At 67.0% G+C, this 57,671-nt stretch carries 53 protein-coding genes and 1 tRNA gene (2 of these 54 cut by a window edge); 17 read left to right on the forward strand and 37 right to left on the reverse strand.

All coding sequences use genetic code 11. The features are described 5' to 3' along the window. Positions 1-1,065: the 5' portion of a M1 family metallopeptidase gene (locus tag H074_RS03090; protein WP_007028556.1), read on the reverse strand. The gene continues 378 nt to the left of window position 1, outside the view; 1,065 of the gene's 1,443 nt are visible here — the first part of the coding sequence; the start codon lies at positions 1,063-1,065; the stop codon falls past the left edge of the window. Between H074_RS03090 and H074_RS03095 the strand changes: the two genes are divergently transcribed. Beyond that, positions 1,064-1,861: an alpha/beta fold hydrolase gene (locus H074_RS03095; RefSeq protein ID WP_085940877.1), complete on the forward strand. Its 798-nt coding sequence runs from the start codon at positions 1,064-1,066 to the stop codon at positions 1,859-1,861. The genes H074_RS03090 and H074_RS03095 overlap by 2 nt on opposite strands. Here the strand turns inward: H074_RS03095 and H074_RS03100 are convergent. The 3 genes from H074_RS03100 to H074_RS03110 form a co-directional block, all read right to left on the reverse strand. Continuing rightward, complete coding sequence (locus H074_RS03100; RefSeq protein WP_039921381.1) at positions 1,843-2,277, reverse strand: thioredoxin family protein; 435 nt, start codon at positions 2,275-2,277, stop codon at positions 1,843-1,845. The genes H074_RS03095 and H074_RS03100 overlap by 19 nt on opposite strands. A 29-nt stretch (positions 2,278-2,306) precedes the next feature. Then, the gene (locus H074_RS03105) at positions 2,307-2,657 is read right to left on the reverse strand and encodes a rhodanese-like domain-containing protein (protein ID WP_007028559.1); all 351 of its coding nucleotides are present in this window, start codon (positions 2,655-2,657) and stop codon (positions 2,307-2,309) included. A 320-nt stretch (positions 2,658-2,977) separates the two neighbouring features. Next, positions 2,978-3,931 (reverse strand): LysR family transcriptional regulator, encoded by a 954-nt coding sequence (locus H074_RS03110; RefSeq protein WP_007028560.1) that lies wholly within the window; start codon positions 3,929-3,931, stop codon positions 2,978-2,980. Positions 3,932-4,098: 167 nt separating this feature from the next. Between H074_RS03110 and H074_RS03115 the strand changes: the two genes are divergently transcribed. From H074_RS03115 to H074_RS03125, 3 genes are read left to right on the forward strand one after another with little or no spacing between them, the layout of a single operon-like run. Further along, positions 4,099-4,785, forward strand: a complete 687-nt coding sequence (locus H074_RS03115; RefSeq protein ID WP_007028561.1) for a tRNA-dependent cyclodipeptide synthase — start codon at positions 4,099-4,101, stop codon at positions 4,783-4,785. Between the two features lie 2 nt (positions 4,786-4,787). Beyond that, positions 4,788-6,101: a purine-cytosine permease family protein gene (locus tag H074_RS03120; RefSeq protein ID WP_039921382.1), complete on the forward strand. Its 1,314-nt coding sequence runs from the start codon at positions 4,788-4,790 to the stop codon at positions 6,099-6,101. Beyond that, entirely contained in the window at positions 6,098-7,078 is a 981-nt protein-coding gene (locus tag H074_RS03125; protein WP_007028563.1) for a LysR family transcriptional regulator, read from the forward strand. The genes H074_RS03120 and H074_RS03125 overlap by 4 nt, the downstream gene beginning before the upstream one ends. Positions 7,079-7,322: 244 nt before the next feature. Here the strand turns inward: H074_RS03125 and H074_RS03130 are convergent, their stop codons facing one another. Beyond that, positions 7,323-8,765 (reverse strand): M1 family metallopeptidase, encoded by a 1,443-nt coding sequence (locus tag H074_RS03130; RefSeq protein ID WP_007028564.1) that lies wholly within the window; start codon positions 8,763-8,765, stop codon positions 7,323-7,325. Positions 8,766-8,931: 166 nt separating this feature from the next. Between H074_RS03130 and H074_RS03135 the strand changes: the two genes are divergently transcribed. Further along, positions 8,932-10,086, forward strand: a complete 1,155-nt coding sequence (locus H074_RS03135) for an MFS transporter (RefSeq protein ID WP_007028565.1) — start codon at positions 8,932-8,934, stop codon at positions 10,084-10,086. Here the strand turns inward: H074_RS03135 and H074_RS03140 are convergent. From H074_RS03140 to H074_RS03155, 4 genes are all read right to left on the reverse strand, one after another. After that, positions 10,031-10,993 carry a peptidoglycan recognition protein family protein gene (locus H074_RS03140; protein WP_007028566.1) on the reverse strand — a complete coding sequence of 321 codons (963 nt, stop codon included), beginning with the start codon at positions 10,991-10,993 and terminating at the stop codon, positions 10,031-10,033. The genes H074_RS03135 and H074_RS03140 overlap by 56 nt on opposite strands. Positions 10,994-11,081: 88 nt before the next feature. Continuing rightward, a complete protein-coding gene (locus H074_RS03145; protein WP_007028567.1) occupies positions 11,082-11,957 on the reverse strand; it encodes an HhH-GPD family protein in 876 nt (291 codons plus the stop codon). Positions 11,958-12,034: 77 nt separating this feature from the next. After that, positions 12,035-12,535: a beta-class carbonic anhydrase gene (locus H074_RS03150; protein WP_007028568.1), complete on the reverse strand. Its 501-nt coding sequence runs from the start codon at positions 12,533-12,535 to the stop codon at positions 12,035-12,037. A 51-nt stretch (positions 12,536-12,586) separates the two neighbouring features. Continuing rightward, entirely contained in the window at positions 12,587-13,687 is a 1,101-nt protein-coding gene (locus H074_RS03155) for a LacI family DNA-binding transcriptional regulator (protein WP_039921384.1), read from the reverse strand. Between the two features lie 200 nt (positions 13,688-13,887). On the opposite strand from H074_RS03155, the gene H074_RS03160 reads away from it, so the two are divergent. The 3 genes from H074_RS03160 to H074_RS03170 all read left to right on the forward strand — a co-directional run bounded on the left by H074_RS03160 (position 13,888) and on the right by H074_RS03170 (position 16,704). Continuing rightward, positions 13,888-14,820 carry a metal ABC transporter solute-binding protein, Zn/Mn family gene (locus tag H074_RS03160; protein ID WP_007028570.1) on the forward strand — a complete coding sequence of 311 codons (933 nt, stop codon included), beginning with the start codon at positions 13,888-13,890 and terminating at the stop codon, positions 14,818-14,820. Next, positions 14,820-15,653 carry a metal ABC transporter ATP-binding protein gene (locus H074_RS03165; RefSeq protein ID WP_007028571.1) on the forward strand — a complete coding sequence of 278 codons (834 nt, stop codon included), beginning with the start codon at positions 14,820-14,822 and terminating at the stop codon, positions 15,651-15,653. Before H074_RS03160 ends, H074_RS03165 begins: the two co-directional genes overlap by 1 nt. A 175-nt stretch (positions 15,654-15,828) precedes the next feature. After that, positions 15,829-16,704, forward strand: coding sequence for a metal ABC transporter permease (locus H074_RS03170; RefSeq protein WP_007028572.1), 876 nt, complete (start codon positions 15,829-15,831; stop codon positions 16,702-16,704). On the opposite strand, the gene H074_RS03175 is transcribed toward H074_RS03170, so the two are convergent. From H074_RS03175 to H074_RS03185, 3 genes are all read right to left on the reverse strand, one after another. Then, a complete protein-coding gene (locus tag H074_RS03175) occupies positions 16,701-18,014 on the reverse strand; it encodes an alginate O-acetyltransferase AlgX-related protein (RefSeq protein ID WP_007028573.1) in 1,314 nt (437 codons plus the stop codon). The two genes, H074_RS03170 and H074_RS03175, sit on opposite strands and share 4 nt — an antisense overlap. Positions 18,015-18,202: 188 nt before the next feature. Beyond that, positions 18,203-19,426, reverse strand: coding sequence for a DUF445 domain-containing protein (locus H074_RS03180; RefSeq protein WP_007028574.1), 1,224 nt, complete (start codon positions 19,424-19,426; stop codon positions 18,203-18,205). A gap of 50 nt (positions 19,427-19,476) precedes the next feature. Next, positions 19,477-20,706, reverse strand: coding sequence for a DUF445 domain-containing protein (locus H074_RS03185; RefSeq protein ID WP_007028575.1), 1,230 nt, complete (start codon positions 20,704-20,706; stop codon positions 19,477-19,479). Positions 20,707-20,829: 123 nt separating this feature from the next. Here H074_RS03185 and H074_RS03190 point away from each other — a divergent pair, with 123 nt between their 5' ends. After that, complete coding sequence (locus tag H074_RS03190) at positions 20,830-21,807, forward strand: coiled-coil domain-containing protein (RefSeq protein WP_007028576.1); 978 nt, start codon at positions 20,830-20,832, stop codon at positions 21,805-21,807. A 508-nt stretch (positions 21,808-22,315) separates the two neighbouring features. Then, positions 22,316-22,966: a class II aldolase/adducin family protein gene (locus H074_RS03195; protein ID WP_039921386.1), complete on the forward strand. Its 651-nt coding sequence runs from the start codon at positions 22,316-22,318 to the stop codon at positions 22,964-22,966. On the opposite strand, the gene H074_RS03200 is transcribed toward H074_RS03195, so the two are convergent. The 5 genes from H074_RS03200 to H074_RS03220 form a co-directional block, all read right to left on the reverse strand. After that, on the reverse strand, positions 22,963-23,655 hold the full coding sequence (locus H074_RS03200; RefSeq protein ID WP_007028578.1) for an HD domain-containing protein: 693 nt from the start codon (positions 23,653-23,655) through the stop codon (positions 22,963-22,965). The genes H074_RS03195 and H074_RS03200 overlap by 4 nt on opposite strands. Before the next feature lie 65 nt (positions 23,656-23,720). Beyond that, positions 23,721-24,359 carry a hypothetical protein gene (locus H074_RS03205; protein WP_007028579.1) on the reverse strand — a complete coding sequence of 213 codons (639 nt, stop codon included), beginning with the start codon at positions 24,357-24,359 and terminating at the stop codon, positions 23,721-23,723. Between the two features lie 40 nt (positions 24,360-24,399). Further along, positions 24,400-25,446, reverse strand: coding sequence for a hypothetical protein (locus H074_RS03210; protein ID WP_235096647.1), 1,047 nt, complete (start codon positions 25,444-25,446; stop codon positions 24,400-24,402). Positions 25,447-25,595: 149 nt separating this feature from the next. Further along, complete coding sequence (locus H074_RS03215; RefSeq protein ID WP_007028581.1) at positions 25,596-26,201, reverse strand: transglutaminase-like domain-containing protein; 606 nt, start codon at positions 26,199-26,201, stop codon at positions 25,596-25,598. Then, positions 26,198-26,758, reverse strand: a complete 561-nt coding sequence (locus H074_RS03220) for a TetR/AcrR family transcriptional regulator (protein ID WP_007028582.1) — start codon at positions 26,756-26,758, stop codon at positions 26,198-26,200. The genes H074_RS03215 and H074_RS03220 overlap by 4 nt, the downstream gene beginning before the upstream one ends. Before the next feature lie 88 nt (positions 26,759-26,846). Between H074_RS03220 and H074_RS41380 the strand changes: the two genes are divergently transcribed. Next, positions 26,847-28,220, forward strand: coding sequence for an alpha/beta fold hydrolase (locus H074_RS41380; protein ID WP_007028583.1), 1,374 nt, complete (start codon positions 26,847-26,849; stop codon positions 28,218-28,220). A 2-nt stretch (positions 28,221-28,222) separates the two neighbouring features. Here the strand turns inward: H074_RS41380 and H074_RS03230 are convergent, their stop codons facing one another. From H074_RS03230 to H074_RS03275, 10 genes are all read right to left on the reverse strand, one after another. Continuing rightward, positions 28,223-28,579, reverse strand: coding sequence for a hypothetical protein (locus H074_RS03230; protein WP_007028584.1), 357 nt, complete (start codon positions 28,577-28,579; stop codon positions 28,223-28,225). Positions 28,580-28,592: 13 nt separating this feature from the next. Next, positions 28,593-30,026, reverse strand: a complete 1,434-nt coding sequence (locus H074_RS03235; RefSeq protein WP_007028585.1) for an MBOAT family O-acyltransferase — start codon at positions 30,024-30,026, stop codon at positions 28,593-28,595. 265 nt (positions 30,027-30,291) lie between these two features. After that, a complete protein-coding gene (gene rlmB / locus H074_RS03240; RefSeq protein ID WP_007028586.1) occupies positions 30,292-31,248 on the reverse strand; it encodes a 23S rRNA (guanosine(2251)-2'-O)-methyltransferase RlmB in 957 nt (318 codons plus the stop codon). 35 nt (positions 31,249-31,283) lie between these two features. Next, complete coding sequence (gene cysS, locus H074_RS03245; RefSeq protein WP_039921345.1) at positions 31,284-32,675, reverse strand: cysteine--tRNA ligase; 1,392 nt, start codon at positions 32,673-32,675, stop codon at positions 31,284-31,286. 46 nt (positions 32,676-32,721) lie between these two features. Beyond that, complete coding sequence (locus H074_RS03250; RefSeq protein WP_039921391.1) at positions 32,722-33,408, reverse strand: HAD family hydrolase; 687 nt, start codon at positions 33,406-33,408, stop codon at positions 32,722-32,724. Between the two features lie 106 nt (positions 33,409-33,514). Beyond that, a complete protein-coding gene (locus tag H074_RS03255) occupies positions 33,515-33,910 on the reverse strand; it encodes a PPOX class F420-dependent oxidoreductase (protein ID WP_007028589.1) in 396 nt (131 codons plus the stop codon). A gap of 22 nt (positions 33,911-33,932) precedes the next feature. Continuing rightward, positions 33,933-34,328 (reverse strand): PPOX class F420-dependent oxidoreductase, encoded by a 396-nt coding sequence (locus H074_RS03260; protein ID WP_007028590.1) that lies wholly within the window; start codon positions 34,326-34,328, stop codon positions 33,933-33,935. A 28-nt stretch (positions 34,329-34,356) separates the two neighbouring features. Beyond that, complete coding sequence (ispF, locus tag H074_RS03265) at positions 34,357-34,827, reverse strand: 2-C-methyl-D-erythritol 2,4-cyclodiphosphate synthase (RefSeq protein ID WP_007028591.1); 471 nt, start codon at positions 34,825-34,827, stop codon at positions 34,357-34,359. Positions 34,828-34,939: 112 nt separating this feature from the next. Next, entirely contained in the window at positions 34,940-35,590 is a 651-nt protein-coding gene (locus H074_RS03270; protein ID WP_007028592.1) for an IspD/TarI family cytidylyltransferase, read from the reverse strand. 59 nt (positions 35,591-35,649) lie between these two features. Continuing rightward, complete coding sequence (locus H074_RS03275) at positions 35,650-36,141, reverse strand: CarD family transcriptional regulator (RefSeq protein ID WP_005165253.1); 492 nt, start codon at positions 36,139-36,141, stop codon at positions 35,650-35,652. Positions 36,142-36,438: 297 nt separating this feature from the next. Between H074_RS03275 and H074_RS03280 the strand changes: the two genes are divergently transcribed. Together H074_RS03280 and radA are read left to right on the forward strand one after the other, a co-directional pair. Beyond that, positions 36,439-37,152 (forward strand): copper chaperone PCu(A)C domain-containing protein, encoded by a 714-nt coding sequence (locus tag H074_RS03280; protein WP_007028593.1) that lies wholly within the window; start codon positions 36,439-36,441, stop codon positions 37,150-37,152. Positions 37,153-37,301: 149 nt separating this feature from the next. Then, positions 37,302-38,660, forward strand: coding sequence for a DNA repair protein RadA (gene radA, locus H074_RS03285; protein WP_007028594.1), 1,359 nt, complete (start codon positions 37,302-37,304; stop codon positions 38,658-38,660). Here the strand turns inward: radA and H074_RS03290 are convergent. Together H074_RS03290 and H074_RS03295 are read right to left on the reverse strand one after the other, a co-directional pair. Beyond that, positions 38,657-39,775 (reverse strand): CU044_5270 family protein, encoded by a 1,119-nt coding sequence (locus H074_RS03290; protein ID WP_039921348.1) that lies wholly within the window; start codon positions 39,773-39,775, stop codon positions 38,657-38,659. The two genes, radA and H074_RS03290, sit on opposite strands and share 4 nt — an antisense overlap. Next, positions 39,762-40,391: an RNA polymerase sigma factor gene (locus H074_RS03295; protein WP_007028595.1), complete on the reverse strand. Its 630-nt coding sequence runs from the start codon at positions 40,389-40,391 to the stop codon at positions 39,762-39,764. Before H074_RS03295 ends, H074_RS03290 begins: the two co-directional genes overlap by 14 nt. 157 nt (positions 40,392-40,548) lie before the next feature. Here H074_RS03295 and H074_RS03300 point away from each other — a divergent pair, with 157 nt between their 5' ends. Both H074_RS03300 and H074_RS03305 read left to right on the forward strand, forming a co-directional pair. Then, a complete protein-coding gene (locus H074_RS03300) occupies positions 40,549-41,223 on the forward strand; it encodes a C39 family peptidase (RefSeq protein ID WP_007028596.1) in 675 nt (224 codons plus the stop codon). Positions 41,224-41,325: 102 nt separating this feature from the next. Then, entirely contained in the window at positions 41,326-42,282 is a 957-nt protein-coding gene (locus H074_RS03305; RefSeq protein ID WP_039921396.1) for a glycoside hydrolase family 6 protein, read from the forward strand. Positions 42,283-42,581: 299 nt separating this feature from the next. On the opposite strand, the gene otsB is transcribed toward H074_RS03305, so the two are convergent. The 3 genes from otsB to H074_RS03320 form a co-directional block, all read right to left on the reverse strand. Continuing rightward, positions 42,582-45,110: a trehalose-phosphatase gene (gene otsB, locus H074_RS03310; RefSeq protein ID WP_007028598.1), complete on the reverse strand. Its 2,529-nt coding sequence runs from the start codon at positions 45,108-45,110 to the stop codon at positions 42,582-42,584. Positions 45,111-45,146: 36 nt separating this feature from the next. After that, on the reverse strand, positions 45,147-46,598 hold the full coding sequence (locus H074_RS03315; protein ID WP_039921350.1) for an alpha,alpha-trehalose-phosphate synthase (UDP-forming): 1,452 nt from the start codon (positions 46,596-46,598) through the stop codon (positions 45,147-45,149). 81 nt (positions 46,599-46,679) lie between these two features. Further along, complete coding sequence (locus tag H074_RS03320) at positions 46,680-48,254, reverse strand: threonine/serine exporter family protein (protein WP_007028600.1); 1,575 nt, start codon at positions 48,252-48,254, stop codon at positions 46,680-46,682. Between the two features lie 293 nt (positions 48,255-48,547). On the opposite strand from H074_RS03320, the gene H074_RS41385 reads away from it, so the two are divergent. Continuing rightward, positions 48,548-49,072, forward strand: coding sequence for an alkaline phosphatase D family protein (locus H074_RS41385; RefSeq protein WP_235096648.1), 525 nt, complete (start codon positions 48,548-48,550; stop codon positions 49,070-49,072). After that, positions 49,035-49,107 (forward strand) — tRNA-Thr (locus H074_RS03325). Before H074_RS41385 ends, H074_RS03325 begins: the two co-directional genes overlap by 38 nt. Positions 49,108-49,488: 381 nt before the next feature. Here the strand turns inward: H074_RS03325 and H074_RS03330 are convergent. From H074_RS03330 to H074_RS03360, 5 genes are all read right to left on the reverse strand, one after another. Further along, positions 49,489-50,913 carry a DNA sulfur modification protein DndB gene (locus H074_RS03330; RefSeq protein WP_007028601.1) on the reverse strand — a complete coding sequence of 475 codons (1,425 nt, stop codon included), beginning with the start codon at positions 50,911-50,913 and terminating at the stop codon, positions 49,489-49,491. A gap of 403 nt (positions 50,914-51,316) precedes the next feature. Beyond that, positions 51,317-51,499, reverse strand: a complete 183-nt coding sequence (locus tag H074_RS03335) for a hypothetical protein (RefSeq protein WP_007028602.1) — start codon at positions 51,497-51,499, stop codon at positions 51,317-51,319. Between the two features lie 531 nt (positions 51,500-52,030). Continuing rightward, on the reverse strand, positions 52,031-52,240 hold the full coding sequence (locus H074_RS41250; RefSeq protein ID WP_007028603.1) for an SRPBCC family protein: 210 nt from the start codon (positions 52,238-52,240) through the stop codon (positions 52,031-52,033). Between the two features lie 379 nt (positions 52,241-52,619). Continuing rightward, positions 52,620-55,550, reverse strand: a complete 2,931-nt coding sequence (locus tag H074_RS40095; protein WP_152521337.1) for a hypothetical protein — start codon at positions 55,548-55,550, stop codon at positions 52,620-52,622. Positions 55,551-56,615: 1,065 nt separating this feature from the next. Next, on the reverse strand, positions 56,616-57,671 hold the 3' portion of the coding sequence (locus tag H074_RS03360; protein WP_007028607.1) for a Dyp-type peroxidase. It continues 96 nt past the right edge of the window; 1,056 of the gene's 1,152 nt are visible here — the last part of the coding sequence; its start codon lies beyond the right edge, outside the window — the gene reads right to left on this strand; the stop codon is at positions 56,616-56,618.

Consider the following 57,671-nt stretch of genomic DNA (forward strand, 5'->3'; position numbering starts at 1 on the left):
TTGCGCGTACGAAGCGAGGCATTCGTTGAGGCAGATGTCGGACCACGAATTCAGCGTCACCGAATCGCCGAACCACTGGTGTGCGGTTTCGTGCACCACGGTGATCAGGTCGGCCCATTTCGCGTAGGTCGGCCTGGTCTGGGTCTCCAGCGAGAAATGGATGTCCTCGTCGAGATAGACGCCGCCCGCCGCGTCCACCGGGTACGGCCCGAACTTCGAGGTCAGGAAGCCGATGATCTCCGGCAGCCGCCTGCCGGTGTCGCGCCGGCCCTCGGCGCCCGGCGCGTACGCGTTGACCACCGGCGTCCCGTCCGGGAGCGCCATCCGGTCGACGGTGAACTTGTCGATCGCCACCGTGGTCAGATAGGCCGCCACGGGGGTCCGTTCCTGCCAGGCCGTCGTGGTCCAGCCGTTCGCCGAGGTCTTCTGGATCTCGCGCCCGTTCGAGATGACGGTCCAGCCGTCCGGAACGCGGGCGGTGAGGGTGAACATCGCCTTGTCACGCGGGGTCTCGTTGACGGGATACCAGAACGACGCCGAATGCGGCTCGCCGACGATGAACGCGCCGCCGTCCTTCGACTTCTGCCAGCCGTTCTCGCTGCCACCCGCCTTGGGGGTCGCCGACGGGTCGCCGCCGTAGACGACCTTCGTGCGGAAGGTGGTCCCGTTCCGGATCGGCCCGGCGGGCGTCACCACCAGCTCGAATTCGCCTTCGCGGGCGAACTTCGCCGGTTTCCCGTCCACTTCAACGGATTGGACCGTCAAGCCGCGTAAGTCCAAGTTGTACCGATTGAGGTCCTGGGTCGCTTTCGCGATCACCGTGGTGTCGCCGTCGAGACGACCTTTCGCGGGGTCGTAAGTGATCCCGACCTGGTATTCGGCCGCGTCGTAGCCGCCGTTTCCGTCCATCGGGTAGTACGGGTCGCCCGCGCCCGAAGCGCCCGGCGCCGGGTTCATCGGCGGCGGCGGAGGGGGCGTGGCCGGAGGAGGATCGGCACTGCAGCCGATAATCAGGGCGCAGACGACCCCCAGGACCAGACCGGCGGTGGGGACACGGCTGCGCATGGAGGGGAGCTTAGTGGTGATCCAGCGCGACGGGTTGGTCACTTTCGGCGGCGACGGGCCGCCGATCGTCCTTCTGCACGGGCTGATGGGCAGGGCGACGACGTGGTGGCGGGTCGCGCGAAGGCTCGAACCGTACGGGCGTGTCCACGGCCTCGACGCGCGCGGTCACGGACGCGGACCGCGCGGCGGGCCCTGGCGCACCGAGCGGTTCGCCGACGACGTCGCCGAGGTGCTGCGGACCTTCGGCGAACCCGCGGTCCTGATCGGACATTCGATGGGCGGCCTGCACGCGTGGGTCACCGCGGCCACGTATCCCGAGCTCGTCCGCGCCGTGGTCTGTGAGGACTTCGCGCCGGATCAGCGCGGCCGGACCGTGGACACCTGGCGCGGGTACTTCGAATCGTGGCCGGTCCCGTTCCGGTCGCTGGCCCACGTGCGCGAGTTCTTCGGCGGCACCGGCGACTACTTCATCGAATGCGTCGAGGAACGTGAGGACGGCTACCACCTGATCGCGTCCCTCCCGGACCTGTACGAGATCGCGGCGGAATGGGGACGGCGCGATTTCTGGGAGTTCGTCGAGCGCGTCGAATGCCCGCTGCTGGCGATCGAAGGCGAACGGACCGCGATGCCGCACGGCCAGCAGGCCGAGCTGGCGGCACGCGTGCCCGGCGGCCTCGGACGGCACATCGTCGTCCAAGGCGCCGGGCACGTGGTGCACGACGAAGCGCCGGAGACCTACCTCGGTGCCGTCGAAGCGTTTCTCTCCGACGTCATCGGTCAGCCCTTCGCCAGCTGAGCGTCGATCCAGGCACGCAACCGCGCTTCGCCCGGGTAACCGATGTTCCGCGAGGACGGCAGTTCGGCGGCGTCGCGGACACCGACCAGCGTCGGGAGGTAGCGGATGTTGTACCGGCTGGACAGGTCCCGGCTCTGGTCGACGTCGACCTCACCGAGCAGGAACCGGCCGCCGTACTCACCGGCGAGCCGTTCGATCACCGGCTTCATCTGGCGGCACGGCGGGCACCAGGTCGCGCCGAAGTCCATGATGACCAGCTTTTGTTTCGAGATGTTCATGACCTCGGCGTAGTTGGCCGAAGTCACCGTCATCACGTTCTCGGCCTTCGGTGCGGCTGAAGCCGCGCCGTTGCCGAAGCCGGTGACGAGTGCCAGCACACCGGCCAGCACGCAGACGAACCGTTTGCACTTGGACAAGACGATCTCCTTCAATGCGGGGAGTCCGCTCAGGACGAAGACCAGGTCGGCAAATCGTTCGCGACCCAGTCTTCGATGCCTTCGCGGTACTTGCGGACGTTCGTGTACCCGAGCTCCAGCAGGCGCCGCCCGACGAATTCACTGTTGCGGCACGGCGTGTTCGCGCAATAGACGACGATCGCGGCGGCCTTGTCCGGAAGCACCGTCGGTGCCAGGCGGTCGGTGAATTCGGCGGCCTGTTCGTACGGGAAACCCGGAATGTTGCGAGCTTCCGGCAGATGCTCCTTTTCGAAATAGGCGACCGGCATCGTGTCGACCACGACCACCGATCCGGACTCCATCCGGGAGAGCAGTTCCGTACGGGTGATCAACGGCAGCATGGTGTCCCTTCTTTCGGCGACCGTGATTGACGATTCCCATCGTCGGTCGTCTTCAGGGACACGCTCTAGTGCCGCCTCGGCATGCCGAGGGGTTATCGAGTGTGCGCCGGCCTCGTGAGTGGTAAGTCGTGTTCTATTGAGGGGTAAGGCAAACGTGGCGTGGTGTCGGGGCGTGTCGCGAAAGCCACTTTCGCGACGTGGGATGTCCCGAAAGTGGCTTTCGCGGCGTTGGCGGTGGCGGACCGTGGTGGGGTCTCGTGAGTGGTGAGGACGGTTCTAACCGTCCTCACCACTCACGAGGTTCCGCGGCCCTTGCCTCGCTATCCGGCGGCCGGGCGGCCGTGGCGGTGCAGCCAAGCGCGGTACGGCGCCGTCCGCTCGGCGAGCCGCCAATATCCAGCCTTCGCCTCGGTGGCGAGTTCCGGGACGCCGGGCGCGCACGGGCCGTCCTCCCGCCAGGCGAGCACATGCCGCACACACATCGGCGCGCCCGCCAGCGGCCGGATGGCCAGTCCGTCCGACGGCGGCCGGGTCGGCTGGATCAGCGCGACGCCGTACCCGCCGCCGACCAGATCCTCCCGTGTGGTGTCGATGTCGACGTCGTGGGTGATCCGGGGATCGAAACCGTGCGCGAGACACATTTCGCGGAACACCACCCGGCAGCCGTCACCGCCGCTCGACACGATCCAGTCCTCCCCGGCCAGTTCTGCGAGTTCGATCTCCTGTTCGCCGGCGAGCGGATGTCCCGCGGGCACCGCGACGAACGACGGCTCCTCGACCAGGGTCATGGTCCGTACCTCCGGCGGCACGGGGAGGCCGCGTCCGCCGCAGATCATGATCAGCGCGAGATCGATGCCCCGGTTCGCGACCTGCGCGAGCAGCCGCGTGCGCGAGGTGTCCGTCCGCGTGCGGAACGGTTCGCCCGGCCGCAGGTCGCGCAGCCCGCCGAGCAGCGAACCCGTGATGGCGCTGTCGTTCCAGCCGATCCTGATCGATTCGCCCGTCTCGGGTTCCTGGCGGTGGAAGTCGTGTTCCAGTTCGTCGAAGGTGAGCACGATCGCCTTCGCCCGCCGCAGGATCAGGGCGCCGAGTTCGGTGGGCCGCACGCCGTGCTGGTCGCGGTGGAACAGTGACCCGCCGACCATCCGCTCGATCCGGCGCAACTGGTGGCTGAGCGCGGGCTGCCCGAGCCCCAGTCCGGCGGCGGCGCGGTTGAGGCTGCCGGCGGAAGCGATCTCACAGATCACGCGAAGATGCCGAACCTGAATCTCCATGACTTCGTATACCGCGACCCGTTCGCGCCCGGCACCTCCGAAAGTCGAGATCCGCGACTTCTTATAACCCGGTGACAACATTCGATGGCAATACCCGCACCATCGGGCCGTGGCTACATTCGGTCGACGCCTCTTCTCCCCGCATATCCCGCGAATCAGGAGCCGTCTTGCCGCGACCACTGCCGCTCACCGAGCATTGCGCCGATCCGCTGGCGCTGGCCGAGCACGTTTGCATCGGCGTCAGCCCGTTCAACAGCTATTTCACCGTTGATCGTATCGCCGATCTCGCCCGCTGGGCCATGTCGGCCTTTCGCGGTTTTCATTTCTTCGTCCCCGACGGCCCGTCCGCGTTCACCCTCGAAGCGCTCGGCTATGACCCGGTCCGTGCCGCGCAGAAGGCGCAGCGGCAAGGCAATTACACGCGGAACAAGATCGTCCGGGCGTTGCAGCAGGTCTGCCCTTCGGATCCGCACACGCTGATCCTGGACGCCGCGGCACTCGAGGCCGACAGTGCGTATCTCGGCCTGCTTTCCGAGGCGCACCATCGTTTCGCCACCGACCCGGAATTCGCCGAGCACTGCCTCGGTGCCACGGGCTGGGTGCTGGACCGGCGGCTGCCCGAAGGCGAACACCCCACGCGTGACCAGCTGCGCAGCGCGGTCCGGTACTTCCTCGCCGAGCTGCCGATGTTCGTCGGCACCGTCGCCGTGGCCGGGGTCGGCAGTTCCGTGTTCGCCTATCACCAGCGGGTCGCGTTCCTCGAACGGCTCTACCGCGGCGAACTGTCCTGGCGGCCGTTGCCTGGTCAGGGCTTCGTCGTCCTCGAGCAAGCCGTCCCGGAACGGGCGGAGTGACCGTGGAACACGACGACTTCTCCCTGCGCCGGGTTCCCGCCGAACGCCGTTACTCCTGGATTTCCGTCGCACTGCAACGGTTCGGGCAGGTGTCCTCGTTCCACCAGTTCCTGCTCGGCGCGGTACTCGGTTTCGGCATGACCTTCCGGGACGCGGTACTGGCCATCACGATCGGTTCGGTACTGCTGGAGATCATCACCATCCTGATGGGCGTCGCCGGCACCCGGGAGGGGCTTTCGACGTCGGTGCTCGCGCGCTGGACCGGGTTCGGCACCGGCGGATCCTCGCTGGTCGGGCTCCTGATGACGGTGAGCCTGGCGGGCTGGTTCGGGGTGCAGAACGACGTGTTCGCCCACGGTCTCCACGCCTTGATGGGCGGCCCGCCGGTGTGGGTGTGGGCGCTCGCGGGCGGCGCGCTGGTCACCATGATCGTCGTGTTCGGCTTCCACGCGATGGCCTGGACGGCGTATCTGACGGTGCCCGCTTTCCTCGCGCTGGCGGGGTTTTCGATCATCTCCGCACTCGGCGACCATTCGCTGCCCGTACTGATGTCCGAGCCGCCGCCGGGACCGTCGATGTCGCTGGCGCAAGGCACCACGCTGGTGGCGGGCGCGTTCATCATGGGCGCGATCATGACGCCGGACATGACCCGGTTCAACCGGACCGCGTCCGACGTGGTGAAGCAGACCCTGGTCAGCGTCACCTTGGGCCAGTACCTGATCGGCCTGATCGGGGTCCTGCTCGCGCACGCGGCGAAAAGCGCCGACGTGGTCGGGATCATCACCTCGTCGTCCGGTGTGCTCGGCACGCTGATCCTCGTCACCGCGATCCTGAAGATCAACGACTGGAACCTCTATTCGTCCTCGCTCGGGCTGGTGAACACCGTGCAGGTGCTGCTGTCCCGTCGGTTGGACCGCACCACCGCGACCCTGCTGCTCGGCGGTCTCGGCACGGTGCTCTCCGCGATCGGCATCCTCGACCACTTCACCACCTTTCTGACGTGGGTCGGCGTGGTCACGCCGCCGGTGGCGGGAGTGGTGATCGCCGAGTACTACGTGGTCCGGCGCTGGAAACCGGATTTGGAAGCCACCCGCGCGTCCGGGGAGCTGCCGTCCGCCTGCCCGTCTTGGGTTCCGGCCGCGCTGATCTGCTGGGTGGCCGGGGCCGCGGTGGGGGCCTGGCTGCCCTGGGGAATCCCCACGGTGAACTCCGTTTCCGGTGCTTTTCTCCTGTATATTCTTCTCGGCAGACGGACCACGGCCGCGGTGCTTCCCGCGGCGATGACTTCTTCCGGCGGGTCGAAAACCCGTTCGTGACAAAGGAGTTCGACGTCGTACAGCTGGATGTCCACCACCTGCGGGTGATCCGGGCGATCGCGGACACGGGCAGCCTTTCCCGCGCCGCGATCGCGCTCGGTGTCACCCAGCCCGCGGTTTCCGCGCAACTCAAACGGCTGGAGAACATGCTGGGCTACCAGCTGTTCGACCGGCGCGAGGGCGGCGTGACACCGACCCCGATGGGCGAACTGCTGTTGCGCCGCACCGCCGCTTTGCTGCCACAGCTGGACAAACTTCTCGAAGACATCGAGCAGCGCGTCTGCCCCAGCGGCCCGCCCGGCGTCGTCCGGGTGGCCGCGGTGGCCAGCGCGCTGGTGGCGCGTCTGCCTTCGCTGGTGACCAGGCTGTGGCCCGAGGTCTCCGAGGTGCAGGTCGTGCACGACGACCATCCCGAGCGGCTGCTGCCGCTGCTGGCCCAGCGGCGCGCGGAATTGGGGCTGGTCAAGGACTATCCGGGATACGAGCTCGAAGTCCCCGCGAACGTGGACACCGCGGTGGTGGTGACCGAGCCGACCTTCGTCCTGCTGCCGGAATTCCATCCGCTGGCGCGCGAGGAGGTCATCGACCTGCGCGACCTGCGGGACGAATCATGGGTGATGGTGTCCGATTCGTCGGCGGCCACGTTCACCAAGTATTTCGCCGACACCTGCGCGCGGCACGGTTTCAGCCCGTCGTTCACCCATCAGGTGACTTCGCAGCAAGTGGCGCTGTTGGTGGTCAAGGCGGGCGCGGTCGGTCTGTCCCAGCCGATCTGCGATCCCGTGAACCTCGGTATCGTGACCCGGCCACTGCGCGGGGATGTGTTGCCGCGCAGGCATGTTCTCGCTTGGAACAGGGAGACCTTCGTGGCGGGACGGCGGGAGGAGCTGATCTCCGCCGTGGTCGAGACGTACTGGGCCGAGGCGCGGACGGCACCGGTCTACGCCGCATACCTGGATAAGACTCGTGAGTGGTAAGGACGGTTAGAACCGTCCTTACCACTCACGAGCCCACCACGGTTCGCCGCTCAGGTCATCTGATGTACATGAAGGCCCCCTTCCTTGCGCTAGGCGCAAGGAAGGAGGCCTTCATGTACAGGGAACACCTGGACCGACCGTCCACCCCTGCCTCCACCAAGGTTGCGAAAGAGGCTTTCGCAACATGCCACATCTGCCTATACCGCTCCGCCGGAACCGTCCTTACCACTCACGAGGTTCTGTGTCACTTCCGGGGAAAGAGGAGTTCGTCCGGCGGCCGCACCGTGCCGTCCAGCCAAGCGTGATTGAACTCGCCGAGGTCGCGCTGGGTCATCGCGGAGACGTAGAGCTCGAAGTCGTGCCAGTTCTGGTTCCCCTGCGGGTTGATCATCGGGAAGCCCGCCATGATCTGGAAGAACGCGTCGTCGCCGATGAGACGGCGCAGCGCGTGCACCATCAGCACCGCTTTGGTCGTCGGCGCGAATTCGGTGCCCTTGCCAGGATCGGTGAGCTTCGGCGCCCAGAAACCCGCGTCGCCGCTCACCTTGGCCACCATCTCGCGGTATCGCCGGTCCAGGTCGACGCCGTTCTTGGTCTCGTCCCACAGCCAGACCGCGTACCGCGCGACGGACTCGGCCATCAGCGCGTCGCGCCACATCTTGCCGCTCACCCCGGCTCCCCACCATTGGTACGCGGTGGCGTACACCAGATCGGCGATGGTGGCCGAGCGGCCGTACACCGGCCGGGTCTGGGCGCCGTGCGTGTAGCCGAGGGAGCGGTCGAGGAACAGCCCGCCCGCCGCCGATTGCGGGTAATCGCCGAACTTCCCGGTGAGGAATTCCAGCACCTCGGGCAGTTTGCCACCGATCTCGCGCTTGTCGACGGCGCACGGGTGATAGGCGTTGATCGCCGTCCGCCCGCCGGGAAGCGTGATCTTCTCGACCTCCCAGCGCCCGATGCCGAGCATCGCCGTGCTCGGCGCGAGCGCGGTTTCCTCCGACCAGGTGATGGTGTGCCGCCCGAGGCCCGCCGGCCCGTCGGAGACCTGAGAACCGTTGCCCAGCACGGAGAATTCGTCCAGGACGGTGACGGAGACGCGCAAGGTCGCCTTGTCGGCTTCGGTGCCGTTGACCGGGAACCAGGTCATCGCCGAACGCGGCTGGCCGGTGGCGACGGCGGAATCGCCGTAAGCGGCCAGCCAGCCGACCCGGCCGCGCGCCGTGACGATCGGCTCCGGGCGCCCGTCGTAACCGACCACCACGGTGAACCGCTCGCCCTTGGCCAACGGGGTCCGCGGGGTGATCACCAGCTCGTGTTCGCCCGCCCGGCGGAACGCGGCGGCGACCCCGCCGACGGTCACCGACCGTACGGTGAGGCCGCGCAGGTCGAGATCGAACCGGTTCAGGTCCTGGGTGGCCGTCGCGGTGATCGTCGCTCTGCCGCTCAACAGCATCGAGTAAGGCGCATAGTCCAACGCGAGCGAGTAGTTGTCGACGTCGTAACCGCCGTTGCCGTCCTTCGGGTAGTAAGGATCGGGGCCGAGGACGGTGCCGTCGGGTGAGACGTGCACGTACCCGTCGCTGCCGGGTGCCGGCTGGGCCACCGCCGAAGCCGGGCAGGCGCCGATCATCGTGGTGGCGAGCAACGCGGTGCACAGTGGCTCCTGCCACCGAATCCGCACGGTCATGAACGAGCCTTCTCTCTACGGGGGAGGATGTCCGGTCATCGTGCGTACGTCCGCGCCGCGCGCGGCACTGCCGGCCGGTCATGCCGCCGGGTTATCCCGGCCGATAACCGCGCGGCATACCCGCCAGGGACTATCCCGCGCCGCGCGGGGGAGAGATCGTCGAGGAATGCTGCCCCTCCCGGCGCTGCTCGCGCTGACCACCACGGTCTTCCTCGGCTGCCTCACCGAAGTGCTGCCCGCAGGGCTTCTGCTGGGGATGTCCGCGGATCTGGGAGTCTCCCCGTCTGCCACAGGTCAGCTGGTGACGGTCTACGCGATCACGACCGCGCTCACCGCCATTCCGCTCACCGGAGCGACCCTCCGGGTTCCGCGCAAACGCTTGCTGCTGGCGCTGATCGCCGGCTTCCTGGTCACCAACCTGGTGATCGCCGTGTCCTCGTCGTACCCGCTGATCCTGGCCGCACGGGTCGCTTCCGGGGCGTTGACCGGGGTGATGTGGTCCCTCGTCGCCGGCTACGCGATGCGTCTCGCCCCGCCGGGACTCACCGGGCGCGCGCTGGCCGTTGCCATGTCCGGCACGCCGATCGGCTTCGCACTGGGGGTGCCCGCCGGTACCGCGCTCGGCGAACTGGCCGACTGGCGCTGGGCGTTCGCCGCGATGGCGCTGATCAGCGTGCCGCTGCTGGCTTGGGTGCTCGTCGCGGTGCCCGCCGTGCCCGCGGATCCGGCCGTGCCCACCCGGCCACTGGCCGCGTCACGTCTGCCGGGGATGCGGCCCGTGCTGGCGACGGTGGCGCTGTTCTCGTTGGGGCACAACGTGGCCTACACCTACATCGGTCCGGTTCTCGCCGGACTGGACGCGGCGCCGATGCTGGGTGCTGCCCTGCTGGTGTTCGGTTGTGCCACGGTGGGCGGGCTGGTGGCGGTCGGCTCCGCGCTCGACGGCCGTCCTCGCGCCGTACTGCTGTCCTGCACCGCCGTGACCGCCGCCGCCATCGTCCTGGTGGGGATCAGCGACGGTGCCCACGGTCTGGTGCTGGCCGCCGCGGGCCTGTGGGGCCTGGGGTTCGGCGGCGCACCGACCGCTTTCCAGGCCGTCACCGCCTTGCTCGCGGGCCCCACGGCCGACGCCGCCCAGTCGCTCACTATCGCGGCCTGGAACGGCGCCGTCGCCGGGGGAGCGCTCATCGGTGGTCTGCTGCTGCCGCTGGGAGCGTCCCTGCTCCCTTGGTGTGCCGCCTTGGTGATCCTCTCGCCGCTGTCGTTCAGCCGGCGAGTCGTGCTTTCAGCGCCCGCGGATCGGTGCCGGAGCCGACGATGAGCGGCCAGACGTCGGAGCCGAGGAACCCGGTCTCGTCGGTCGCCGCGGTCGCGCCGCAGGCATCGCGCTCCAGCCCGTTCCGCTCCGCCACCGCGACGACGGCGTCCTTTGTGGACTTCCCGAAAACGCCATCGACGGGGACGGCGAAACCGCGTGCCCGCAGGAGTTCCTGAGCCGTCCGCACCCGAGGTCCGGTGTCGCCGGGTTTGAGCAGCGGCCACCCCGGAAGATCCACCTTCGGCGACGCGGTGCCCAGCAGCTTGCCGACCTCGGTGCGCAGCTCCGGAAGCCGGTTGTACAGCACGGTTCCCGGGCACTCGGTCGAGTTGAAGTCGCGGTGTCCCTTGATGAACTCCGGCGAGATCCCGTACTGCGACGCGATGTACGCGACCAGCTTCACCAGCGAGTCCCAGAGCGCGGGGGTGACGTCCTCCGTGCTGTAGAGGCCTTCGTTCTCGATCCCGATACAGGTGCTGTTGTTGTTGCCCACGTTCGCGCCCAGCACGTGCTTGGTGCCGCCGCGCAGGATCTCCAGGCTGCGGTGCCGCCCTTCGGTGATGTGCCCGCCGCGGCTGTTCGTGAACTGCTGGCCGGTGTCGATCCAGCCACGGGTGTCCATGTGGAAATCCTGGATCGAACGCGACGCCCAGAAGGCGTGTTCGAGCGTGTAGTCGGTGACGTTCCCCGGTTCGACCGTGTGGTGCACGACGATGTACGTCGGTTTGTGGTTCTGCACCTCGATCGTCCCGCTCGGCGGCCGGGCGCTCCAGGCCGCCGTGTCGTGGATCTTCGGTTCTGCCACCACGGGCGCCGCGTCCGCGGCGGAAGTCGTCGCTGTCCCCAGTAGCCCGACGGCGCTTACCGTCAGGCCGCCCTTGAGCGCGGTACGTCGGTCGAAGTCGGCCACGGGCGTAACTCCCATCATGCGCGTTGGCCGGAAAACTAACCCGCCATCGCGCCGATGACAACCATTGACCAACTTTTGTCGTAATGCGTTAGTGTTCGCCAGGGAGTGCGAACAGGCCGTCCCCGGTCTGTTCGAGCAGGCCGTCGACGAGCAGGGAGTCGAGGCACCGGTCGCGCTGCCCGGATTCGTGCCAGACGAGATCGAGCCGCGCTTTCTCGACCGGGCCTTCGCTGCCGCGCAGGACATCGAGCAGCAGCCCGCGCACCTGGCGATCGGTCCCGGCGAACTTCTGGACCTGTTTCGCGGGACCGGCGTAAGCGGGTTTGCCCGCGTGCTGCCAGGCGCAGTCGTCATAGATCGGGCAATCCGCGCACCGCGGCGACCGCGCGGTGCAGACGAGCGCGCCGAGTTCCATCAGCGCCGCGGAGAGCTTCGCGGCGGGAGCGTCCTCCGGCGGCAGCAGCGCCTCGACGTCGGCCATGTCGCGGGTGTTCGACGGCGGCCCGGCGTCACCCGCGCCGTGCACCGCCCTGGCCACCACGCGCCGGACGTTCGTGTCCACCACCGGCGCCCGCTTGCCGTAGGCGAAGGCCGCGACCGCGCGCGCGGTGTACGCGCCGATGCCCGGCAACGCGAGCAGTGTGTCCACATCGGACGGAACGACGTCGCCGTGTTCGGCGGCGATGACGGCCGCCGCGGCGTGCAGCCGCAACGCGCGCCGCGGGTAGCCGAGTTTGCCCCAGGCGCGCACGACCTCGCCCTGCGACGACGCCGCCAGCGCCGACGGCACCGGCCAGCGCGCCATCCATTCGAGCCAGATCGGCTGGACCCGCGCGACCGGTGTCTGCTGCAACATGATCTCGCTGACGAGCACACCCCAGGCGGTGCATTCCGGCTCACGCCAGGGCAGGTCGCGCCCCACTTCGTCGAACCACTCGGTCAGCACATCCGCGTCGACGCCCACCCGGCCAGCTTAAAGAAGTACGTGATGGCCCCCTTCATGTACCTAGGCGCAAGGAAGGGGGCCTTCATGTACGCCTGTCAGCGCGCGTCGGTGACCTCGGTGAGGCGGCCCAGTTTCACGTCGTAGACGAAGCCGCGCACGTTGTCGGTGTGCGGCAGGAAGTCGCTCCGCCGGACGCGCTGCACCGACCGGCGCACGCTGTCCTCCACCACCCGGAACGCCTCGACCGACCACGTCGGGCGCAGTCCGCTGGCGGCTTCGAGTTCGTCCTTGAAGTCGTCTTCGGTGACCATGGACAGGCCGCAGTCGGTGTGCTGGACGATCAGCACCTCGCGCGTGCCGAGCTTCCGCTGGCTGAGCGCGAGCGAGCGGATCATGTCGTCGGTGACGACCCCGCCCGCGTTGCGCAGGATGTGCGACTCGCCCTGGATCAGGCCGAAGATCTCGAACACCCGGATACGGGCGTCCATGCAGGTCAGAATCGCCACCTGGAGTGATGGCCTCGGAGACGAGCGGTCACCAGGAGTGACATCACCCAGCTCCTGGTTTCGCTTGAGCAGTACGTCGATCGAGGTCATGTGTTCATTGGAACCGACACGCCGGGCGAGAGCAATGTGTACGGGTGCAGATCACGGCCCGAACCAGCGTTCTTCGGCCGTTCGTGGCGGTGCGGACGTGCGCCCGACCCGCAGTTCCGTCTGCAGGGTGATCACCTTCGGCCCGACCCGGTCGGCCGAGCTGAGCAGCAGCTTGCCCGCGGCCTTCCCCTTCTCGAGCACCGGCTGGTGGACCGTGGTGAGCCCGGAGCGCTCGGCCTCGGTGATGCCGTCGAACCCGGTGACCGTCAGATCCTGCGGCACGCGCAGCCCACGGCGCTCCGCCTCGGCCAGCGCGCCGAGAGCGAGGATGTCCGAGGTGCAGATCACGGCGGTGACCTGCGGATACGCGTCGAGCAACTGGCGCGCGGCCGACGCGCCGTCGTCCACGGTGTGGTCGAAGCGCTCGACCACCGGCACCGTCGCCCAGTCGACGCCCGCCGCCGAGAACGCGGTGGCCAGCGCCTCCAGCCGGATCCGCTGGACGTGGAAGTGCGCGGTGCTCTGCCGCTGGATGGAGACGAAGTCGTCGTTGCGCTCGCGGGCCAGCCGCATGCACAGCACGCCGATCTGCCGGTGCCCCAGCGAGATGAGGTGTTCGGCCATGGCGGTGACCGCGGCCGCGTCGTCCGGGCCGACCCGGTCGACGCCGTCCACGCGCGGCTGGTCGACGATCACCGTCGGCACCGGGCGCTCCAGCACGGCGCCCAGATGCGGGTCGTCGTCGGGCACCGAGTAGACGACGAAGCCGTCGACGCCGGCGCGGTGCACGGCCGCGACGTCCTCCCTGCCCGGGCTCGCCGGGACCAGGTGCAGCCCGACGCCCGCGTCCTCGCAGGCCAGCGCGAGCCCTTCGAGCACGCCGACGGCGGCGGGGTCGCGGAAGGCGTAGGAGAGGTTCTCGGTGAGCAAGAGACCGACAGCGCCGGCTTTGCGCGTCCGCAATGAACGGGCCACCGGGTCGGGACCCGGATAGCCGAGGCGGCGCGCGGTCTCGAGGACACGGCGGCGCAGCTCAGGGGACAGCTGGTCCGGTCGGTTGTAGGCGTTGGAGACGGTGGTCCTCGACACACCGAGCTCTGCGGCCAACGACGCCAGTGTCGCCTGCCTCCTGGTGCGGATAGGACGGCCCATCCGCAAACCGTAACGGTTCAGAACGTTTTGCAGAAGCATCACCCGACGTGTGGCAGGTCTCGATTCAGAGTGACCCTGGGTACAGCTCGGGCCTGAACAGGAGGCTTTGTCATCCGGATGGGGTACAGTTGAATCTGACAACGGTTTCCATTACCCGGCATTGGGGACACCTGGCCTGGGCATCCGCAGGAGTGCAGTCGATGAATTCCCGCCGTACCAAGAGTGTTTTCGCGGCCGTGTCGGCCCTGGCCGTCCTCGCGCTCGGCGCGACGGCTTGCGCGTCGGGCGACTCGGCGTCGACGGGCTCCGGTTCGCAGAACGCGTCCGCCGCGAACCCCGGCGGTGGCGAGAAGATCAAGGTCGTCGCCTCGACCGACGTCTGGGGCAGCGTCGTGACCGCCGTCGGCGGTGACAAGGTCGAGGTCACCTCGATCATCCACGACCCCTCGGCCGACCCGCACTCCTACGAAACCACCGCGAGCGACGCCATCGCCGCGAAGAACGCGAAGCTGACGCTGTCCAACGGTGGCGGTTACGACGACTTCTTCTCGAAGCTCGCTGACCAGGCCACCGGCGCGCAGAAACTGGTCGCCGTCGACATCGCCGCGACCGGCAACGAGAACGAGCACGTCTGGTACAGCCTGCCCGGCGTCGAGAAGATCGCCGACCAGGTCGCCGCGAAGCTCGGCGAAATCCAGCCCGCCTCGAAGGACGCTTTCACCGCCAACGCGACCGCGTTCAAGGGCAAGACACAGGAACTGCTGAAGAAGGTCTCCGGGCTGGGCGCCTCGGGCGCCAAGGTCGTCGCGACCGAGCCCGTCGCCCACTACCTGCTCGACAGCGCGAAGGTCACCGACGCGACTCCGCCTGCCTTCGCCGAGGCCGTGGAAGCCGAGCAGGACGTGCCCGCCGCCGCGCTCAACGAGGTCAAGCAGCTGATCTCCGGCAAGCAGGTCAAGGCGCTGATCAACAACGCGCAGACCACCACCCCGGTCACCCAGCAGGTCGTCGGCGACGCCAAGAACGCCGGGATCGCGGTCATCGATGTCACCGAAACGCTGCCCCAGGGTGTCACCGACTACATTGCATGGATGACCAAGGAAGTGGACGCGCTGGCGGGAGCACTGAAGTAGTGACCTCCGTACCTGCCGAGGCGCGTCCCGCGGTCCGTGTCCGCGGGGCGAGCCTCGCGTTCGGCGCCAGGACCCTCTGGTCCGGGCTCGACCTCGACGTCGAGCCCGGCGAGTTCCTCGCGATCCTCGGGCCGAACGGCTCCGGGAAGAGCAGCCTGCTCAAGGTGCTTCTCGGTCAGCAGGGGCTGCCGGAGGGCACGGTCGAGATCGCGGGGCGGCGCCCCGGCGGGACGAACCGGCGGATCGGCTACATCCCGCAGCAGCGCGCCCTCGACGAGGGCCTGACGATGCGCGGGGTGGACCTGGTCGGCCTCGGTCTGGACGGGCACCGGTGGGGGACCGGACTTTTCGGGATCGCGAAGCGGCGTCAGCTGGTGTCACGGGCGATCGAGTCCGTCGGTGCCCAGGCGTACGCGAAGCAGCCGGTGGGGCGGCTTTCCGGTGGCGAGCAGCAGCGGCTTCGCGTCGCGCAGTCGCTGGTAGGAGACCCCGAAGTACTGCTGTGCGACGAGCCGCTGCTCTCCCTCGACCTCGCGCACCAACGCGCGGTCAGCGAGCTGATCGACGAGCGGCGGACCTCGGCCGGGACCGCCGTCCTGTTCGTCACCCACGAGATCAACCCGATCTTGTCCTATGTGGACAGGGTGCTGTATCTGGTGAACGGCCAGTTCCGGGTCGGCAAGCCGGACGAGGTGATGAACTCGGAGACGCTGTCCGAGCTGTACGGAACGCGCATCGAGGTGCTCGAGGTCGGCGGGCAGATCCACGTCGCCGGGGCGCAGAGCGCGCTGTGCGAGGACGAACCCCACCACATCGACGAACAGGTTTGTTAGCGGAAGTGGCAGACGAAGTGAGGTCATTCGTGCGGCCCGGACCACACACGGAACCCGCCCCGGCAGGAAGCCCCGCGATCGGGGCGGCGGGGCGCGCCGGTGAATCGACGCGACGGACGGCGCGAACTCGCGCCCTGGCGACGCGATCGCGGTCGCGGGTTCTCGGATAAGCACCGTGGACAAGATGTTCGACTTCGCCCTGACCGGCGAACTCCTCGGCCTCGACTTCGTGCAGACGGCGCTGCTCGCGGCCGCCGTCCTCGGCCTGGTGGCCGGGGTGCTCGGCCCGCTGGTGGTCATGCGGCGGATGTCGTTCGCCGTGCACGGCACCGCCGAACTGGCCTTCACCGGCGCGGCCGGCGCGCTGCTGCTGGGTGTCGGGGTCGAACTCGGAGGTCTCGCGGGCGCGGTCATCGCCGCTCTGCTGATCGGACTCCTCGGCGGCCGAGAGTCCGAACGCGACTCCGTGATCGGCGTGATCCTCGCCTTCGGTCTCGGTATGGGCGTGCTGCTGCTGTCGTTCTACGAAGGCCGCAGCGCCAACAAGTTCGGCATCCTGGTCGGGCAGATCATCACCATCGACTCGACGAACCTGAACCTGCTCGTCGGCGCCTCGGTCGTCGTACTGGTGGTGCTGGCGGTGATCTACCGGCCGCTGCTGTTCGCCACGGTCGACCCGGAGGTCGCGACGGCGCGCGGTGTGCCGGTGCGGCTGCTGTCGCTGATCTTCGCGGTATTGGTCGGGATTTCGAGCGCGCTCGGGGTGCAGATCGTCGGCGCGCTGCTGGTGGTCTCGCTGATGGTGACCCCGGCCGCGGCGGCCGCCCGCGTCACGGCGAGCCCGTGGAAGGCGACCGTGCTGTCGATCGTGTTCGCGGAGATCGCCGCGCTCGGTGGGATCATCCTCTCGCTCGCGCCCGGGAAGCCGGTGAGCGCGTTCGTCACGACGATCTCGTTCGTGATCTACCTGGTCTGCCGCCTCATCGCCTGGCTGCGCGGCCGGAGCTCACGGATCCGCGCCGAGCCGACGGCAGAGCCCGCCTTGCGCTAGCGGATCGGGTGCTCGGCGAGCGCCTTCTTGACCGCTTCGAGGAAACCGGGGTCGATGAACGCGAGCTGTCCGCCGGCCACGCTGCGCTCCACGGCTTCGACGACCACGACGTTCGCGTTGACGAAAGCGTCGACGGCCTCGGCCTGCGACGTCTTCTGGGTGAAGTGCGCCAGCATCGTCAGGTTCGTGAACGCGCCCGAGAGATACCGCGAAGACGCCTTCGTGAACGAGTCGCCGTAGATCAGGACCTTCTCGTCGACGGTCCCGACCAGCGGGCTCGCGGTGCGATACACCGGCCGGTCGATGTCGCCGTTGGTCTCGCCCGCGCGCTCGACCAGGCCGTCCGGGCGAAGGCTGTAGAGCGTGTTCGTCTTCGTGCCCTGCTTGCTGATCAGCGGCGGCAGGTCGGCGGTCGCGTCGTACTGGCCCATGGGCACGCTCACCCAGGTCTGCGTGACGCCCGGTTTGATCGCGTTCGCGATGGCGCGCGTCATCACCAGCGCGCCCTCGTCGGCCCAGTGGGTGTCGTTGGGCGGGTAGATCGGCCGCCGCACCCGGCCCTCGGACGCGCGCAGCTCGGGCCGCAGGTCGATCGCGCGAGCGTCCTTGATCATCCGGTGCCAGGTCGGCGCCTCGGCCGACCGCGAGCAGTCCTTGCCAGGGTAGGTGTCGGGCAGGAACTGCGGGACCATCGTCGACTTGTCCGGCGCGACGACGAGCTCGAACCGCCTCCCGGACTGTTCGACCGCGCGCCGCAGCTCGTTGATCTTGGCGATGGTCTCGGTCAGCGGACGGGACGGATCGCATTTCGCGTCGGCGTCGTAGCCGTAGTACAGCCAGCCGTCGCGGCCCTGCACGACGCGGCGGTAGCCGGACGCGGCGTTCGGGGTCGGCCCCTGCGTGGGCGCGGTCTTGGACGGTGTGGGCGCCGGCGGGGCGGGGATCGGGCCCGCCTGCTGCTGCGGTGGCGGCTGGTCGAGCGGGGCACCCTCGCCGAAGACGCCGCGGCTGATCGCGTCGGCGGCGGCGATCGCGCCCGGCCGGAACGACAGCTGGTCGATGGCCCAGGTCGGCATGTCGGTGAAGAACCCCCAGCCCCTGTCCAGACCGGGGAAGCTCGCGAGCTTGTGGTTCTCGATCTCGCCCGGCCGGACGCCGAACACCCACAGCAGCGCGGGGGTGGTGAAGAACAGCAGCGCGCTGATCAGCGCGGTCAGCTGCCTGCCACCGTGGCGGGGACGGTGCAACGCGTGCTCACGCGGAAGCCACGCCTCGTGGACGGCTGGCAGTTGCTGGGGTTCGGACGCCACCCCTCCACCGTAATCATCCCGTGTCTCCCGCACGTGAGAACGCCTCACTTCCGCCCGCCCAGATCGCGATTAGGGGGCTGAACGCAGGTCCTCGACCAAGGGGTGCGCTCGCCGGCCCGGATCGCGATCAGGGGGCTAAACGCAGGTGGGCGCGCACTTGCGTTCAGCCCCCTGATCGCGATCCGGCGTCAGTGCAGCATCAGGAGGACCTGCAGCTCACCGACCAGGAAGCCGATGAGCCCGCCGACCGCGATGAGCTTCCACTCGTCCTGCCGGAACGCGGGCCTCAGCAGCCCCTCGAACTCCAGCGGCGTCAGCCCGAGCATCCGCCGCTCGACGATCTTCGCGACGTCCATCGCCTCGGTCAGGTAGCCCTCGGCGTGGCGGATCGTCGGCGGCAGCCGCTCCAGCGCCTTCCGCGCGGCCGCCTGCTTGATCTCCTGCAGCCGCTGCCCGCCGACGGCCATCACGACCATCGGTTTCGCGACACTCGCCTGCTCGTCGACGGCCCGCGCCACGAGCCGCTCGACCAGCGAGTACAGCCGATCCGATCGCGGACCACGCAGGACGGCGTCGAGCAGGTTCGGCACGGTGAGGATCTCGTTCGCGATCATCTCGCCGTACTGGTGCGCGACCTCGGCCCGCCGCCGCTGGAACTTGCCCTGCAGGATCACCCTGCCGACCCGCACCGGCTCGCGCGGCACGAAGATCAGCTTGATCGCCAGCCAGTCGGTGAACAGCCCGATGCAGCCGCCGAAGATCGGCAGCACCCAGGGTTCCTTCGTCGCCGCCCAGACGATCGCCTGCACGATGCCGAGCCCGAAACCGAAGTAGATCCCCGTGCGCGCGATGAACGCCATCTCCGGCCGTGACGTCTCGCGGATCAGCCGGACGAGCAGCTTCTTGTCCCTGGTGAGCCGTCGCACGGTCATATGCTGGAAGTCGAGCACCTCGTCGAGGTTCTCGGTCATCTCTTCCATGAACTCGCGCACCAGCCGCGGCGTCGACGCTTGGACCTGCTTGATCAGCAGTTCCTGCGCCATCGTCGGCATGATCTCCCAGAGCCTGGGATGGTGCTTTTCGAGCACTTCGCGGGCGACCTCGTCGACGGCCTTCAGCAGCGGCTGCTCGATCTCGCGCGTGATGATCGCCGGGTCGATCCGGCGGAAGACCTCTTTGACGTCCAGCAGGTTCGACGTCAGCAACTCGGTCGCGACGGCGGCCATCCGCCCGCCGTGTTTGGGCACCACGCCCTGCCAGCCGAGGAACGGCTTGATCCCGACGAACTCGAGCGGTTTGAACATCATCTCGATCGCGACGCGTTTGGTGACGTAACCGATCAGCGCGGCGATGAACGGCATGGTGACGTACACCGGCCAGTGCTCGCCGAGATCGGCGATGACGGCGTCCACTTTCCAGCCCCTCCCGCGTCTCGCTCGAAGGGCAACCTAGCCGCCTGTCCTCAATGGAGGAGGAGCAGGACCTGAAGTTCACCCACGAGCCCGCCGATCACCGCGCCGACCGCGATCAGCTTCCATTCGTCCTGCTGGAAGGCGGGACGAAGGATCCCCTCGAACTCGAGCGGGGTCAGTTGCTGCATCTTCGTGACGATGGTGTTGCGGACGTCGAGCGCGTCAGTGGCGTAGCTTTCCACGTGTTTCACCGTTTCGGGGAGATACGCGATCGCCTTCTCCGCCGCGGCCTTCTTCATTTCCTGGTACTGAACCCCGCCGACGGTCAGCGCCACCAACGGTTTCGCGATGCTCGCCTGCGCGTCGATGGTCCGTTGCACCTCGCGGGTGATCATCGCGAACAGTTTGTCCGATTTGGGCCCGGTGAGCACGGCCTCCATCACGTTCCGCACGGTGAGGACCTCGTCCGCGATCAGCGCGCCGTAGTCCTTGGCGACCGCTTGGCGGCGTTTCTGGAACATGCCCTGCCAGCTGAAGAACAGGAACCGGCGCGGCTCACGCGGGTAGAAGATCATTTTCAGCGCCAGCCAGTCCGTGACGAATCCGGTGACGAAACCGAAGATCGGCATGATCAACGGCTGCTTCGTCAGCGCCCACGCGACGAACTGGATCAGGCCGATGACGAAGCCGAACCAGATGCCGGACCGGGCGATGAAGCGGAGCTCCGGGGTCGCGACCTCCTTGATCAGGCGGCAGGTCAGCGATTTGTCGCGGACCATGGCGTTGATCAGCATCTCGTTGACGTCGAGGACCTCGTCGATGTTCGTCGACACCTCGCGCATCAGCCTCGCGACGACCTTCGGTGCCTGCGCCCGGACCTGGTCGACCAGCATGCGCTGCGCCCTGGCCGGGAGCAGTTCCCACAGCCTGGGCTGGTACTGCTCCATCACCTCGCGGGTGACGTCCTCGACGGCCTTGAGTAGCGGCTCTTCGAGTTCCTTGACCATTTCCTCGGGATCGAGCCGGGAGAAGATCTCCTGCGGATCGACGAGGTTCTTGGTCAGCAGGTCGACGGCGGTGGTCGCCATCCGGCGCGAGTTGGCCGGGATGACCCCCTGCCAGCCGAGGAAGGGTCTGATCCCGACGAACTCCAGCGGCCGGAACATCATCTCGATGGCGACGCGTTTCGTGATGTACCCGATGAGCGCGGCGATGAAGGGCATCGTGGCGTAGATGTGCCAATGCTCGCGGATGTCTTCGAGGATCGCCGAGATGTCCAACCGGGCCTCCCCTGCTTACGACCTGTCAACAATGCAGGATGCCACGTGCTCGGCCCACCGCACGCCGAGTGCAGCCGTTTGGCGGTACTACCTGACGGGTCCCCGCTCATTAAGGTGGCCGCCATGGTCGCTCCTGAGAAGCCGGCGCCTCAGGCGCCCTCAGCGAAATCGTCCCCGTTCGCGGGCGCTGTCCGCGGTTACGACAAGCGTCAGGTCGACGAGCGTCTCGCCGAACTGGCGGCCGAACTCAAGCAGACCGCGCACGGCCGCGACGAGGCCGTGGCGACCGCCGGTGAGCTCACCAAGGCGCTCGGTCACGCCCAGAAGGAACTGGACGAGACCAAGGCCGCCCTCGTGCGGATGAGCTCGAGCCCGTCCGGCGCCGGCGCGATGGCCGAACGCGTCCGCATGATGATGCAGCTCGCCGAGGAGGAGATCGCCGACCTCAAGGCCGCCGCGGAAGCCGACGCCAAGTCGACACGGGCCGAAGCGGACAAGTACGCCCACGAAACGCAGCGCGCGAGCGACAAGGCTGCCAAGGACGCGCAGGCCGAGCGGGAGAAACTGCTCGCGGACGCCAAGGCCGAGATCGAACGGCTGAACTCCGAGGCGGCGCAGAAGCGCAAGCAGCTGGACCTGGAGAGCGTCCGGGCCCGCGCCGCGGCGGACAAGAAGGCCGAGGAGGCTTCGGCCGCTCGTCGCGCGGCGGCGGAGAAGGCGTCCGCGGACAAGATCGCGGAAGCCGACCGGGTGTCGGCGGCCAAGCGCACCGAAGCCGAGCGGATCTCGGCGGAGAAGATCGCCAAGTCGGAGAAGTCTTCGGCGGAGGACATCGCCGCGAAGCAGGAGCAGGTCGCGGAAGCTCTCACCGACGCGAGGACTCAGCAGGCCGAGGCTCAGCAGGCCCGGAAGCTCGCACTGGAACTCCGGTCGAAGGTCGCCGATCGGCTTTCCGCCACGGACGTCGCCGTCCAGGAGGCCATCCGGCTGCTCACCTCCGCCCCGGACGCCGCCGAGGCACCCAAGCCGGAAGCAGCCACCCCGGGGACATCCACGCCGAAGCCGGCTCCTGCCAAGACCGATGGCCCACGCCCTTCCTGATCTCTCGACGCCGGACGACGGCGAACAGCTCGCCGTCGATCCAGCCTCTGATGTGCGGTTCGGTGCGGAACCGCGGGTACGACTCGGCGAGCGCGGCGCCGTATCCCGTTTCCGCCCGTGATGACACCCGCGGACCTAGGGCGAGTTTCATAAGCCAAGTTCGCGGTCTTCGCGCCCAGGCGGTCCCTGGCGGCACGGCGGGATGCGCCCGAGTACGACCCGGTACGAGGGCGATCCCGCCGTACCGCCAGGAACCACCTGGATCACGAAGCCCATCGAACAGGCTTATGAAACACGCCCTAGACCGGTGACGGTCGCCCTGATCCGCGTCCACAAAGGACTCTTGCTACCGCCGCCGGCAGCGGATCGGTGATCGTGACGCCGAGGCGGCGCAGGTGCTCCAACGTCGTCGAGGTCCGCCCCCCGAGAACGTAGAGTTCTACGAGCAGGGCGACGCCGACTATCGGGCCTCACTGGCCGCGGCCCGCGGACTATGGAGGTCGTGACGATGATCCTGGCCAAGGAACGCTTGGCGGTCTGCGAATTCGCCCGCCGGATGACCGCCGACGGACTCGTGGTCGGCACCTCCGGGAACGTCTCCGCCAGGCAGGGCGAACTGATCGCCGTGACCCCGACAGGGGTCGACTACGCCGGGCTGCGGCCGGAAGACATACCAGTCGTCGGCCTCGACGGTGGAATCGTCGACGGCTCGCTCAAGCCGACCAGCGAACTCCCGATGCACCTCACGGTGTACCGGCAGGCGGAGGATCCGGACGGCAAACCGGTCGCCGCCGTGGTGCACACGCATTCCGTGCACGCCACGGCGGTCTCCACTCTCGCCACCGAGGTGCCGCCGATCCACTACATGCTCGCCGCGATCGGTCCGACAGCCCGCGTCGCGGCGTACGCGACCTACGGCACCGAAGAGCTCGCCAAAGCCATGCTGGAGGCGCTGGAAGGCCGCCGAGGCTGCCTGCTGGCGAACCACGGCACTATCACCTTCGGCGACAGTCTCGGTTCCGCGTACAGCCGGGCGCAGCAGCTCGAGTGGGTCTGCCAGGTCTGGCTGACGGCGCGGGCGGCGGGAGCACCGAACCTGCTCCCGCCTGCCGAGATCGAGCATGTCGTGGAGAAACTCCGCGGCTACGGCCAGCGCTAGGACGCGGCGGGCTCGGCCTCGAAGTCCGTGGCGTCCACGGCGTGCACCGCGTCGAGGAGTTCGACGACCGTCGGATCGTCGACGGCTTCTTTGATGCACTGCCACAACTGAAGATTCGCCAACGCCCATCGGGAGTAGTTCTCCGCTGCTTTGGGGTTGTAGAAGTAGTAACCACTGTCGTGGACGTCGCGTTGTTCGCCGACGATCTTGTGCGCCAGTTCGCGGAGGCTCAACCCGTTCTCCCGCAGATAGCGGTGGGCGAGTACGACGGGCGTCACCGGCAGTGCCTTGAACAGCGTGTCGGCGTCGCTCAACGCTTGAGCCTCGAGCGAGATGTGCCGGCCTCTGGTGGCCATCTCGGCCTCGTCGACGATCTCGTCGATCCACCGGGCCACGGCCTCCTCGACACCACATTCCCGCAGGATGCCCATCCGGAGGTCTCGTCCGGCGGCCGCGGGGGAGTTCCGGAGCACGATGTAGTTCACATCGTGCACCAGTGCCGCCACCTCGACGACGGTGCGATCCGCGCCGTTGTGTTCGGCGAATCCCGCGGCCTTGGCCCGGACGAAACTCACGTGGTGCCAGCCGTGGAACTGCAGTTTGTCCGCATAACGCCAGCACAGTCGCCGGACGCGATGTTCGACGGCGTCGATGGTTTGGGAAGGAATCGTGCTCTTTCGCGCGCGCATACACCTCTCCGATCCCGTTGCAGACGGGTGGAGTAATGGTATGCGCCTTCGACGGCGGTGTGTAGTTAGATGCGGCCTGCCAGATCCCCCAATCGGACCTCGACCGGAATGTGACGATGTCCGATTCCGGTCTTCGGGTCATAGGAGAGGCTGAACTCGCTTACTGGGCGTGATTTCACCAAAAACGTCATAGTCCCTTCGGTGGCCTCGGGAATCCGATGGAACTCGTCCGCGTACATGACGCCTACCGATCCCGTCTGACACAGCGTTCTGCGTCGTAACCGAACCGATGTGATCAATCCGGAGAGCTGGTCGCGCAGGGTCGAATATCGCTCGTGGACGTAGTTGCCACGGAGGATCGTGGTGCAGAAGTGATATCTGTGATTGTGCACGGAATCGGCGTACCCCGCACGCCAGTCCTTCGGCGCCTTGTACTCGTGAAGCCAGACCGAAAAGGGATCTGTCGGGCAATCGAGCAGGCACCAGGCGAAATGGGTGGTGGTCTCCCGGGATCGCTCGAGTACCGCGCTCGCCTCGTCCGGGCTGAGCGAATCCAAATGCCGCCGGAGATCGTCGCGCAGCTCTGGTCTCGACGTCCAGTCCCGGAAGATCTCGTCGACGATCTGCCAGTGCTGCGCCAGCGGCAGGTCCGTGGTCCGGAGCAGTGCGGAGAGCTGGGTGAGGGGGGACAAGCGAGTGAGCAACTTCAGCTCCTCAAATCTAGTGCTCTGCGACGCCGAGAGGTCAGGGCTTCAACTCGGCGAGTGTGGTGAACTCCTTCCGGAAGGTATGGAATTTCCCTTCCAGTTCGAGGAAGTTCTCTTCGGAAAGGGGACAGCCGGTAATTTTTTCGTACAGGGCGAGGAAATCCGTCCGCGTCGTCGTGGTGGAGATGTGGAAGTGCCGTCCGGACCTGGACTGGGACACGCGAAGGAACTCGGAGCGTTCCTTGTTGTACAGGAACGAACCTTCGCTGAACCGCAGTGTTCGCGGATACAACGTGGTCGCGCCGCGGATGTCGCTGTACAAGGTCACCCAGACGCTCTCGTCGAACACTTCGAGCCGGTCCAGTGGCGGGTCGGCGACGACGGTGATGTCCACCAGCGAGCACCGGCTGCGTGCCAGGAACAGTCCGACCAGGCCGATGCTGATCTCGTCGTTGAGCCGCTTCTGGATCGTCTCGTAGTCCATTCCCGCTTCTTCGCTGCGCAGGAGATAGCGCGCCCTGCCGGCGATCGCGCCCTCCTCGCGTGGGTCGGCGATGACCACGCGAAGCTCCCTTTCGGTGCGGGACAACAGCAAACGCGCCGCGGCATGCCTGCCGGAGAACCCGCGGAAGAAGTAGTGCCTGGTCACGTCGAGGTCTTCGGTCATGACCCGGTTGAACAACGGATCCGGATCGGTGGTCGCCTCGAAGACGTGGGTGGGGAAGAATTCCTTGTTGAGCGAACGGTATTCGGCGCTGAGCGCCTCCAGCGCGCGGCGGCTTTCCTCGATCACCGGGGTCACCATCGCGCGCTGTGACGCGGTGGCGGTGATCAGGGTCTGGCCGAAGCCGACCACCGCGGAGATCAGGGTGCCGGTGCCGAGCGAAGTGAGCAATGTCTTGCCGGCGCCGGGATCCATCATGCTGGAGATCCACAGGCTGAGGCCCGCGACGACGACCAGTACGGTGAGCAGCAGACTCGTCCTGGTCCAGAAGATCTCTTGCAACGGGGAACGGCGGAGCCGGTCGGCTTCCGCGGGCACGAAGGTCACCTCCTTGATCGGCACTCGAACGGACGAACGCAGTGCGTATCTATTCGAGTGCGGGGAGTTACTCTACGCGCATCGTGACAATGTCGAAATAAGAAATTCGGGGGAAAGGGACCAACAACGAATGTGACGCTCGGCGATGCCGGTTTCGCATCGGAGGTTTCGCCGGATCGCGGGAAAACCACTCACGGAGCGTGCGGAAGGATTCCTTTGTACCACCCGGGACCGGGCTTCGCCGACGACAAGGTTTCGACGACGGCCGAAGACGGTGCGGTGTACACCGTGGGGAAGTCGATCTCGCCTCTCGCCGGGTCCAGTGTCCACGCGAGCCGCTCATCTTCCAGCGAACTCGCTCGCATGAAAGGAAAGTGCGCGTCCGCGCCATTCTTGTTGCCCCTCGGGTCGAGCCGGATCCACCGGTCCGGACCGGCGAGATACACGCCGTTGAGCCCGTGCAGAACGCCGATCCGCTGATAGCAGAACCCGGCCGGGATACCTTGGCTGCGAAGCAAAGCGGCCAGCAGATGGGCCTTCGCGTAGCAGAGTCCGACCCGCTCGCGCAGAACCTCGGAGGCCATAAGGGTGACCCGGGAATCGGCGGCGTCCACCGTATGGGCGATCTCGTCGCGCACGAAGTGAAACATCGAACGGATCACGTCGACTTCGGTGCCGCCGGTCGGTGACAGTCTGTCGGCCGTTTCGCGGATCAGCGGGTGATCGTGATCGACGACCGCGTCGGCGACGAGATAATCGTCGAGCCGCCCTGATTCGATCTTCAGCGTGATTTTCACGCGGCACCACTCAGTACTGTGTCGACGACCTCTTCGAGAAAATCCGGCCCGGCTTCGCCGCCGCGCAGCAGCAGCCGGAACCAGATCGCCCCCGCGAGCAGATCCATCACCAGAACCGGATCGACGCCGGCGCGCAGTTCGCCTCTCGCGGTGGCGCGGTCGAAGATCGGCTCTTCGCGTGCCATGCGGTCGGCGAAGAAACTCCTTGCCACGTCAACGAGTTCCGGACGCCGGGGGCTCGCCGTCAGTGTCGCCGTGACGACCGGCGCGGTGCGCTCCGAGGTCAGCAGCCGGTGGATTCGCGTTGCCACGGCGAGAAGATCGCCGCGCAGGCTGCCGGTGTCGGGAATCTCGACAGTGAGCAGGCCTGAATCGCGCAGCGCGGCGGCCAGTAGGGCGTCCTTCGAGGGCCACCATCGGTACAACGTCGTCTTGTTGACGCCGGACCGGGCGGCGACGGCCTCGATGGCGAGCTTGTCGTAACCGTGCTCGGCCAGAAGCTCGAGGGTGGCGGCGAAGATCGCCTCGGCCTTGCGGGGACCGTCCTGAGTGCTCACCGGAGAAACAATACAACGCACCGTTGCGTTGTGTTGTGATCACGCATACTTTGCAACGCAACGGTGCGTTGCATTCAGGAGGTCGCCCATGATCCCCATCGTCTTCGTCCACGGCATCCGGCTCAGCGGCGCCGCTTGGACCGAGCAGCTGGCACGCTCCGCGCATCCCGCGAAAGCGGTCGACCTGCCGGGACACGGCGCCCGCCGGGGCGAGCGGTTCACCCTGGCCGCGGCGGCGGACGCGGTCGCCGCGGTCATCGACGAACCCGCGCTGGTCGTCGGGCATTCCCTCGGTGGCTATGTCGCCATCGCCGCGGCCGCACGGTATCCGGAGCGTGTGGCTGGCCTCGTCGTCGCGGGCTCGACCTTCCTGCCCGGCAAGACACTGGAGGCGCCGTTTCGCGTAGCGCACCGCTTGCTCATGCGGCTGCCGGACCAGGGCGAACGGCTGAGCCGATGGCAGTTCCAAAGCGTCCTGCCGCCGGAGCTCGCCGAGGCCGTGATCGGTGGCGGCATCGCGACCGAGGTGATCCCGGACGTCGCCAAGGCCTTCGCCGACTTCGACGTGCTCGCGGAACTCGCGGCCTATCCGGGGCCCACCTGGCTCATCAACGGCTCACGCGACCACTTCCGGCGCCACGAACGCCGCTTTCTGGACGCCTGCGCCGACGGGCGCCTCATCTCCGTGCCGAGAGCCGGGCACTACCTGCCGATGGCGCGCGGCAGGGAATTCGCTCAGCTGGTGCTCGACGCGGCTCGCAGCCTGCCGATCTCCACGCGTCACGGGACCCCGTGGGGCTGCGCATGCCGCCGAAACCGAAATCCTCTTGAGGTGGACATAGGGAAGGTCGATGATGGGCCGATGGTGCAGAAATCAGATACTGCCACGGAGTCGTACTCTCAAGCGCAGATTCATCTGAAAACTTGGCTCAAGGCGGTGGACACGCAGTGGGGCCGGATAACCAGGGCGGCGGAGGAAGACGTGCGGTCCTATAGGTTCGAGGAGTTCGTTTCCCTAGATGTTGTGCTGCAATTACGGGCCGACGCGATGTTATTTTCATTCGCACTGAATCAGCTTAGGTCTACGGTCGGCCTTCTGGGCTCGTACATGCCAGAGGAGCTGGCAGCGGAGGTGGACCAGGCCGTGGCGGAGTTCGACTCCAAGCAGCCCTGGGTCAAGGAAGCGCGGAACATCCTGGCGCATTTCGACGAGTACATCCGAGGCATGGGGAGGCGGCAAAGAGCCTCGATCGACGGGTGTCTAGAAATTCGTAGTAGGACGAGTCTGCCGACCAGAGAAGATTCGCGGGTCAATGTTGCCGACTACGCTCTAACCATTGAGATCGCGCCGGGCTTGGAGCCGATCGAGGTCAATGTGCACAAGTCCACCGGAGATGCGATCGAGATGACTCGGACCGTCGAAGAGACCTGTCGGAAATTCAACGGCCGTTTGTCTTGTTGAAGCTAGCCGACCGGCAGGAGCGCGCCTTCCGCGTTGGTGAATCGAGTGGCCAGCCTGACCGGCGACGGGTGCGGGGCCAGGACGATCGAGGCGAACGGGGTCGAGGTCAATCCGGACGCGTAGTTGGTCTGCAGATGCACGCTGACATGCACGTTCCGGTCAGCGGGGATCTCGAAGGTGACCGAACCCCACGAAACCACGTACTGCCTGCCGTCGATGCTCGTGAGGGGCACGTAATGGCGCACCGCGTTCATGCTGACGGGAGGTACGTCGATGGTCAGCAGCCGGCGTGGGCCGTTGTGGTTGTCGACGTAGGGGATCACACCCGGCAGCTTGGCGAGATCGGTCGGTTCGGTCATGCTCGCGGCTCCATCAGAACTGGTAGTAGAGGAACGGGCTGAACGTGCCCGTCGCGATCAGGATGGCCGCGTACACCAGCCCGACGGTCATCACGCCGATCCGCAGCGCCGTCGCCGGACGGCTCCGTGAGGACTCCAGCAGCGGCCCGGTCACCGGATGCGCGGGCAGGAACACGATCGCCAGCGCGCACAGCAGGATGAGCAGCCGCTGGTTGGTCACCGCGCTCTCGACGACGTCGGTGAGGCCGGTGAAGTCCGGCAGCATCATGTGCCCGATCATGCCGAGCGCGTGCGGCAGATCCTTGGCGCGGAAGAACACCCAGCCGAAGACCACGAGCACGAGCGTCAGCGCGCGGCGGCCGATGCGGGCGGCCTGGGACTTCGGGGTGACGTCGTAGCCGAAAGCGCGTTCCACGATCAGCAGCGCACCGTGGTAGACGCCCCAGATCAGGAACGTCCACTGCGCGCCGTGCCAGAACCCGGTCAGCACGAACACGATGCACAGGTTCCGGTACGTGTGCCCGGCGCCGGTGCGGTTGCCGCCCAGCGGGATGTAGACGTAGTCGCGGAACCAGCGGGACAGTGACATGTGCCAGCGCCGCCAGAATTCGGTGATGGTCACCGACGAGTAAGGCCTCGCGAAGTTCTCCGGGAGCCGGAAGCCGAGCATGCGGCCGAGCCCGATCGCCATGTCGGAGTACCCGGAGAAGTCGAAGAACAGCTGCAGGGTGTACCCGATCGCGCCGAGCCAGGCGATCGCGAAGGTCATCTGATCCGCCGGCGTGTTGAAGCAGGCGTCCACCATCGGGCTGAGCGAGTCCGCGATGATCGTCTTCTTGCACAGCCCGAGCGCGAACCGCGGGAAACCGGCGGCGATGTCGTCGAGGCGGTGCGACCGCTGCTGCGGCAGCTGGTCGGCGATCTCGCGGTACCGCACGATCGGCCCGGCCACCAGCTGCGGGAACATCGCGATGTACGCGGCGAACGACACCGGATCGCGCAGCGCGCGGCGTTCACCGCGGTAGATGTCCACCACGTAGGAGATGTGGTGGAACGTGTAGAACGAGATGCCGATCGGGATGACCAGGTCGGCCACCGGGAAACCGCCGCCGAACCAGTGCGTCACGGCCGCGATCTGCTGCGTCGCGAAACCCGCGTACTTCCAGATCAGCAGCACGCCGACGTTGAGGCCGATGACCCCGAGCAGCAGCCGTTTGCGCCGCTTGTTCTGCAGGTCCCACGCGTTCGGCTCCAGCGCGGGCCCGGCCAGGAAGTTGACCACCATGCAGCCGAGCAGCACCAGCGTGTACGGCCCGGCGCCGGTGGCGTAGAAGATCAGGCTGCCGACCGCGACGATGCCGTTCCGCCAGCTGCGCGGGCACACCAGCACGGCGAGCAGGACCGCCGGCATGAAGTACCACAGGAACAGCGGTGAAATGAACGACATCGGTGCGGGGTCCCCCAGGGCGGTTACGCGTTATCCGCTGGTGACCTTAGCCTGCGTGCCTGTTGGCGGGGCTGAGATGGCCCCGGAAAAGTGACCACACACGTGAACCCGCCCGGCCGTAGGCCCCGCTATCGCGGTGGCAGGGCGCCCCTGACTCCGCCCGCGAGGCGGAGAACCCGGCCGCGCCCTGCCGACGTCGATCGCGGACGCGGGTTCACCAAAGGACACTGCCTGACCACCTCGCACCGTGTGACGAAGTGCGGGGTCAGACACGTCCCGCGAGCCGTCGGCGGCGCGCCACCTCGGCCAGCAGCACCCCGGCCGCGACCGACGCGTTGAGCGATTCGACACCGGCCGCCATCGGGATCGACACGGTCGCGTCGCAGGTCTCGCGCACCAGCCGGGACAGGCCGCGGCCCTCCGAGCCGAGCACGATGACCAGCGGGTCCGCCGCGAGGTCCAGTTCGTCGATGTCGACCGAGCCGTCCGCGTCGAGGCCGACGACCATCAGGCCTTCGTCCTTCCACGCCTTCAGCTGACGGGTCAGGTTGGTCGCGACGGCGATCGGCAGCTTGGCCGCGGTGCCGGCGGAGGTCCGCCACGCGACCGCGGTCATGCCCGCGCTGCGCCGCTCCGGCAGGAGGACACCCTGCGCGCCGAACGCGGCGGCGGACCGGATCACCGCGCCGAGGTTGCGCGGGTCGGTGACGCCGTCGAGCGCGACGAACAGCGGGGTCTGCCCGGAGTCCTTCGCCACGGCCATCAGGTCACGCGGGTCGGCGTACTGGAACGGCGGGACCTGCAGGCCGAGGCCCTGGTGCATGGCCCGGTTGGTCTTGCGGTCCAGTTCCTCGCGCGGGATCTCCAGGATCGAGATGCCCTTGTCGCCCGCGAGCCGGACGGCCTCGTTGACGCGATCGTCGATCTCGATGTTGATCGCGACGTACAGCGCGGTGGCCGGAACGTCGGCGCGCAGCGCCTCGACCACCGGGTTGCGCCCGGCGATCAGTTCCGGCTTGTCGGCCTTCTTCTGCCGGGCCTGTTCCTTGCGGTCACGCGCGTTCGAGACGCGGTACGCCTTGTGCCCGGGCCGGTCCTCGGCCTTGGGCGTCGGGCCCTTGCCTTCGAGGCCCTTCCGGCGCTGGCCGCCGGAACCGACGACCTGACCCTTCTTCGTGCCGGGCTTGCGGATAGCGCCCTGGCGCCGGGAGTTGCCTGCCATGAGTGAGAATCCTTGAGCTAGAAACCGAGTAAGTGTCAGACGTCCTTGACGGTCCACTGTGGACCGTTCGGGGTGTCTTCCACCACGATGCCCGCCTGCTGGAGGCGGTCACGCGCGGCGTCCGCACGGGCGAAGTCCTTCTCGGCGCGGGCCTGCTGCCGTTCGGTGAGCAGCCCTTCCACGAGATCGGACAGCGCCTGCCGGGTGGGCGTCTCATTGCCGCCCGCCTCGGACCAGCGCGCGGAGAGCGGGTCGAGGCCGAGCACGTCGGTCATCGCGCGCACGGAGGCGGCGACTTCGAGTGCCTTGGAATTGTCGGCCGCGTCGAGGGCCGCGTTACCGTCGCGGACCGTGTTGTGCAGCACGGCGAACGCCTGCGGGGTGGCCAGGTCGTCGTCGAGGGCGGCGGCGAATTCGGCCGGGACCTCGCCGATGTGCACGGCGCCGGCGCCGCTCGCGGTCCGCCGGAGGAACTGCTCGATCCGCCGGTAGCCCTGCGCGGCCTCGGTGAGCGCCCCGTCGGAGTACTCGATCGTCGACCGGTAGTGCGGCTGGACCAGGTAGTACCGCAGTTCGGGCGCGCGGTAGTTCCGCAGCATCTCCGGGATCGAGACCGTGTTGCCCAGCGACTTCGACATCTTCTCGCCGGACATGGTCACCCAGGCGTTGTGCAGCCAGAACCGCGCGAACGGGTCGCCCGCCGCGTTCGACTGGGCGCGCTCGTTCTCGTGGTGCGGGAACACCAGGTCGACGCCGCCGCCGTGGATGTCGAACTCGGCGCCGAGGTACGCCGTCGCCATCGCCGAGCATTCGAGGTGCCAGCCGGGACGGCCGGAGCCCCACGGCGTCGGCCATGACGGCTCGCCCGGCTTGGCGCTCTTCCACAACGTGAAGTCGCGCGGGTCGCGTTTGCCCTCGCCGAGGCTCTCGCCCTGCTGGACCTCGTCGAGCTTCTGCCCGGAGAGGTCGCCGTAGCCGTCGAACGCCTTGACCGAGAAGTACACGTCGCCGCCCGAGGCGTAGGCGTGTCCGCCGTCGATCAGCCGCTGCATCAGCTCGACCATCTGCGTGACGTGCCCTGTCGCCCGAGGGGCGATCGAAGGAGGCAAGCAGCCCAATGCCTCGTACGCCGACTCGAAGGCGCGCTCGTGCGTGGCCGCCCACTCCCACCAAGGGCGATCCGCCGCGGCGGCCTTGGTGAGGATCTTGTCGTCGATGTCGGTGACGTTGCGGACCATCAGCACGTCGAGTCCACTGTGGACGAGCCAGCGGCGCAGGACGTCGTAGTTCAGCGCGCCGCGGACGTGGCCGATGTGGGGTACGCCCTGCACGGTGGCACCACACACGTACATGGACGCCGTTCCGCTACGGGCGGGATGGAATTCCCGCACGCTCCGGGTCGCCGTGTCATAGAGGTGTAGTGCCACCCTAAAAGGGTACGGGGTCGGCGTGAGCGGTGTCGCAGTGACCGTATTACAGCACGTTATGCGTACGCATGACGTTGAGCAGGGCGTCCGGCCGCTCATGCGTCGGCAGCGGCTCTACCAGCGCGAACGCGCAGCCGATGTCGCGTGCGGCGCCGTCCGCTTCCTCGCTGTCGCCCACCATGAGCGTTTCCGCCGGGTCGACACCGAGCCGCTCGACGGCCGCGCGGAAGATCTCCGGCTCCGGCTTCACCGCGCCGACCTCGAACGACAGGATGAACTCGTCGACGTAGGCGTCCCAGCCGCGGCGGCCGAACGCCGGCCGGATGTCGAAGGCGATGTTGCTCAGCACCCCGAGCTTCACGCCCTTGCCGGAGACGCCCTTGAGGACGGCTTCGGTGTCCGGGTACGGCGTCCACTGGGTGGGATCGATCAGCCGGGTGTAGAGCGCGACGGCCTGGTCGGCGTGCGGCACCCCGGACTGCTTGAGGACCTCGAGGTACACCTTGCGGTGCAGTTCCGGGTCGCGATCGCGGTGGTTCCAGGCGTGCAGGTGCTCCTCGTCGAGATCGACGACCTGGCCGACCGGCGCGGTCATCCGGCGCATCAGTTCGGTCTGGGCCTCGATGTCGAGCCGCTCACCCTCGTGGTCGGTGAGGTCGGCGAGCCAGGTCTCGTCCTGTTCGAGCCGGAAGACCGTGCCGGAGAAGTCGAACAACACAGCGCGAAAGGTCACGAGGTCCACATTAGCCACGATCGTGGGGTTCCTGCCTCCCTCGCGTGTGAGACGAACGGTCCGTTCCTCGCGAAGTCCACAAGGAACGGACCGTTCATGGCGTGCGTCAGGCGGCGTTGCCGGTGATCTTGGTGGGGGTGATCCGGACCAGCACGCGGACGACGTCCGCCGGCTCCTCCGGGTAGTCCTTGCCGAGGTACTTGTGCGAAAGCTCGTTGATCAGCTCGCGTCCGCCCTCGTCGGTCATCTCCACGGTCCCGCGGATCTCGACGTAGTCGTACGGGTTGTCCTGGTCGAAGACCGAGACGGACACCCGCGGGTCCCTGGCCATGTTCCGCTCCTTGAGACGGCCCCGGACGGTCGCGAAGATCACCGTGTCGCCGTCCCGCTTCGCCCACAGCACGGACGTCTGCGCGGAGCCGTCGGCGTTGAGGGTCGCGAGGACCGGAAAGTTGTTGCCGTCAAGGAGTTTCTTGGTCGCGTCGTTGAAGGTCACACCCATGTCCGAATCCTAATCAGCCTGATCACCGAACGTTTCCGGCGATCCGATCGACGCGCAGGCGGACGATCACCCGTTCGACTTCCGGGCCTTCCTCCGGGTAGTCCTTGCCGAGGTACTTGTGGCTGAGCGTCTTCGGCAACGTCTTGTCCGGGTCCGGGGTGATCGTGACCGTGCCGCGCAGCTGCGTGTGCCGATACGGGTTCTCCGCGTCGGTGATCGACACGCTCGCGCGAGGATCGCGACGCAGGTTTCGCACCTTCAGCCTGTCTTCGGTGGCGCTGAAGACCAGGTCGCCATCGTCGAGGCCCACCCAGATGACCGAGGTCTGCGGGCCGCCGTCGGCGTCCAGCGTGGCCACGGTCGCGAAGTTCTTGCCGTCCACCAGTTCGCGGACCGGTTCGGGAAGTGTGACTGCCATGACAGCTCGAACCGGCTTCCGGAGCGGGCTATTCCTGCGAGGGCAGGAGCAGTGCCGTCGCGAAGGCCGCGATGCCCTCGCCGCGGCCGGTCAGGCCGAGCCCGTCGGTCGTCGTCCCGGAGACGCTCACCGGCCCGCCGACAGCCTCGCTCAGCACCTTCTGCGCCTCTTCGCGGCGCTTCCCGACGCGCGGCGCGTTGCCCACGATCTGGACGGTCGCGTTCCCGACGGTCCAGCCGTCCGCCTCGACCAGACGCCGCGCCTCCGCGAGGAACTCGACGCCGTGCTTGCCCGCCCATCGCGGATCGCCGGTGCCGAACACCGCGCCGAGATCACCGAGCCCGGCCGCGGACAACAGCGCGTCGCACAACGCGTGCGCCGCGACGTCACCGTCGGAATGACCCGCGCAGCCGTCGACGCCGGGCCAGAGAAGACCGGCGATCCAGCATTCGCGGCCCGCCTCGACGGGGTGAACGTCGACGCCGTTCCCGATCCTCACAGCACTTCCCTCTTCTCATCGCCTGTTGCGCGCGACCGCGATCGCGTCGCCAGGGCGCACGTTAGCGACTTACGTCCGCAATCGGGAAAGGCGCCCTGCCGCCGCGAGTGGATCACAAGGCCCGTTCCCCTTCCCCGGCCACCGCGATCGCTTCGGCAAGTTTCAGTTCGAACTGAGTGGTGACGCGCATCGCATCGGGGTGCCCGGCGATGGTGTGCGCGCCATCGAGAGAGGGTTCATCGGCATACGAGAGAAAAGTCTCACGAGTGAAGCCGAGTGGGGTTTGCGCCGTCCGGAGGTGTGCGCGGTCTTCGGTCCCTGTAATGACCTCCGCCGCGTCGGTCACCTTCACGGTGTCCGCCATCGGTAGTACCGGAACCACGAAGGGGGAGCCCGCACGGACCGCGTCCGCGACGGCACGGACCGTGTCCGCGGGCGTGAATGCGCGCAAGGCGTCGTGCACGAGGAAAACCGGGTTCCCGGTGATTCCTTTTTCGACGGTGTCGAAAGCATGCTTGAGTGACGAGCCGGGTACTATCCGGCAACGCTCCTTGAAGCCGCTCAAAGCGGCCGAAAACAAATCAGCACACCGCTCGGGGGCCGCTACGACCACCAGATCGAGATCCGGCAGAGCGAGCAGCCCCCGCACAGTGTGCGTGAGTAGCGCTTCACCATTGACCGGCGCGAGAGCGAGCTCCGCGTCGGAGGCATGGTGTCGAACGACAGTGACGAACACGATTGTGCTCATATGGACGGTGCTCATATGTGCGCGATCGTAGAGGTATCCCCCGCAGCCTCACCTGGCGCGGGACACCCGCCGGTTCAGACTGCCGCGGTTTCCAGAACTTCGTCGAGGAGGACTTCAGCCTTGTCCTCGTCGGTGCCCTCCGCGAGCGCCAGCTCGCTGACCAGAATTTGCCGCGCCTTCGCCAGCATGCGCTTCTCACCGGCTGAAAGTCCGCGGTCCTTCTCTCGCCGCCAGAGGTCGCGCACCACTTCGGCCACCTTGTTCACATCGCCGGAGGCGAGCTTCTCGAGGTTGGCCTTGTACCGACGAGACCAGTTGGTGGGCTCTTCGGTGTGAGGAGCACGCAGAACGTCGAAAACCTTGTCCAGTCCTTCTTGCCCGACGACATCACGAACACCGACGATCTCGGCGTTGTCAGCGGGCACGCGAACCGTAAGATCCCCTTGCGCGACTTTGAGGACGAGGTACTTCTTCTCCTCGCCCTTGATCACGCGGGTCTCGATGGCTTCGATGAGTGCGGCACCGTGGTGCGGGTAGACGACGGTCTCTCCGACCTTGAAAACCATGTGTCCTCTGCCCCTTTCGCTGAATTCATCTTAGCACGTGCCGACGAGGCCCACCTAGCGGCCTGCGATCGTCGTCGCAGGTCAGCGGCCTGACGGTGGTCCGCCCGGGGGTTGACAAACCCAATTCGCCCATGCTCACGCTGGTGAGAAGCGAACGATTTCCGAATCCTTTGTGGACGGTTGATCTTGGGCACGTCACCGCATTGGTGGGGTGTCAACACGCACCGGGTTCTTCGCCCGCGAAGGCGCCCGGCTAGTCTTCGCGGTGAAGAGGCCGTGAGATGGAAGGACTCCGACGTGAGGCTGCAGAATCGTCGCGTGTTCGGCGCAGGTGTGCTGGCGCTCGGCGCCGCGCTCGTGCTCGCCGGCTGCGGTGCTGGTCAGATCACCCAGACCGACTCGCAGCAGCCCGCGGTCAACGGGACGTACGCGCAGGCGAAGGACCTGGTGCTGCGGAACGCCGCGCTCCAATTCCCCGCCGAGGGACAGGCGTACCCGGCCGGCGCCGCCGCGCCGCTGGCGCTGACCATCGTGAACCAGGGCAAGCAGGACGACGAGCTCGTCTCGGTCTCCTCCGAAGCCGCCACCGGTGACGCCAAGATCACCGGAGCGAAGGTCATCGTCGCGAGCCACGCGCTCGTGATCGGCCCGTCCGACGCGGTCGAGTCGACCAAGGAGGTCGCTCCGACGAGTGCCCCGTCCTCCGCGCCGCCGTCGTCCTCGGGCGCCCCGTCGAGCAGTGAGTCCGGCGCCCCGTCGTCGAACGTCGCCGGGACGATCACGCCGTCCGCGGGCCCGGAGGCGACCAACGCGCCGGACCAGGTGGGCAAGGCCACGATCGTGCTGCAGGGTCTGAAGCAGCCGGTGTGGGCGGGCCAGACGATCAAGGTCACCTTCGTCTTCAAGAACTCCGGTTCGATCACGCTGGACCTGCCGATCGCGGCGCCGTCGCACCCGGGCAGCCGGGCGCCCGCGCCGGAGAAGCCCGCGGCCGAGGGCGGCGGGCACTAGGTCACCAAGCCGGGCTGAAGGGGCCCTTCGTCGCATGCCATGCGGTGAAGGGCCCCTTCGCTGCGTCACATGCGGGGAAAGTTCCCTTCAGCCCGGCCCGGAACCTGTCGTTCCCGGGGTTTGTCGGTGGTGGCCGCTAGCCTCACGGGGTGGTCAAGAAAGGCAGTACCTACCGCTGCGGTGAGTGCGGGTACGAGGCGCCGAAGTGGGTCGGGCGCTGCCCCGAATGTCAGGCGTGGGGAACGCTCGAGGAACGCGGCGACGCCCGCCCGGCGATAGCCAGGGTCGCGGCCGGTGCGCCCAGCGCCCCGGCGCGCCCGATCGGCGAGGTCGATGTCGAGACGGCGCGCGCGAAGCCCACCGGCGTCTCCGAACTGGACCGTGTGCTCGGCGGCGGGTTCGTGCCGGGCGCGGTCATCCTGCTCGCCGGTGAACCCGGTGTCGGCAAATCGACCCTCCTGCTGGAGGTCGCCTACCAATGGGCGGCCACCGCGGGTCGCGCGCTGTATGTCACCGGCGAGGAGTCGGCGGGGCAGGTGCGCCTGCGCGCCGAGAGGACCGGCAACGTCCATGACGAGATGTTCCTCGCGGCCGAGAGCGATCTCTCCGCGATCCTCGGCCATGTCGACGCGGTCAAGCCCGGGGTGCTGATCGTCGACTCGGTCCAGACCATGGCCTCGCCGCAGGTGGAGGGCGCGCCGGGTGGGGTCACCCAGGTCCGCGCGGTCACCTCCGGGCTGGTCGCGCTGGCCAAGGAACGCGGGCTGCCGATCGTGCTGGTCGGTCACGTCACGAAGGACGGCTCGGTCGCCGGGCCGCGTGTGCTGGAGCACCTGGTCGACGTCGTCCTGCAGTTCGAAGGCGACAAACATTCGACGCTGCGGATGTTGCGCGGGATCAAGAACCGCTTCGGCGCCGCCGACGAGATCGGCTGCTTCGAACTGGTCGAGGAGGGCATCGTCGGCGTGCCCGACCCGTCGGGACTGTTCCTCAGCCACACCGCGGAGCCGGTCGCGGGCACCGCGGTCACGGTGACCATGGAGGGCAAGCGGCCACTGCTGGGCGAGGTGCAGGCGCTGGTGTCGGCGACCCAGTCGCCGCAGCCCCGGCGCGCGGTGAGCGGTCTCGATTCCGCGCGCGTCGCGATGGTGCTGGCCGTGGTGGAGAAGCGGGCGAACATCAAGGTCGGCGACAAGGACGTCTACGTCGCGACGGTCGGCGGCATGAAGATCACCGAGCCCGGCATCGACCTCGCGGTGGTGCTGGCCCTGATGTCGTCGGCGCGGGACACCCCGCTCTCACCCAAACTCGTCGCGATGGGCGAGGTCGGGCTCTCGGGTGAGGTCCGGCGGGTGCCGAGCGTCGGGCGGCGGCTCGCGGAGGCCGCCCGGCTCGGCTTCACCTACGCGCTGGTGCCGCCGGACTCCGGCAAGATCCCGCCGGGAATCCGGGTGCTGGAGGTCGGAGACGTCGGAAGCGCGCTCAACGCCGCCAAACACGCGCGCTAGGGGCCGCCGTCGTCGGTGATCACCACCGAGATCTTCGTGTCGAACAAGGTCAGCCCCGGCCAATCCTCGCTCTTGTCGGAGGGCCGGACGGCGCGGTTCCCGACGACGGCCGCGGTCGCCCTGTCGACGATGAACGTGCGCGTCTGGTCCGGCAGCGCGACCGAGAAGGACAACGCGGGCCGCCCGTCGGGAGTGGCCATGGTCTCCATGACGATGCCGGGCATCTTCGCGAGCGCTTTGCACAGTGCCACTCGCTGCGCGCCGAAGCCCTGGGAAGAGCGGAGCACGTTGAAGGCCATCTCGAACATCTCGTGCGGTGAGTTCGGCTGTTCCGCTGGGCGGCCGTCCGGCCAGATACCGTCGTGGCGGAGCCGCTCGGCCATCTTCCCCGGGTCGATGGGCAGTTCCCCGAGGAAATCCGTCGTGGGGTGCGTCCATCCGCTTTCGGCCGGCAGGCGGTCACGGGACCGGAGGGCCGGAGGCGCCGGTGACGTCGTGGTGGTCCGCGGCGGGACGTCGTCCACGCTGACCGTGGACGACGGGCCAGGCAGCGCTTCTCCGTTTCTCATCGCCGTCTCGTAGTCGCCCTTTATCCAGCGGATCTCGCCGGTCCCGGTGAACCGTGTCTTGAAGGGCTTCCAACTCGGGACGGCCAGCCATCGTTCGAGGATCTCGTGGGTTTGGTAGACCAACCCGGACTTGGTGACGCGCGTGGTCCAGGTGGATTCCGTGACGAGCCGGTACTGGTCGTCGCGGAGCGGGAAGTTGTCGCCGTGGAGCCCTTCGAGCGCGTCTTCACCCGGGGCGAGGATCGATTGGTCCGCGGGGGCCGGGCCGTCGCCGTCGGTGAAGGCGTTCGTCGCCACGATTCCCCCGCCGGACACCAGCGCCGCGGCGGCCGCTGCCGCGATCCATCGCCACGCGCTCGGCCGTCTTTTCGACGGCGGCGCGACCGTGGGGAGCAGTTCGTCCTCGACCGCTCCGGCGGCACGCAGGAGCGCGGCCCTGGCACGGGACAGTTCGTCCTGCCGGGTTTCCGGTTCGGCGTGGAGGTCGGCCAGCGCCTCGTCGAGTTCGGCCTCCGACCACACCTTCCTGATGCTATCGCCGTGCACTTTCGCCCTCCTCCTTTTCCCTTGATTCGTCCTTTGTGGACTCCGGTGCGTTGGCGCGCAACCATCTCCGGATCCGGTGCAGTCGTGATCTCACTGTCCCGGCGGGAATTCCCAATGCCTCGGCGACCTCGCCGGGGTCCAGTCCCGCCCACGAGACCAGCAGCAGGGTGTCGCGGTCCGCGACGCTCAGTTCGGCCAGCGCGCCCGCCAGCTGGGCCGCGCGGGACTGCGCGTCGACCCGCTCGGCGACGCGGCCGTCGTGTCCGGCCGAGACCACCTGGCCGGCGGCCGCGAGCCGGGCCGTCGCGTTGAGCGCCCGGGTCTCGGTGCGGACGTGGTGGCGCAGCAGGTTCGTCGCGATGCCGTAGAGCCAGGCCCGCGCCGTCCCCGCCTCCGGGCGATACGTCTCGCGTCGCCGGAGCGCCACGAGGAACGTCTCGGCGACGAGGTCGTGCGCGGTCTCCGTGCCGACGCGGCGCGCGAGATAGCGCTGCAGCGGGGCCGCGTGGGCGTCGAAGAGCATGCCGAAGACAGGTGCGGGGTCGGGACCACCGAGATCCGGCCTGTCCAGTCCGCGCGTGCCGGCCTGCTCGTGATCGTCTTTCATCACCTGCACGATCGCTATTGCCCGATGACCCCCGGAGCGTTCATTCGAGCCTACTTTCGTCGTGGGCCGATCGGGGAAGCGCAGGTGAGGCCGCAGACAAAAGCCGCCGGAACGGCGATCATGTTCACTATTCACCGTTCAAAAGTGAAACTGGGGAAGGATTACCATGCGTCGACTCAGGGCCGCGGTCGTCACCGCGCTCGCGGTGTCCGCACTGATCACCGCTCCGGCGGTGGCCGTCGCTCAAGGTGACAGTGCCGTTAACGTCGTACCCGCGCCCGACTTCGTGAAGTCGATGGCGCCGCCCGCCAAGGTCGAAGGTGTCAGGGCGGCCGCGGAGCTCAACATCCAGTACCAGATCCAGGAGACCGGGTACTGGTGTGGCCCGGCCGCCACCCGGATCGCCATCTCGGCCAAGAACGGCAACCCGCCGAGCCAGCAGCAGCTCGCGAACGAACTGCCGACCACCACCAACGGCACCGACTGGATCGGGCAGGTCACCCGCGTCCTCAACAACCACGTCGCCGGTGGCTGGTACGAGACCAAGGAGATGCCGAACGACCCGCCGACCCAGGCGCAGCGTGACCTCCTGTGGCGCGACATCGTGCTGGACGTCGACAAGGGCTACGCGATCGTCGCGAACATCGTCGCCCCGGCGGACAATCACCCGCCGGGCTACCCGAACTACACGATCTACCACTACTTCACGATCATCGGCTACAACAGCGACAACATGACGGTGAAGATCGCCGACCCGGCCAACTTCGGCGGCAACCAGATCTACTGGCTCACCTTCAACCAGCTCGCCACCCTGATCCCGCCGAAGGGCTACTCGGCCTGATTCCCTCGCCATTCGGCACCTACTCGCGGCGCGGTGCCGCGAGTAGGTGCCGAATGGCCGGGTTGTACGAATCTTGTACGGGAGGGCCCGAAGCTGGTGATCATGCGCATCAAGACGCTCGGCCTGCTGGCCGCCTCGCTGCTGGCGCTGGTCGCCACGCCGGCCCAGGCCGCCGACGGCAACCCCCTCGAGAAGACCAACGGCTTCTACGTCGACCCGAACTCCAACCCTGCGGTCTGGGTGAAGGACCACCCGGGCAGCACCGCCGACAAGATCAAAGCCGCGATCTCCACCAAGGCGGGCGCGCGCTGGTTCGGCAACTGGAGCGGCGACGTCAAGAAGGCCGTCGACGGCTACACCTACGCCGCCGACGTCGCGGACAAGCTGCCGATCCTGGTCGCGTACAACATCCCCGGCCGTGACTGCGGCGGTCACTCCGGTGGCGGCGCGGGCAGCCCGGAGGCGTACCGGACCTGGATCTCGAACTTCGCCGACGGCATCGGTGGCAAGCCCGCGGTAGTCGTCATCGAACCGGACGCGCTCGCGCAGGTCGACTGCCTGCCCACCGGTGAGCGTCAGACCCGCCTCGACCTGCTCAAGTACGCCGCGGAGCAGTTCGCCGCGAAGGCCCCGAACACCTGGGCGTACATGGACGGCGGCAACTCGACCTGGATCCCCGCCGCGACCATGGCCGACCGGCTCGACGCCGTCGGGGTGAAGTCGATCCGCGGTCTCGCGATCAACGTGTCGAACTACAAGACCACCGCCGACTCGGCGAACTACGGCAAGGCCGTCAGCGCCGCGCTGTCGAGCAAGTACGGCTACACCAAGCCGTTCGTGATCGACACGAGCCGCAACGGCAACGGCCCCCTCGGCTCCGAGTGGTGCAACCCGGCCGGGCGCAAGCTCGGGACCACCTCGCAGACCGGCGGTGGCGCCGAGATGCTGCTCTGGGTCAAGGTGCCCGGTGATTCCGACGGCAAGTGCGGGATCGCGCCGAACGTCGAAGCCGGTCAGTTCAGTCCCGATCTGGCCCTGCGCCTGATCAGCGGGACCTGAGCACCCCTGAAGCCCGTCGCGCCGGCTGCTCGTCTGTGACCCTCGTTCTCCCGAGAAGGCGAAGGCCACGACCCCTTGGACAGCAGCCGGCGCGACGCCTCCATTTCACGTACTTCAGGCGATCTGAGCGGCGGACCGTGGTGGGGGCTCGTGAGTGGTAAGGACGGTTCTAACCGTCCTTACCACTCACGAGGCTCGCCACCACGACACGCCATATTTGCCTCATCTCTCTATATGTCAGGAAAGGGTCGTTCAGAACGTTTTTCGTTCTGAACGACCCTTTCCGACACGTGGGCGGGCTACTGGGAAAGCAGGTTCGCGCAGCGGATCAGCCCGATGTGCGAGTACGCCTGTGGGTGGTTGCCCAGCGAGCGCTCCGCGATCGGGTCGAACTGCTCGGGCAGCAGGCCGGTCGGGCCCGCGGCGTCGACGATCTGCGTGAACAGTTCTTCGGCCTCGGTGCGCCGCCCGGTGAGCAGGTACGCCTCGATGAGCCAGGCCGCGCAGATGTGGAAACCACCCTCACCACCGGGAAGGCCGTCGTCGCGGCGGTAACGGTACACAGTGGACCCACTGCGCAGCTCCGCCTCGATCGCGGTCACCGTGGACTGGAACCGCGGGTCGGCCGGATCGATCAGCCCGGTCAGCCCGACGAACAGTGAAGCGGCGTCGAGGTCCGTTCCGTCGTAGGCGGTGGTGAAGGCCTGGACCTCTTCGTTCCAGCCCTTCTCCAGCACGTCCGTGGCGATCTCGTCGCGCAGCGAAGGCCACGCGCCGGGAACCTCGCGGCCGTAGACATCGCCCAGTTTGATCGCCCTGTCGATGGTCACCCAGCACATCACCCGCGAGTACACCCGGTGGCGCGGCACGTGCCGCTCCTCCCAGATGCCGTGGTCCGGCTCGTTCCATCGCCGCGTGACGGCCTCCGCCATCGCGCGCACCATCTGCCAGTCCTCGTCGCGCAGTTCGCCGCGCGCCTCCGCCAGCGTCTGTACGAGTTCGACGACAGGGCCGAACACGTCCAGCTGAACCTGGTGGTTCGCCAGGTTGCCGACGCGGACCGGCCGCGAACCGGCGTATCCGGGCAGCGATTCGATGACCGCTTCGGCGCCGATCACGCTGCCCGCCAAGGTGTACAGCGGGTGCAGCCGTTCCGGGCCTGCCAGGGTGGCCAGCACGCCGTGCAGCCAGCGGAGGTAACCTTCGGCCTCTTCGATCGAGCCGAGGTGCACCAGTTCCCGCACGGTCATGGCCGCGTCGCGGATCCAGCAGTAGCGGTAGTCCCAGTTGCGGACGCCGCCGATCTCCTCCGGCAGTGAGGACGTCGCCGCCGCGAGCACGCCGCCGGTGTCGGTGTTGACCAGTCCGCGCAGCGTCAGCGCCGAGCGGCCGACGAGGTCGGCCTGGACAGTGGGCAGTTTGAGCGTCTGCGCCCAGCTGCTCCAGTAGTCGCCCGCGCGGGCCCGTCGCTCCACTTCGGACAGTTCGTGGGCACCGAGATCCGAGGTGCCACAACGGAGTTCGAGCACCACCGGCTTCTCCGGCGAAGGCGTGACGAGCGCCGTCGCGGTGTCGTTCATGCCGTCGGAGGTGATCTCCCAGTCCACGCCCGGCGAACGCAGCGCGAACGGTTCCGAGGTGCCCTGCACCAGGATCCCGTCGCCGTGGGCGACCAGCTTCACCGGCACGCCGCCGAATTCGGGGCGTGGCGCGAACACGATCTCCGCCGCCGCCTCGCCCGAGATCACCCGGACGAGATCCGTGCGGTGCGAGGGGCTCTCCGGCTCGAGGTAGTCGGTGACGAGCAGCCGGGACCAGCGGGTCTCCACCGTCATCGTGTTCGGCAGGTAGCGCTGCCCGAGCGGCAGGCCGTTGCGGTGCGGCTTGATCGAAAAGTGCCCCGCACCGGCCCCGCCGAGCAGGTCCGCGAAGATCGCGGGCGCGTCGGGCCCGGGGTGGCACAGCCAGGTCAGCCGGGCGTCCGGGGTGACGAGTGCCACCGAGCGTTCGTTGGCCAGCATGGAAAGCCGCTCGATCGGCGGTGCCTGCTCGCCGTAAAGCCAGTTGCGGCGCTCCTCCAGCAGGAAGGCGAGCACCATCGCGACGTCGACGGTGTCCGGAACGCGGTACTGCGCGAGACTTTCGCCCTCGCCGACCTTCACGCCGAGGTCCGGGCCAGAGATCCGGGCGAACGCCTTCTCGTCGGTGACGTCGTCACCGAGGAAGACCGCCGCGGTCGCGCCGACCTGATGGCGCAGGGTGTCCAGCGCGCGGCCCTTGTCCGTCTGGACGACCGCGAGCTCGACGACCTCCTTGCCGTCGGTCGTGGACACGCCCTCCCACCGCGAAGGTCCATTGTGGACATCACGCAGGACCCGGCGGCCCGCCTCGTGCTCGGCGCGGCGGACGTGCACCGCGATACTCGCGGGCTTGACCTCGAGCGAGACGCCCGGCACGTCGAGCACCAGGTTCTCCAGCTCGGCTTCGAGTCGTCTGTGGAGCTCGCGGGCCTTGTCGTCGAGCGCGTGGATGAAGCCGATGTCGAACTCGGACCCGTGACTGCCGACCAGGTTCACCTCGGCCGGGAGGCGGGACAGGGTGGCGAGATCACGCAGCGCGCGGCCGGAGATGACCGCGGTGGTCGTCTCGTGCAGGCCGGCCAGCGACCTGAGCGCCCCTACCGATTCGGGCAGGGGCCGGGCTTCGTCCGGGTTGGCCGTGATCGGAGCCAGCGTGCCGTCGTAGTCGCAGGCGACCAGCAGCCGCGGGGTGCGCGCGACCTGGACAATCGCGCGCCGCAGCTCGGCGGGCAGTGCCTCGGCGGTCAACGATTTCTCCTCGGGAATCTAAGCGGGGCATGGGGATCAGTCGGCCGGTTCGGCACCGAGCGCTTGGAGGAACGAGCGCGCCCAGCGGTCGACGTCATGCGTGAGGACCTGTCGACGCATGGCGCGCATACGGCGGCGTCCCTCTGCGGGGTCGAGCGTAATGGCAGTCTCCAAGGCGTTCTTCACCCCGTCCAGGTCATGCGGGTTGACCAGGAGCGCACTGGTCAGCTCCGCCGCGGCGCCGGCGAACTCCGAAAGCACGAGCGAACCGCCCAGATCGTGGCGGCAGGCGACGTACTCCTTGCAGACGAGGTTCATCCCGTCACGCAGTGGAGTGACCACCATGACGTCGGCCGCGGAGAAGAACGCGGCCAGCTCCGTCCGGTTCACGGACTGATGTAGATAATGTACGACCGGATGCCCCACGCGCGCGAACTCTCCGTTGATCCGCCCGACCATCTGCTCGATGTCGCCGCGCATCCGCTGATAGTGCTCGACGCGTTCGCGGCTCGGCGTGGCCAGCTGGACGAACGTGACGTCCTCCGGGCGGACACGGCCTTCGTGCAGCAACTCGTGCAGTGCCTGCAGTCGCAGGTCGATGCCCTTGGTGTAGTCGAGCCTGTCGACGCCGAGCAGGACCTTCTTCGGATTGCCCAGGTCGCGCCGCAGCTGGGCGGCGCGTTCGGCGACGCCCTTGGTCTTGGCGAGTTTGTCGAGGCCGATGGCGTCGATGGAGATCGGGAACGCGCCGACCCGCACCGTGCGGTCGCCGACCTGCATCAGGCCGGGGCGGGTGCGGATGCCGACCGCGCCGCGGCTGGACTCGAGACCGGCCAGCTGCCGCGCCAGCCAGAGGAAGTTCTGCGCGCCACCCGGCCGGTGGAAACCGACGAGGTCGGCCCCGACCAGGCCGCGGACGATCTCGGTCCGCCACGGCATCTGCATGAACAACTCGACCGGGGGAAACGGGATGTGCAGGAAGAACCCGATCCGGAGGTCGGGACGCAGTTCGCGGAGCATCGCCGGGACCAGTTGCAGCTGGTAGTCCTGGATCCACACGGTCGCGCCCTCGGCGGCGACCTTCGCGCTCGCCTCGGCGAAGCGCCGGTTCACCCGGACGTATGACTCCCACCAGCTCCGGTCGAACACCGGCCGCGCCACCACGTCGTGGTACAGCGGCCAGAGCGTCGCGTTGGAGAAGCCCTCGTAGTAGTCGCGGACGTCGTCCGACGTCAGGGAGACCGGGTGCAGCACCAGGCCGTCGTCGTCGAACTCGTCGACCTCGACGTCGGGCACGCCGGGCCACCCGACCCAGGCGCCCTTGCGGGAGCGCAGGAAGGGTTCGAGCGCCGACACCAGCCCGCCGGGGCTCGCCGTCCAGCGCCTGCTCCCGTCGGCGGTCCGTTCGAGGTCCACCGGGAGCCTGTTCGCCACCACGACGAAATCCGCGGAGGCCGTTCTGCTCGTCTCGGCAATTGCTTCGTCCACCAGCCGCTCCCTCGAATCGCGGGTCGCTGCCCTAAGCGGAAACCCTATCGCGCGAGGAGGTCACGGCCCGTCGCCGAGCGATCACTCCAAGCGTCGTTCGGCGGGTTCCATCGGACCCGCCATCCGCGGCCCGGCGAATTTGCGTTCCAGCCTGCCGAGCCCCGTGCGCACCGGTTGCGCGAGGTATTCGCCGAGTACCACGCCCGCTGCCAGGGCAAGCCCGATCGCGACTGCGGTCATCAGTGTCGAGATGTTCCCGCCTGGCTCGACGCCCAATTGGTATAGACCACGATAGGTGGAGAGGCCGGGGAGGAGGGGCGTGATGCCGGACACAGCCACCACGAGCGGCGTCACCTTGAGCCGCCTGGCGAGCACGCCGCCGCAGAAACCGACCAGCGTGGCGGCGACGGCCGACGAGCTGACGGCCTGGAAGTCGGTCAGCATCAGGGCGCCGTACACCGCGCCGCCGATGGCGCCGGCCGCTCCCGCGACGACCATCGCGCGCAGCGTCGAGTAAGAGGCGAGCGCGAAGCAGGCGGACGCGCCGACACTGCCGATGACGATGATCGGCAGTTGCTGCGGGGTCGACGAGAGGACCTCGGGCAGCGGCGTCCGCGGCAGTCCGAGCAGCAGCGCGATCTTCAGGGCGAGCACCACGCCCGCGATCAGCCCGGCACTCATCAGCGCGGTTTCCATCGTGCGCCCGGCCGCCGTGACGTAGTAGCCGGTGATGGCGTCCTGCACGGCGGAAACCGTGGAAAGACCGGACAGCAGCACGGTGACGGCCGCCGCGACGACCAGCGTGGGTTTGTCCGTGGTGAGCAGGTCGCTGCTGACTATCGCCATCGCGGACAGGGTCGCGACCAGGCCGCCGATCACCTGCTGGAAGAAGAACGGCAGCGCGAAGCGGTTCAAGAGGCGGCCGAGGCGGTCGATGACCGCGCTGATCACCAGCGCGACCAGCGCGACGTCGATGCTGCCGCCGAGGATCAGGGTGATGAACGCGGCCAGCCCGCCCCAGGCGGCGGTGGCCACCCAGCGGGGGTACGGGTGCGGCGCGGTCGTGATCCGCTGGAGTTCCTGCTGTGCCTCTTCGGCGCCGATGTTCCCGCGGACGATCCTGCGGACCAGTGTCTCCGTCTGGGTGAGCCGCGTGTAGTCGAGGCTGCGCGAACGGACCACGCGCAGCGCCGTCACCGGTGCCATGTCGGTGCCGCGGTGGCAGGTCACCGTGATCGACGTGAAGATCACGTCGACCTCGCAGTGCGGGAGGCCGAGCGCGGAGGTCAGCGCGATGATCGTCGCGGTGACGTCGGAGGCGCCCGCGCCGCTGGACATCTGGACCTCGCCGATGCGCAGGGCGAGGTCCAGGACGAAGTTGACCGTCGTGTCGTCCGGCGGCTTGGGGCCCATCGCCTCTTCGCCGTCGACGGCGGGCTGCTCGGCCGTCGGTGCTTCGAGGATCTGCCAGGCGCGGCGGCGCAGCAGATTCGGCCGGTGCGAGCGAGTCTGGGGGATCGATCGCTCTCCGTCACGCTGGCGCGGCGCTTCCAGCAGCCATTCGCCACGTTCGGGTGTTTCGTCCTGGTTCTTTTCGGCACTGTGTTCGCTGTGTTCGCCGCGCTGGGCTCCCTGGGTGTGCTCGTTGATCTTCATGATCGATCCACCTCCTCACTCTTGTTCGAGGGACTTTCCCGAGGAGCATCGGGGCCGGCGCCCCGGCCGTTGCAGGAAACCCGAAGTGGCGTCCACCACGCTTGAGGAAGATCATCGCGGCCTCGCCGGTTTACGGCACACCGCATGCCGAGGCGTCCCCTGCGAGCAGGTGTTCCGTTCTTCGCGCGGCCGGTGTCACCGCCGCCGGGACGGCGGCGACATTCACCCTTTCGGGTGCATCTAGCGGGGCGGAGGCCCCGGTTTTCGCGCACGGGGCGGCGTCGGGCGATCCGATGCCCGAGAACGCCGGATTCGCGCACGTCGTCGCTCGCGGTCACGTCCGGACCGGGCGGACACGCACCGCGCCTTCGCACGACGAAGACGTCGCGAGCCTGCGGTTCGGCGTGGTCTCGTGTGCGAACTGGGCTGTCGGTCACTTCGCCCCCCTGTGGCTATTGGCCGGCCGCGACGATCTGGACGCCTTCATTCACCTGGGTGACTACCTCTGCGAAGGGAATCCCAACCCTGCGGGTGATCTCCGGCCTTCGGTACCGCCCAACGAGTTGATCGACCTGCGTACGTGCCGGACCCGGCAGCCGGCCCGGTGGAGGAGGCCGACGACACGATCCTCGGCGTCCCGCCGCGGACCGGCTCGCGCCCCGGCGACCGCCGTTCGCACGGCGCACCCTTCCGGACGCCGGCAGGGGAGCCTCGGGTGCGCCGTGCGAACGGCTGGACGGGCGCCGATATACTGGCCTTGCCCGGGCTGTCCCGGGCAAGGCCGCTATAGCTCAGCTGGTAGAGCATCTGTCTTGTAAACAGAAGGTCAGGGGTTCGAGCCCCCTTGGCGGCTCAAGATCAAAATGGCTACTGACCTGCCGATATGGCGCGGTATGCGAGTTTTATTCACATCGGATCTAGCCCTATTGGGCTCCGTTTTGTCTCCGTCTTCACCGACGTGCTGATTTCCGGGTCAAGTTCGTTCGGCGCTGTGGGAGCTGCTGGGTGTTCCGAGCTGTAATCTGGTCGATGAGTGAGTAGCCCGTCAGGAACAAGTTCTGCAGGCGCTCCAGGCGGAACCGCTCGTTTGAGTACTGACGATCGGCGTTTTGAGGCCACTTCTAGCCTCACCCGCAGCTCACGAAGGGGCCGGTGTGCAACTTCTTTGCTGTAGCACTTCTCGGGCCCGTCGGCCCGCAGGGAAGTCCCGATGCGGGCCGACGGCCTGTGAAACCTACTTCGAAGTGGACGCCGCGGCGGCCTTCTTCGGTGGACGGCCCGGGCCCCGTTTGCGGGCGATCAGACCGAGCTGAGTGAACGTGGCGTCGGACGCCATCGCCTTGAGTTCGGGGTGCTCGGTGGCGATGTGTCGCAGGACGCGGCTAATCGCGGCTTCGTATCCCGCGCGGGTTGCTCCGGAGGCGCTCGCTCGCCAGCGCAGCCCGCGGTCATCCCAGACTGTCTTGGCGAGCGTGCCCTCGAAGAATACGTGTTCGGCCTTCTCAGCAGCGCCGGCCTCATCGCTGGAGAAGGTTTTCAGGGCGTCACGTCGCCAGGCGAGTGCCGAGAGGGCGTCTACGGCTCTGCGTGGGTCGAGGCTCGCGATCTTGGCTGCTGCGATGGTGTTAGCGATTACGTGCAGGCCGGCCGCTGCAGAGTGCAGGTATTCCTTCCGGAACTCGGCTACGGACAGGGTGCCAGCCGAGATTTCGCGCCAGCCAGGGAGGCGGTCAAACGCATAGTCGAGGATCTCCACGACCTCCGCGCCGACCTGATCTAGCGCTTCGGTGCCGCTGGTGTTCGTGCTCACCCGGTTTTTGATGACCTCTTCCAGGTGCGTCTCGCGGGTGACTGGTGAGCGGTCGCGGACACCGACGCCGGCGATGGCTGCGGAGGCCGATCGGACGCCGGACGCCTTATAGAGGCCGGCGAACTGACCGTCTCGCCTTCGATGGGTGGCCTCGGGTAGATAGCTGACCCGCTTGTCGCACAGCCGAGAATTCTTGATCACGTACTGGCCAAGTCGGTTCTGCAGGCTGGACTTATCCATTACCGCGATGAGCGAAGGGTCGATCGGCTTGGTCGAGGCCATTTTGATGAAGAGGGTGGATAGGATGTCGGGGTCGCCTTCGAGCAGCATCGTCATCTCGGTGGCGGACCGCTCGATGTACTGGCGCACCACCAAGGCGTCTCCGTCGTCGGCGTCCTTCACATCTGCCCACACCTGGTCCATGGCCATCTCACGGTGTTGGCCGTCGACGCTGTAGATGTCCGGGCTGCCGTCGTAGATGGTGAGCTTGACTAGGGAGACTCCTTCCGCGATTTCCTCGATGACCTCGATCTCGACGAACTCTTCGTCCTGCGGCATACCGACTACCAGCGTTCCCAGGTAGGGGCGGCTGGAAGTGCGGATACCGTCGGCAATGGCTTTCACCTGAGGTGCGGAGATGCCTCGCTGACCGGGCCGGGAGCCGTCGCCGAGGTCGTAGTCCTCGCGGCTAAGGATGTTGCCGAAAGTCCACAGCTCAGCCAGGGACCTCATCGGTTCGCACCAGGTGAGCTTCAGCAGTTCACCTGACCGGGACATGAATGCGATGCGCTCGACCTTGATCGTCTTCTTGCCCTTGAGCTTTGCTCGGAGCCGCTTGGTGTCCGTCACACCACTCGAACTGGTCAAAGCGGTAGCCTCGTTTCTGCGGATTAAGTCCGCGATCGGTTCGGCCCGGCGGTCGCTTGTCCAGAGCTACATGCCGCCGGGCCGGGCTGGTGAAGTCGCCCACACTACCGAATCTCAGGAAAAAATTAAACCCCGAGACAAATAGGCCTGGCCTATTTCTTGCCGGGCCGGGTTGGAATCGCTGTTCCAGCGACCTCCGGCGAACTCGACCGCGTCATCGAGCCGAGGTGAGCAGCGAGTTGGTAGTCATCCCAAGCGCGGCGTGTGACGTGCAGTGTGTGCTTCATTCGTTCGGCGAGCGTGCTACTGAGCTCATGCATGGCTGTCATCGTCGGAGCCGAACGCCCCTGCGCGTTGCCTGGCGACTTTTGCCAGCTTCCGCATCTCACTTGTCCAGGCAGCTATGCGGCGCCTGCCTCGTTCTGCGCCCCATCGGGCTGCCTGCGGCGTCGTTGGCCCATTTGATGTAGGCGGTCAGCCAGTCGCGGGTCTGGTTCACATCTGTGCCCTGCCCCTTGCCGCCGCTGTTGAAGCTGATCGTCCAGCAGTAACTCATGGCCTCGATCATCGAGCGCGCTCGTGGTCGGTGTTGGTCGTCGCGACGCTCCGGCATTCGAGGGTTCGCTGCTCTGCGGCCGATCGAGGCCAGCTGATCCCGGCCGTAGCTAAGACGCCGACGATGCGTAACCCAATTAGAGGTAATCCGGCGTTCGGGAGGCGATCTCTTCCCGAGAGACCTGCGCCCTGAACCGTCACCCCGGTATAGCGTGCCGGAGCCTCTCCCCGTTGTGCCCCCCGGCAACAGCGAGGCAGGGCGGCTCTTCGATTTGCCTCTGCCGCGACCTACGGGATGTTTGTTAACAGAATATCTGCGGTCACGCCGCCTCAGGTTGGGCCCAGGCGCCAACGTAGAGCCGGACACGCCATGGTCCGGCCAGCCGGGGCTCGTCATAAGCCCTGTCGCTCGCCGTGTTTGTCACGAATCGGTGACATTGCGTGCTGATAGCGGACGTGGGATGACCGCAGCCACCCATAGCCGATAACTGCCAATTGTCTGGCTGGCTGACGGCATCGGATCCTCTCGGCCGTCGACAGTAGATCAGCCCTTCCCTTCGCGGACGTCCTTTCCGTGCTCGGCGAATGCCTTGAAGTCCAGCATGTGCTGTCGGGACTGCTTGCGGAGGGCACCGCGCATGAACGTCCCCACGAGACGCATCAGCAAGCCGCCGAACCGGTACTCGTTCTCGCTATCCCACAACGTCTTATCCGGACCGGCCTCGAGCAGGCGCCCACGCGCGGCACTCCACATGCCCGTGGCGATGATCTCGCGCTCGAAGTGAACGACGCTGCCCTGAGGGGTCCCTCCAGGCTTGCGGTTCCCGGCGCGTGATGGTCTCGGTGAGCTCTATCCTTCGCTTCCCCGTCTGCATCACGACGCGTGGCTCGGTACCGACCTGCCCGTGCACCCCACTTAGCGGCTCGTGCAAGGTTAGGCCCCGAAGCCACTTCGGCAGGTGCGCGTAGTCGGCAAGCGGCTGGACCACTTTCTCCCGCGGCAGGGCGCTCTCGATCGAGATGGTGTACTTCATGGTGACCAGCGTTCTTTTTGCTAGTTGTGGGACAATATGCGGCGGTGTGCCATGCGGTCTACACAGGTCATTGGTGTGGGTGGGTTGATTGCGGCGTACTTACCCGCCGGGCGCTGCGGCGTCACTGCCTGATGACAGATGGACTTCCAGAATTCGCGCGACGCTCGCCATGTTGAGCGTCTGCGATGAAGCCCTCAGGTGCCCGAGCACGCGGTTGCGAACCTTCTTCTGCTGCTTCGAAGTCAAAAGTTCGAACTCCTCGGAAGCGATGCCTAGGTTCTTCAGTGCTGACTCGATCGAGGCCATGATGATCACATCATTGGTGGTCGCAGCAAGGAGTCCTGCGTTCTGGGCCAAGAGTTCTAGAGACGAATCCGGCTCATGGATAGCTATCCTCAATAACTCTGGAATAACACCCCGATCGATCTCGCTTCGTCGGACAAGCCGAAGGGATTCCTTGATCAGTTCTGGGGTTACAGACAAGTCTGTGACTGCCACCCCAGCCGCGTCAGCGACATTGCGAACGTAGGTGAGGTAAGTGTCCGCAGCCTGGCTTAGGGAGATGTCGTCATCTACCAGATCCAGAACGCGGTTGACCAGACCTAGCCGGGAAACGCCGGCAGCAAGGGAATGGGGGAGTCCAGCGCGTATCAGGGTATCCCGTTCCTCTGCCTGAACATCAGTTAGCGCACGATGGCTCCCGTGCCGCCTACGCGCGAAATCCGGGAACCACATCGACTGGTCACCAAGACGCGACCGGTCCGTGAACTGCTTGTTCGCGTCGCCGAAGAAGGGATGTTCCCGTCCGGCTTCGGCATGGCGGAAGTGGAGTTGACCGTCTTTGACTTGGAGATAAACGATGTGCCGCATCCTCGTACGAGCCAGCGAGACCCGAGGCAGGCGGCGTACTTGTGCGACCTTGTCACCTACGGCGAAGCCGACCAGGCATGTGTCGGCGAGTACCGCGATCGCTGGATACCCTCGGCGCGGCCGAGGGGGCGTCTCCGCTCGCCATGGGAGATCCGGGAGTTGCATCAAGATCGAAGCTGCTGGCAGGTCCTTATGGACGACGAAATGACGTTCCACCTCGGCACGGTGTGCTGCACCGTGCCGACGAGGCGGCTCGAGGCCTGTCGTATCAACTCCCGCTAGCTCCATTTGCGTCGAACGGATTATCCACGGGTTCAGATAGGTCTGCTGCGCATCGGTGCCAATAAAGTACGCCGCTTGACGGTTTCTCCATTCTGGGCGGCTCTGCTCGTAGCTGAAACTGCCGACTTTTGCGTGGATCTCCGCGAGGACATCATTTCCGCCCACGAAGTTCCCCAGTAGCTCACCTTCGTCAGCGACATGAATGGCTGGGTTGGCGAGAATCTGTTCTCGATAATCTAAGTAGGCGATGAACTCGAGTGGTGTGCAGAGAATGTCCGCCATTAGATTCAACTCTTGGATCGAGACAATGAGAGGGATCGATCCTGGAGGTAGGATTTCCGCGCGCCAGAAAAGGTCCAAGGAGGTCAATATTCCACCGAACTGATCGGCGGTTGGAATCAAAACATACGCCCGTCGAATCGCGCGGCAGTCGAGTGTTATTTTTCCGCCTGATTTACCTGTTAGGTCGACGTTTCCGTCGCGTTCCAACTTCTGAAGCAGACGTGAAGCTTGGAAAAAGCCATCTCCGACCGTGTCGCGATAGTCCCCGATTGCGGATGCTTCGTCACCGCGGCGTGAACGCGCGCTCAGGTAGCCGCCTTTTCCTTCGATCACGATCGCGACGTCATGCCACAGAACTATCCCGTCCACTTCAATCAGTTCGCCTGGCCGGTCCCCGGGGTATTTTCCGCTATGCATGATGGTCGAGTCGGAGAATACGGTTCTGAGCAACGCGACTGCGGATTCCTCCAACTCCTCGCCTCTGGCTCGATAATAGTGGAGGCCGGGCGCTCGAGCGAAAATTCTCTCTAAAAGCCGCGACAATTCCGTGCTGAAAATATGAACCAGCGAAATCAGGTACCCTCGACGAGTAGCGATCACCGGTGCGGCCGTCAATGGAGAGTCGAACACGTCTCCTGCGTCAACGTTTTTACCGATATTTGCTGAATCGAGCGTTAGTAGGTCCAGCCATTCGCTGAGTTTGCCCGCGTCAAGGGGTGAGACGCCTGCTAAGAGATCTTCGAAGCCGATAATCAGACGCTGGCAGCATTTCATCAACAAAGAACTTGTTCGTCGCTTCAATCGAACATGTCCCGGCAAGTCCAGCAACGTGTGTTGCCTTACGGTCAAATAGAGCTGACCGTCCACATCGGCGAGCTCGCTTTGGAACCTGTTGATTACGCGGGCCCATTGGTGCATGACATTATGCAGCAATGCTGGAATCGCGTCGATTGAGGGGTGGTGCACCCCGCGCTTGGTAATCCTGTCGGCCAGTCGTCGCGAGTACGCCCAGTCGTATCGAGTATCAAAGGAGCCGCGGACGGACACCCACTCGACGGCGAGTTGAGTGCGTAATGCCCCCTTGTGCATCCCGGCCAAGGTGCCGTCGCTATCGATATATCGTTTTGCAAGGCCTATGTTTTCCGAGAGAATTCGGTGTTGACGCGCCAGTCGCAAACAATTAAAGGCAGCCTCTGCTTGTCGACGCTTGGTTCGGCGATCACCTTCAATCCTCGGAGACAATGATGCGAGAAACTCCATCTCATAGGTGAACGTGTTCGGGGATCCTGTGACCATCCGTAGGGCCTTGTCGTCCTGGCCGAGCAGGATGCCTACGGTGAGGCAATCAAGCAAAGTCGTTGCCTCAAGTTCTTGACGCAGATCGCGAGTCGTGCTGTTGAGCAAGCTGCCGAGTTCCGCGACGAAGTCGGCCATCTCCTGTGCCGGAGGGTTTTCGCCGCGTATTGGCCCATCCGGCGCCTCGAACGCGTAATTACGCAAGCTGCCAGCAGACACCTTCGCCTGCGGAGACTTCATCCTTCCGAGAACAGCCTGAGCATCCTGACTGTACGGCAGATCCTGCGCCTGAATCGCCACCAGATTCTCCTAGCTGGCTCGTGCAATTACGTCGTTGAATAGTCCTAGCATCACGAGGTCTCCATGCCAAACAAGCCGCTCAACGAACGTTCGAACGCTCAAGGAATCCCCTGTTCGTCGACGTTGTCGAGACCATGTCAAGAGAGTCAGTGTAATGGAACTCAAACGTTATGCCTTGCGTAGTCGGCAGACTTCGACCGGTCCGTGCGTGACGCAGTCACTCAAGGTCGTCTGGCTCAAACTCGCCCTACGCAGAGCCTGTCCACGTGACGGGGTGCAGATTCTTCGATCCTGTGCCGAGTTTGAACGCGAACGTGGCCGGGCTGGCTCTTCGTCAAGTGGAGTGTCGAGGCTCCAAGCGCAAGTGAGCGGTCGACTCCGGCGCTCTTCGTCCGCTCTTCTGTCGGTTGGGCGCTGGGCGACGACCATCTGCGTCGTCGAGACCGAGCGAAGTGGTGCGTCGCAGTGTCCTCGTCGACGTGACGAGGGCCCCTTTGGTAAGAAACGTCGTCGGGACGATCGGGAGCTTCGCGGAACAGCCCATGCTCACGAGTGGAGTGGTCGGGGTTTTCGCGTTCATCCGTCCGACCTGGTGCCTGTTCGCTTTGGCAATTTTCCCGGGCAGGGTGTGGCAACCGGTCGCTTGTCGGCCTGTGCATCTCCTCGATTACGCGTACGAAGTTGGCCGGGGTCACGAGTCAACGTTCTGACCGCATAGAGTGCTAGACGGGTGGCTGAGCTGGTTCCGTGGTCGGCGAGTGGCCGGTCGGCCCGAGAGTTCACAGTCGACGAGTGGACATAGGGAAGTAGCCGCTGGGTGGCTGACACCGTCTCCGATTGGGCTCCGTTGTCGGACTAGAGGCCGACATGGCCCGATGCAGCCTGACACTCGGATGAGATGCAAGACCTGCATTGACCTGCGCAAATGGTGAAATTAGACACTTACGGCACCTGCTGACCCTGCGGAGGAGGGGACTTGTAAACAGAAGGTCAGGGGTTCGAGCCCCCTTGGCGGCTCAAGATCGACTTTGGCGCCGACCTGCCGATATGGCTGTTCGAGTCCACTTAGGACGCGAACAGGGGCGAGCCCAGCGGCCGGTGTTCGTCGAAACCGGGGAGGATCAGGAAGGTCCCGCTCGCGGTGGTGGTCGTGAACGGCAGCAGGGCGTCCGCGGTTTCCATATGTGCCAGGGTCGCGGTGAACGTGTGCAGGTCGTTCTGAAAGCTCACGAACACGAGGCCCGGCGTGGGATCGTCCATGCTGTAGCTTCGGCGGAGCATGAGCCCGGCGCCGACGACGTTCGCGTGGGCGCGGCGGATGTGGGCGTTCGCGGGGACCAGGTAGCGGCCGTCCGGGGTTTTCGCGCCCAGGTCCGGGCCGTCGGCGATCGCGCCGCCCGACAGGGGAATCCCGGTGTCGCGGTGGCGGCCGAAGACGGACTCCTGTGCGGCGACCGGTAAGCCGGCGAAACGCGCCAGATCGAGTTCCATGCGCCGGACGACGGCGATCGTGCCGCCCGCCACCGGGGCGGGGCCGGCGAGCCACAGGTCCCGTTGCTGTTCGGCGGGGGTGTGCGGGCCGACGATACCGTCGACGAAACCCAGCAGATTCCGCGGCGCGGTCAGGTCGCCGGCCACCGGCACTTGTGGTCCGCGGCGGCCGGACTGCCGCCAGCGTTCGCGTACGCCGGGCTGGGCGAGGAGCGCGGCCGCGGCGAGGGGCGGGACCAGCGGGTCACTCGCGCACAACTGGAGCAGCAGATCGCCGCCGCGGTCGGCCGGGGCGATCGCCTCGTGGGACGACGGCGGGAGATCGGTCGCGCCCGGCAGGCTCGGGTCGCGTTCCCGGATCAGGCGCGGGCCCACCCCGACCGTCACGGTGAGGTCGCCCGCGGGCAATCCCAGTAGCCGGGCGTCGGTGCCGGCGGTGAGTGCCAGGACGCGACGGCCGAGTTCGGCCAGGAGCGGGCCTGGCGCAACGGAAACGTCGGCGGCGACGAGCAACAGGTGCGGCTGCGGCGTGCGCGGGAGCGTGACACCGGCCTGGTGGGTGCCGGCGGCCGGGACGGGATCGGGCGCCGCAGCCTGGCCGGGGGCGGATGCCGCGTGGCAGCCGGCGGC

This window comes from Amycolatopsis decaplanina DSM 44594 (assembly GCF_000342005.1).
Classification (GTDB): Bacteria; Actinomycetota; Actinomycetes; order Mycobacteriales; family Pseudonocardiaceae; genus Amycolatopsis; species Amycolatopsis decaplanina.

Excerpts from the sequence above, each read along its gene's own strand:
- H074_RS03130 (WP_007028564.1), bottom strand. The coding sequence starts at position 8,765 with ATGACCGTGCGGATTCGGTGGCAGGAGCCACTGTGCACCGCGTTGCTC.
- H074_RS41380 (WP_007028583.1), top strand. The coding sequence starts at position 26,847 with ATGATCCCCATCGTCTTCGTCCACGGCATCCGGCTCAGCGGCGCCGCT.
- H074_RS03300 (WP_007028596.1), top strand. The coding sequence starts at position 40,549 with ATGCGTCGACTCAGGGCCGCGGTCGTCACCGCGCTCGCGGTGTCCGCA.
- H074_RS03105 (WP_007028559.1), bottom strand. The coding sequence starts at position 2,657 with ATGCTGCCGTTGATCACCCGTACGGAACTGCTCTCCCGGATGGAGTCC.
- H074_RS41250 (WP_007028603.1), bottom strand. The coding sequence starts at position 52,240 with ATGTGGAGTGCCGCGCGTGGGCGCCTGCTCGAGGCCGGTCCGGATAAG.
- H074_RS03200 (WP_007028578.1), bottom strand. The coding sequence starts at position 23,655 with ATGCGCGCGCGAAAGAGCACGATTCCTTCCCAAACCATCGACGCCGTC.
- rlmB (WP_007028586.1), bottom strand. The coding sequence starts at position 31,248 with ATGGCAGGCAACTCCCGGCGCCAGGGCGCTATCCGCAAGCCCGGCACG.
- H074_RS03150 (WP_007028568.1), bottom strand. The coding sequence starts at position 12,535 with ATGACCTCGATCGACGTACTGCTCAAGCGAAACCAGGAGCTGGGTGAT.
- H074_RS03195 (WP_039921386.1), top strand. The coding sequence starts at position 22,316 with ATGATCCTGGCCAAGGAACGCTTGGCGGTCTGCGAATTCGCCCGCCGG.
- H074_RS41385 (WP_235096648.1), top strand. The coding sequence starts at position 48,548 with ATGCCCGAGAACGCCGGATTCGCGCACGTCGTCGCTCGCGGTCACGTC.
- H074_RS03270 (WP_007028592.1), bottom strand. The coding sequence starts at position 35,590 with ATGAGCACCGTCCATATGAGCACAATCGTGTTCGTCACTGTCGTTCGA.
- H074_RS03260 (WP_007028590.1), bottom strand. The coding sequence starts at position 34,328 with ATGGCAGTCACACTTCCCGAACCGGTCCGCGAACTGGTGGACGGCAAG.
- H074_RS03190 (WP_007028576.1), top strand. The coding sequence starts at position 20,830 with ATGGTCGCTCCTGAGAAGCCGGCGCCTCAGGCGCCCTCAGCGAAATCG.
- H074_RS03155 (WP_039921384.1), bottom strand. The coding sequence starts at position 13,687 with ATGGGCCGTCCTATCCGCACCAGGAGGCAGGCGACACTGGCGTCGTTG.
- H074_RS03235 (WP_007028585.1), bottom strand. The coding sequence starts at position 30,026 with ATGTCGTTCATTTCACCGCTGTTCCTGTGGTACTTCATGCCGGCGGTC.
- H074_RS03320 (WP_007028600.1), bottom strand. The coding sequence starts at position 48,254 with ATGAAGATCAACGAGCACACCCAGGGAGCCCAGCGCGGCGAACACAGC.
- H074_RS03135 (WP_007028565.1), top strand. The coding sequence starts at position 8,932 with ATGCTGCCCCTCCCGGCGCTGCTCGCGCTGACCACCACGGTCTTCCTC.
- H074_RS03095 (WP_085940877.1), top strand. The coding sequence starts at position 1,064 with ATGGAGGGGAGCTTAGTGGTGATCCAGCGCGACGGGTTGGTCACTTTC.
- H074_RS03160 (WP_007028570.1), top strand. The coding sequence starts at position 13,888 with ATGAATTCCCGCCGTACCAAGAGTGTTTTCGCGGCCGTGTCGGCCCTG.
- H074_RS03335 (WP_007028602.1), bottom strand. The coding sequence starts at position 51,499 with ATGATCGAGGCCATGAGTTACTGCTGGACGATCAGCTTCAACAGCGGC.
- H074_RS03305 (WP_039921396.1), top strand. The coding sequence starts at position 41,326 with ATGCGCATCAAGACGCTCGGCCTGCTGGCCGCCTCGCTGCTGGCGCTG.
- H074_RS03110 (WP_007028560.1), bottom strand. The coding sequence starts at position 3,931 with ATGGAGATTCAGGTTCGGCATCTTCGCGTGATCTGTGAGATCGCTTCC.
- H074_RS03230 (WP_007028584.1), bottom strand. The coding sequence starts at position 28,579 with ATGACCGAACCGACCGATCTCGCCAAGCTGCCGGGTGTGATCCCCTAC.
- H074_RS03255 (WP_007028589.1), bottom strand. The coding sequence starts at position 33,910 with ATGGGTGTGACCTTCAACGACGCGACCAAGAAACTCCTTGACGGCAAC.
- H074_RS03275 (WP_005165253.1), bottom strand. The coding sequence starts at position 36,141 with ATGGTTTTCAAGGTCGGAGAGACCGTCGTCTACCCGCACCACGGTGCC.